Here is a 51522-nt window from a genome sequence, read left to right on the forward strand (position 1 = left end):
CGGAAGCTGGTCACATCATCACTTTGAGTGGTGTAAGTAATAGTTTGAGTTGAGCTAACCGCGCTACCGCTTGGTGCAGAGCCATCACTCAGATTGGTTTCCGACAAATTCACAGTTGGCACATTATCAATGGTCGGAATATCACCATCGGTAATGGTCAGCGTGACGGTTGAGGTAAGCACATCGTTATCGGAGTCACTAGATGTCACCACGATTGATTTCACAATGTCTTCGTTCAGCGTGTGGTCGAGATTGCGGTTGGGATCAAAGCGCACTTCGCCTTGAAGCGTGATAAATAGTTCGCCTTCAGTAAAACTGAATTGCTGTTCACCATTGTCATTCTGATCAAGGGTTCGTAGTTGACCGTCATAAGTAAACTGAGTGATCGTCGCGCCATCAGCACTCTGATTTGGCATCACATCAATGGTGTTAGTTGTTACCGTACCATCTGCAAGATTGGGCTCGACGATATCTAACGCACTATCTTGCATGATTTGAACATCATCACCGATAGTGACATTTAACGGAGACATCAGTGAATCATCGCCGTCACTGTCTACCGCATAAACAGGCAGATCAAAGCTGAGCTCGTTGTTACCACGGGCATCTTGATGGTCCAACGCTTCAATGAGTGTGAACGTGTATTCACCTAATGTGGTGCTAGAAAAACTCAGCGTGAATACCGTGGTTTCGACATTCGTCGCACTAGTAGTAAAACCAATGTAGTCACCCGACCCTGTCGGCTCTTCACGTAACTCAACGGCTAAACCGTTCGATTTAAGATCATCGTTAGTATTGAATTCCGTTGGTTCAATTCGGAAACGAACCACATCATCACTTTGGTTGGTATATGTGATGGTTTGAGTGGAGCTCACCGCGCTGCCACTAGGAGCGGAGCCATCAGTCAGATTTGTTTCAGAAAGGGTTACGCTTGGAATAACGTCAATCGTAGGGTTACCACCATCAGTAATCGTCAGCGTTACGGTAGAAGTCAGAGAATCGTTATCGAAGTCACTTGAAGTCACCACAATCGACTTCACGATGTCTTCGCTCGTTGTGTGGTCTAAATTACGATTTGGCTCAAAGCGTACTTCTCCTCCAAGAGTGATATATAGCTCGCCTTCCGTGAAGCTAAATTGCTGTTCGCCTGAAATGCTTTGATCCAGTGTGTTTACGACACCGTCATAAGTAAACTGAGTGATTGTCGCGCCGTCAGCACTTTGCGTTGGCATCACATCGATCATATTGGTCGTTACAATACCACCAGCCAAATCAGCAACATTCGGTTCAACGATATCTAATGTGCCGTCTTGCATGATTTGAACATCATCACCGATGGTCACATTCAGTTGCGAAACCAATGAATCATCGCCGTCTGTGTCAACCGCATAAACAGGTAGATCGAAGCTCAGATCGTTATTATCTAAACCATCCGCATGGTCTAACGCTTCAAGCAAAGTAAAGGTATATTCGCCCAAAGCACTTGTAGAGAAAGCAATCGTGAATACAGGAACTTCAGCGTTCAAGCCATCAGTAATAAAGCCTATGTAAGTACCTGGATTAGCCGAATCTTCTTTAATCTCTACCGTAAACCCATTGGACGTCAGAGCACCACCGACATTGAACTCGGCTGGTTCAATACGGAAACTCGCCACATCATCACTGCCTGCAGTAAAGGTAACCGTCTCGGTAGCGCTGACCGCACTTCCGCTTGGAGAAGATCCATCAGCAAGGTTGGTTTCTGAGAGAGTAACAGGCGGGATCAAATCAATGATTGGATCTTGGCCATCAGTGATACTTAGCTCAAGCGATGAAGTGTCAGTGTCTCCATCACCATCTTCAGCTAAAAACGAGAACTGTTTGACGAGAGTTTCACTGCTTGAGTGGTCGATATCACGAGCGACTTCAAAACTAAAATCGCCATTTAGTGAGATGGTTACAACACCTTCAGTAAAACTGAATGTTTGAACAGCATCTGGCAGCAAGCTCTGATCTAGTGAGTAATCAACACCATCATAGTTAAAAGATTGAATTGTCGAGCCATCAGCACCTTCGAAGTTGAATAGGTTATACGAAACAACGGTATCGCCGGCTAAAGTTGGTTCCGTGACTGACTCAACTTTATCAACTAGCTCAACAACATCATCTGTGACATTAACGAGAATCTCTGCGGCTTCTGGTGTACTCGAACCGCCAGATAGTGCAGAACGGTCGCCATCTGCATCAACAGCATAAATTGGCAATGCAAAAGTTAGCAGCGCATCTTCAGCGCCTTGATGAGAAAGTTCTTCATAAAGATTAAACTCATAGTTGCCCAATGAAGGGCTATCAATTTTAACATCAAAGACCGTAATTCGAGAACCATTGACTTCAACATAGCCTTCGTACGTTCGCACACCATTGGTTTCATCAACCAGCTCGAGTAACACAACCTCACCGTTAGATATCAGTGTGCCAGCGGTATTAAACTCTGCAGGTTCAAGTTCATGATGATCGATAATGTCACTATCAAAAATTTCTGAGGTGACACTGCCACTTCCTGATACGGTTGCCGTCCCCTCTTGAGAACCGCCAACAATGCCAGCTTCATCAACATCAATACTGTCGACATTGGTAATGACTGGTTTATCACCATCAGAAATAGCGAGGTTGATGGTATTGGTTACGACATCTTGGTCAAAATCGGTAACCGTGATTGGCAAAGAGAAAGAAAGCGAATCAGTGCCGACTTGCTCTATTGGTCTCAACTGCTCAAATCGATAGGTACCGTCAGTATCTAAGCTAACGGTTAAAATAACGTCGCCGCTACCTTGGATTGACAGTGTGATGGTACTTCCATCGGCAGACAAAGATGCAACGGTCGCCTGATTATCGCTGAGCACGCCATCAAATTGAGCAAGTGCGCTTGAGTCAAAAACAGCTGACTGTAGATTATCACTACCAATATTTGAAAACGTGCCTTCAATTGCAGCACTGCTTGTTTCAACGTTAGAGATACTCACACTTTCAGCAGACGGATCGACCCCATCAACCACGGCAACTTGCGCATTAATTGGTGTTGCTAATGGGTTTCCGGCGGTGTCTTCACCTTGAATATCAAAAGTGATGTTAATTTGATCGCCTGTATAGGAAACCTGGCCACCACCAACAGATGTTACGTGATCAATTGGTTGAGAAATCGTTGTGATCAGTGAAAGCTCAGCGTTGTTTCCAACACTAACAACATCGATGTCGATGCGTAATACTTCATCGGTGCCTTGAACACCAATGATAGAGTTCGTCGCCGCATCATAAGTAAACGTAACGGGCTGACCACTTGAGGTAATATCACTGTTTAGATCTGTGAGTAGCGAAGCGAGGGACAGTGCATCTGGAGCGAAAGAATCAGGGGAGAGCGCTAAACTACCAGCAATAATCGTTTCAGTAGTTGTAATAGATTGGGGGTAGGTATTATCAGAAATGGAGCCTTCAGTGAGCACTTCACTGATTGATTGACCGCCCAATGAACGAGTTATTGTTCTAAATTGTTCTCTATCTTCATCAACCGATTGATCTGCTAAACCTGCGGTTTCAAAGAATGTCGATGGCTGAGTCTGTGTGTAGTTGTAATCAATAGTGACAAAGCCGGAGTTTGCAGAACCTTGTCCAGCACCAGCGGCCGTTGCCTCTAGGATTTGAGTCGGATCGGCACCACCTAAAATGGCTTCTTGAATTGCAGCAAGGTCGTCTTCGGTGAAGGTTTCTGCGTCCGCTTGCTGTAAGTCAAAATTAACCTCACCGGCTATTGGGGCGTCTACCCATGCTGCATTTTCATCAATACAACCGACACAATTCTCTGCAACTGGAATTGAATCATTCTGCACACCTAATACAAGTTCTGACTTGTTGGCCGTAATCACGATCTCATTTTCACGGATGATATCGCCAATTGAAATTTTTCTTGCGCTGCCGTCTGGCTTAACGACCACAACATGTCCACTAACTGCCTCAACTACAGCAACCTGGCGTGAAACTTCGATATCCATATATCCCCCGTAGTCACAAAACACTGCTCTCGAGCGCTGTGAAAATTATTGGTAATAACAATTTCAGGTTTCACTTGAATACATACTTAGCTCTCATCAATGACAATCCATTGTTACGCCTAACTGGCCTGAAATGAGAAAGTATTTCACCTGTTTTTTTATAGTTTACTTACTCTTAAGACTAGTCTTCCCCATAAAAAATGCCATGTCTGTGCTAAGAGGCGCCTTTTCACAAACCGAGGGATTCTTGTTGGAGTTTGAATAACTTAGTTAAAAGTTAGTATGGTATTGATTTATATGCAAATAAATTCACAATGTAATTACACCTCATTATTTATAATATATACAGCAATAAAGTTGATAAATCATTAGCAAACATGGGGTATTGATTGAGGCTTTCTATACGTCCACAGTAAAGCAGAAGTAATTCCCATTTGTGAGACAATAACCAGAGGATAGGTGGTGGAGTTTGTATCAAAAACAATAAAACAAGTTGCATAAAATGTATATATCGGAATTTTAACCAACTGATAAACAACAGCTCCCCTCTTCAATTTGGTCACAGGTTGTTTTCTGGAAGTGACAAAAAAAGCCCACTAAGTTAAACCTTAGTGGGCTTTAAAATCAGTATATAGCGTTACGCTGTTAACAATGACACACTATTATTTAGCAAGGCGATTTGCAGTCCAAACGTAAAGCAGCTCGAGAGCAATCGTCGCACCAGCTAATGCTGTAATCTCGCTTTGGTCATACGCTGGAGAAACTTCTACAACGTCCATACCAACCATATTGATGCCTTGCAGGCCTCGGATGATTTTCAAAACTTTATCTGAATTCAAACCGCCGCATACCGGAGTACCTGTACCTGGGGCAAAAGCAGGATCCAGACAATCGATATCAAACGTTAGGTAAACTGGCTTATCACCGACAATGCCTTTCACTTGAGCAATGATCTCGTCCACGCTCATGTCGTTCGCTTGCATCGCGTTAATAACGTTAAAGCCGTGGCCTTCCTGCTTGTACTCTGTACGAATACCAATTTGCACTGAATGTTCAGGCGAAATTAAACCTTCATTTGGCGCATGGTAGAACATAGTGCCGTGATCGTAACGACTGCCCTGACTGTAAGTGTCAGTGTGCGCGTCGAAGTGAATCAAAGCCATCTCACCGTACTTCTTGCCGTATGCTCTAAGTAAAGGTAGTGTAATGAAGTGATCGCCACCTAAACCTAACAGAGTTTTACCACTGTTTAGAGTCGCATCAGCCGCCGCTTCCAAACGTTGAGTTAGGTCTTCTGCATCACCACAATCAAACACAAGGTCGCCAGCATCAATCACTGAAGTATGTTCAAATACATTGAAGTCCCAAGGGAATTTTTTGCCTTCCCACGCCAAGTTCACCGACGCACGACGAATCGCATCAGGCCCCATACGAGCCCCCGGTCGACCCGACGTAGCCATATCTAACGGCGCGCCCAGCACAACCACATCAGCATCATTGTCGATTGGATTTTGCACCAATGGACGACGCATAAACGTCATTGCATTGGAGTACAGCGAGTAATCTGGTTTAGTAAATAGATCGTTCATTAAAAATCCTCAAGATAGGTATAACCCATCAAGCCTTGCTCTAACTCTTCAAGTACGCTTTGTTGCTCTTGATCTGGTACTTTCGCCGTGACCAAATCTTTGTAGTTCTGACGAATCAGATCCGTATCGATGTGAACATAACGCATCATGTCTTCAACCGTGTCGCCTTCGTTGATGTAGTCAATGTTCGCTTCTCCGCTCTCATCAACGTTCACCACCACACTGTGCGTATCACCAAATAGGTTATGCATATCACCCAAGATCTCTTGGTATGCGCCTACTAAGAAGAAGCCCATCAGGTAAGGTTCGTCTGGATTCCATGCTGGAACTGGCAACGTTGTTTCAATGCCCTGGCCGTCAACATACTGATCGATCGTACCGTCAGAGTCACAGGTGATATCCAATACAACAGCGCGTCGCTCGTCCGCATTATCCAAACCACTTAGAGGCAACACAGGGAATACCTGATCGATACCCCAAGCATCTGGCAACGATTGGAACAACGAGAAGTTAACAAAGAACTTGTCGGCTAAACGCTCGCTCAGCTCATCCAAAATAGGACGGTGGTAACGGTTCTTAGTGCTCATGCGAGTGCTAAGCTCGTAGTTAATACGCAAAGACATTTGCTCTGCCCAAGCACGATGCTGAAGATTCAGCATACCGGTCGCAAATTGGTTGTGCGCTTCTGCAATATCGCTCTGAGTGTCGTTATAGATCTCAATCAACGCACGGTCATCATTACCAGCATCGAGCTCTAAGAAGTTCTTCCACATGTTGTTTAGCAACATTGGAGCGTCAGCTTCAGGCGCAGCCATGTCTTCCGGAGAATAGCTTTCAGTACCAATCACGTTGGTGATCAACACAGCATGGTGCGCTGTCAGTGAGCGACCAGATTCTGAAATGATCACAGGTTGTGGCTGATTGTAGAGCTTACAAATGTCCCCTACTGTCATCACGATGTTACGAGCGTACTCAAGCAAGCCGTAGTTCATTGAGTTTGAAGATTGACTGCGTGTGCCGTCGTAATCGACCGCCAAACCGCCACCAACATCCAAGAACTTCAGTTGAGCTCCAATATCACGCAGTTCACAGTAGAAACGAGCCGCTTCACTCACACCATTTCGCACATCACGAATGTTCGCCATTTGCGAACCTAGGTGGAAGTGCACGAGTTCAAGTACATCCAGCTGGTCTTCGGCTTTCAAGCGTTCGATAACAGTAAGCACTTGTGATGCAGACAAACCGAATTTCGACTTCTCACCACCACTTGCTTGCCATTTACCTGCACCTTGAGAAGCAAGACGAATACGTAAACCCAAACGAGGTTTTACGCCAAGTGCTTTCGCTTCAGAAAGAACAAGATCAAGCTCAGACAACTTCTCTAGAACGATAAAGACTTTGTGGCCTAGCTTTTCGCCAATCAGCGCAAGACGGATGTATTCTCTGTCTTTGTAACCGTTACACACGATCACAGAGCTCGCTTTTTGAGCCAGCGCCAATACCGCTAATAGTTCAGGTTTGCTGCCCGCCTCTAGTCCTAGCTGCTTTTGCTCTAATTGAGCTTGGCTCGCTAAGATCTCATCAACCACTTCTTTTTGTTGGTTAACTTTAATCGGATAAACAAGTAGGTAACGATTGTCGTACTGATATTCGTCGATCGCTTGGTTAAATGCGTTACAGATATTGTGCACACGTTGATGCACTATTTGAGGAAAACGCACAAGAGCAGGTAAACCAATATTTCTTTGCTCTAACTGTTTTACGATCTTACTTAGTGGGACTTGATGATCCGTCTCGCTCGGTGAAAGATACACCTCACCGTTATCATCAATTCCATAAAAACCTTGGCTCCAGTGCTTTACATTATACTCAGCACGGATGCGTTCCAAATTAACCGAATTTTCCAATTCTAGAGACCTCACACTATAGGGCCATCGACAGAAGATACCTCTTTGGAATAGCGAGGTATAACCCAACAAAAAGCGTTCAAAAACGATTTGTTGGCTGCATTAACCGATATTATTAAGAGCGAGTCCAACCATTGATATTTGTGGTGACGATTACGTTCTTTTATCGACAGATCGACTTAAAATGACAGGTAAGGAATTACAAGGTTTTAGGGTAAAAAACAGGCTGAAGCGCATTAAATATAAAGCAATTTCTCACATTAAATTAGGGAGAAAAAATGTGCAGAAACCAAAAGATTTTTAGTAAATTGAGTGAGGTTAAGTCAGAGTTGTGACAAATATAAGCACTTCACAATCTGAACTCTCGCTATCACCAACACAGCTTGTGTCCCGCGATTCGATGCCGATAAACACTTCATTCTTCCTACTAGAACTCGCTCACTTCAATGTTGTAACCGCTCAATTTTTGAACTTTTCTCGCGCATATCTTGTATTCGGTTCAATCTTCTTGTAATTTTAACTGACCAACCAATCGGTCAGCCTTCGAATTTAGGGGATACTATGAGCCATAATCTAGACCTTGAACCAAACACGTCGAGCACCAACGACATGGATCAAATGTTCAACCGACAAAAAGATCACTACCGCAATAACGTTAATCCTACGCTTGAGCAGAGAAGAGAAAACCTCTCAGTATTAAAAGCGTTGTTAATGCGCTATCAAGAGCAATTGATTGAGGCAGTATCTGAAGATTATGGCCATCGAGCAAAGCACGACAGCTTGATTGCTGATATCACCCCTTCTCTTCACCAAATTAATTACAGTGATAAGAACCTTAAGAAATGGTTGAAGCCATCTCGTAGAAAAGCAGGCTTGATGCTAACACCAGCGAAGATCACTGTTCACTATCAACCGGTAGGCGTTGTAGGCATTATCGTTCCTTGGAACTTTCCTATAATGCTCTCTTTAGGTCCTCTCATCACTGCGTTAGCGGCGGGCAACACTGCAATGCTCAAGATGTCCGAGTTTACTCCTGCGACCAACCGAGTTTTGAAAACCATGCTGGCCGAAGGCTTTAGTGAAGATCAAGTCGCGATTATCGAAGGCGAAGCGGATGTTTCCGCTAAATTTAGCCAACTGCCGTTTGACCATATCCTTTTCACAGGCTCGACCTCTGTGGGTAAGCACGTCATGAGAGCAGCAGCCGACAACTTAACGCCAGTAACTTTGGAGTTAGGCGGCAAGTCTCCAACGATTATTGCTCCCGACTTTGATGTGGCTGACGCCGTTGAACGCATCCTGTTTGCAAAAAGCTTAAACGCTGGCCAGATTTGTGTGGCGCCCGATTACATCTTATTGCCGCGAGAAAAATCAGACGAGTTCATCACAGCCTATAAGCGTTATTTCAAGAAGCTTTATAAAGCCGGTATTGAGAGCAAAGACTTAACCTCAGTGATCAACATGCGCCAATACAATCGCTTGAAAGGTGTCATTGAAGACGCACAAGCCAAAGGCGCGGTTATTCACACGGTAACCGAACAAGCACAAGACGATGTAAACCACAGAATGACGCCGCACCTTCTCACCGAAGTGAACGATGAGATGCTCGCGATGCAAGAAGAGCTGTTTGGTCCTGTTTTGCCTATCGTGCCTTATGATTCCATCGAAGAAGCAATCAATTACATCACAGAGAGAGAACGCCCACTGGCTCTGTACCTAATGAGCCATAATAAAGAAACCCAAGACAAGCTTTTATCAGACACGCACTCTGGCGGCGTGTGTATTAATGATTCTTTGGTGCATGTGGTTGCAGAAGACGCACCATTCGGTGGCATCGGCCCTTCAGGCATGGGACACTATCACGGCATTGAGGGCTTCAAGACCCTTAGCCATGCCAAAACCGTTCTAAGTAGAGGAAAAATCAACTTCACCAAGTTAATGCATCCTCCTTACAACAACCCAATCAAGAAACTGATGTTCAAAGTACTCAATAGATGATCACCAAAAGACAAAAAATCCTAGATGCTGCACTCCTGCTCTTCTCTCAACAAGGGCTAGAGGGCACATCTACCGGACAAATAGCGAAAACAGCCGGCGTGGCAAAAGCGACGTTGTTCCACCACTTCGAGAATAAATCTCTATTGATTGATGAACTGTTTCGCGAGCTGAAGCTAGAGCTATTCTCGACCCTTCAACCGCACACTGATGTGGCTGTAGAAGATCGCTACCAAACCTTTAAGTTCATGTGGATCACAGGAATTGAGTGGGCATTAGAGAATCCGGTTGCGATGAAGTTCTTCACCAATGTTCATTTCGACCCAACGACTCAAACTCGAGAAGTGATTGTTTCACAGATGTTCGCATCGCTAGACGAGATCATTTTGAAAGGGCAACAAGATGGTGAATTGATGGTGTTGGACATTAACCTTGTTAGACACTTCATTCATAGCCACTTTCTGATTTGTGCAAACTGGCTGATTGAACAAAGCGAGTCTCCACCAGAGCAAACATCGAAGTACATCAACGATAGCTTTGATATGTGTTGGCGCGCCGTTGGTGGGCAAACCAAGTAGCTTTAAGCCCAAGGCTCTAAGCTCTAAGCTCTAAGCTCTAAGCTCTAAACCCAAAGATATAAGTTCTAGACTCAACTGATTTCCAATAATGATCACTAAAGCGCCACAAAGGCGCTTTAATTATTTGAACACAATTTAATCACCTCAACATATTGACTCAGAGTACGTTCTTTCAGTACCATCCCACCATCATTTCAAAAGAGAATAACGCCATAATGAAGTACTAACATCCTGACATCCGATTTATTTTTATAAAAATCATTTGGACACTCGGGGTTAGTGGGCGTTACTTCATCATCTATTTTGACGACAAATCAAGCTCTTAAAGATCCGTTTTTTGACAAACAAACATCTTTAAGATCAGTACCTCAAAGACAGGAACCATCTCAATACCGCTTTCTCTCTTTCATTGGTCATCTATCTAAGTAACGCCTTTGGCGATCTGTTGTTAGCATCCAGCAGGAGCTTGCACAGAAAAGCGCCTCACCCCTTTTACTCGTTTACACGTAAAGGGAGGTATTTCTATGCCGACTATATTAGCCAATAATCTCTCATTCCAACTCGATACTGGTGAGTGGTTATTCAAAAACATCACCTTTAATTTGAGCACTCGCCTCACAGGCCTAGTCGGAAGAAATGGGGCTGGAAAGTCATTGTTACTTTCGTTGCTCGTTGGACAAAAACAGCCCACAACGGGCAGTGTTTCGCGCCAAGGTTCAATCGGCTTTTACTCTCAGTTACCATCAACGCTACTGGATACCAACATCACCATCGCTGACTTCTTAGGACTCACCGAAAAGTTAGAAGCGTTAAGCGCCATAGAACAAGGTAGCTGTGAACTGCAGCACTTCAATATCGTTGGCGATGATTGGGATTTAGAGGCGCGTACCCAGCAGTTGCTAGGTACATTAAAGATCACTCGTGATTTGAACACACTTTGTTGCTCTTTGAGTGGTGGGCAACTCGCCCTGTTACAGCTTCATCAGCTATTCGTATCAAATAACGACATACTGATCCTCGACGAGCCTTCGAACCATTTGGATAACGACGGACGCAATTGGCTACTAGAACAATGCCAGTTGTTTGAAGGTAAGGTACTTGTCGTCAGCCATGATCGAAGCTTATTGAGACAAATGGAAGGTATCTACCATCTCAACAGTTTGGGGTTACGTTTCTATAAAGGAAACTACGATGACTACTTCAAACAAATGTCGAATCAGGCCGATGCACTAGATAAACAGATTGCACATCACCAATCCGAAAAGAAACGACTGGAGCGCCAAGCTCAAGCTAATAAGGAAAAAGCACAGCAACGTGAGTCTCAAGGTAATCGACTCAGAAAGTCCGGTAGCCAACCCAAGATATTATTGGATGCGATGAAAGATAAAGCAGGACGAACGCAAGGAGCATCAGCCACTAGTCAAAAGAACTTAAAGGACCAAAACCAACATAAGCTTCAATCTTTTAAAGAACAAAAGGAACAACTAAAACCACAGGCCTTGTATCTACAACAGAGTAATAACAGTAAAAAGAACTCGCTATTAACCGTTGAAGATTGCCATCTGAGTTTTGGTTCTGACGCTCGTATCAACTTTTCTATGTCGCAAGGTGAACGGTGTTATCTCACTGGTGCAAACAGCTGCGGAAAGTCGACGCTGTTAAAGGCCATTCATGGGCAACACTCGAACTATACAGGTTCCATTAAACGCTTAGGGTCCACAGTATACTTGGATCAACACTTTGGACTATTAGACACCAACGACACAATGTTCGATAGCCTGGTGACACATAGCGGCAGCATGACAGAAAGTGACGCACGAACCTTGTTAGCTGGTATTGGATTCAGACGAGACTCCGTCTACCGCAAAATAGCTCACCTAAGCGGTGGAGAGAAAATGAAACTGGCGATGTTGATCGTCAGCCATAAACAGGATTCGCCATTACTGCTGCTAGATGAACCAGACAATCACCTAGACATCGACTCGAAGCAAATATTGGCTTCGGCTCTGCGTGAATACCAAGGCGCATTCATCTTGGTCAGTCATGATAGCGATTTTGTTGAGGAGGTCGGCGTTAGCCAAAACCATATCCAGCTTTAACCTTCGTAAATTCGTTCACTTAGTTTAGTTAAGCGAGTATTCTTCCGGATACTCGCCTTTCTTGATTGAGACAAGTAAACTACGCGCCTCGAACATCTATTCATAAGGCTAAGGTTTGCATACTCTAGAACAATTAAAATCAGGGCAACTTAAAGGTATTAAGCGCTTAAAACTGTCGGAAAGTCTCACCGAGTTTCCTCTAGAAATCATAGAGCTTGCAGATTCTCTTGAGATCCTAGACCTTTCAGGTAATCAGCTGTCAGACCTACCAGCCGAGTTATCAAAGCTAACTAACCTGCGTATTATCTTCGCGTCGAATAACCTATTTACGCACCTGCCTGATGTTCTTGGGTCACTTTCTAAGCTTGAAATGATCGGTTTCAAGACCAACCAAATCAAAACCGTAAGTGAAGTATCTCTACCACCTCAATTACGCTGGTTGATCCTGACCGACAATAAGATTGAGGCCCTGCCTAGCTCACTAGGTGAAAGACCGCGACTACAGAAACTGGCATTGGCGGGTAACAAGATTCGCGTGTTACCAGAAAGCATGGAAAACCTATCCAACCTTGAGCTAGTTCGCCTGTCTGCAAACCAGTTGACTGAATTCCCAGAGTTCCTTATCAAGCTACCAAAACTGGCTTGGTTAGCGTTTGCGGGTAACCCGTTTTGCAAACACCCTAGCAGCTTAGATAGCGTGCCTGCGGTTAGCTCTCAAAGCTATTCACTGAATCAAGTACTTGGCCAAGGCGCATCTGGCGTGATCTCGCATGCAAGCTGGCTAAACAGCGACTTCGATTTTCCACAGGAAGTGGCGGTTAAAGTGTTTAAAGGCGAAGTCACCAGTGACGGCTACCCACATGATGAACTGGAAGCGTGCTTGCAGGCTGGACACCATAACAACTTGGTAAAATCTATCGCCCAAGTAGAGGAACAAGATTACCTAGCTTTGGTGATGGAACTCATTCCAAACAGCTACTACAACCTAGGGCTACCACCAACACTCGAGACTTGCACGCGTGATACTTTCCCAGAAGGTTTCGAACTTTCAATTGCTCAAATCAATAGCATTACAGAGCAGATGATTGATGTGTTTGAACACCTTCATGCCAATAAAGTCTCTCATGGTGATCTATACGCTCACAACACTTTAGTGAACGAACAAGGTCAGATGATCTTTGGTGACTTTGGCGCTGCGACTATCTACGGCTACCTAACTGAAGAACAGCAACAAGGTATTCGCCGAATTGAAGCACGTGCATTGAAGTACTTTATTGAAGACCTACTGACGATTTGTGCAAAGCAAGATCAAGACAGCGAGCTTTATACTCGATTGGCGAACTTCGAAGCTTAATAGAAGTATTCAGTCAGATTGAAGACAACAAAGCCAACATCACTGTTGGCTTTTTTATATGCTAATTAAACGAACCAGCGTTTAGCTTTCAACTTGAACAAGCTTCAAGTACGAATGCAGCTCTCCGCTCTTATACTCAACCGCAGAGTGAATATTAAGGTCAGCACGAGCCACAACAGCAAACTGGTAGCAGTTCTCACCCTTCAGAATCTCGACGTGTAACAAACCGTCTTTTAGTTGCCACTGCCCTGTTGTTTCAAATCGGTCGAACAAACGATATTCAATCAAAGAACCGTCAGCATTGAAGTGCACTTCAGTGATGTAACCGCCGGGGCAGCTCTTCACCCAAACTCGATTCTCGATATCACTGACCGTAAAGTTACGCCTTGTGTCACGCCACGCTAGAAAGCCTTCGCTATCATAAAGAGCAATGTCGAGATCAGTTCTAGAGATTAACGGCTGCTCATTTTGCTCACGACAATAAAGTTGAAGCAAAATTTGCTGAACTGTTTCGCTCTGTAATTCACTCATTGTGGCTTCCCTTTATCATTGCTCTGCGCTAGACGCAGTATTGATCAACAAATTCTATTTAAAGCGGGCTACACAAGCTCGTAAGAAACCACATACAGTTGAGAGATACCCGGGTAGATATCTTGAATCACGTCTTTCAGTACTTGCAGCGTCATGTTCTCTTGCTGAGCATGGAACTCACCTAAGTCATCAAACAAAATTGGCTCAACGCTGATGATCTTAAGATTACAGAACACACGGTCTTGCTCTAGCGTCGATACTTCCACAACACTGCCTGGCTGGTAGTCTCGCTCAGATTCATCACGAATAGTAATCGTCTTCTTGCCAGATAGGATGTCAGTTTCAAAACGTTCGAAGAACGTCATAGTGGTCGGTGCGGTCATTTATTTCGGTCGCTTTACATTTAAAGGTTAGGTAAATGTTTATATACCAGAATGCGTGTTCAAGCGAATAAAAATTAGGTGCGAGATGCGAGATGCGAGATGCGAGATGCGAGATGCGAGATGCGAGAGAGTATGGCAAAGCCAAATTACAGGCAATAAAAAAGGAGAACCGAAGTTCTCCTTTTCTTAAACCTTTAAGCTAACTCTAAATTATAGAGATGCTTTCGCTTTTTCAACTAGAACAGCAAATGCTGCTTTGTCGAATACTGCGATGTCAGCAAGAATCTTACGGTCGATCTCGATAGATGCTTTCTTTAGGCCATTGATGAAACGGCTGTAAGATAGACCATTTTGACGAGATGCCGCGTTGATACGTGCAATCCAAAGTTGACGGAATTGACGTTTCTTGTTGCGACGGTCACGGTAAGCGTATTGACCAGCTTTGGTAACTGCTTGGAAAGCTACGCGGTAAACACGTGAACGTGCTCCGTAGTAACCTTTAGCTTGTTTTAGAACTTTCTTATGACGTGCACGAGCTTGTACACCACGTTTTACGCGAGGCATTATGCTTCTCCTAAACTAAACGAATTTATAAACTAAAAAGAATTAAGCGTATGGCATCATACGTAGAACTTGAGCAACTTCACATTTAGGAAGGATCGAGTTCGGACGTAGCTGACGCTTGTTCTTAGTAGTACGCTTAGTCAGGATGTGACGTTTACCAGCGTGCTTAAACTTAATACCACCAGCAGTTTTCTGGAAACGCTTAGCAGCACCTTTGTTGGTTTTCATCTTAGGCATGATGAATAACTCCGCATTGTTGAGTTGTTAATAACATAGTAATTAGGGCGAATAAAACCCCGCAACCTGAGGCTGCAGGGTTCAATTACTTGCAAAGCCGTTAATTACTTCTTTTTAGGGGCCAACACCATGATCATCTGGCGACCTTCAATTCTCGTTGGGAAAGATTCGACTACTGCAAATTCTTCAGTATCCGCTTTCAAACGATTAAGAACGTCAACACCGATTTCTTGGTGAGCCATTTCGCGGCCACGGAAGCGAATTGTTACCTTCACTTTGTTGCCGTCTTCTAGGAAACCAGTCAGGTTGCGTAGTTTTACCTGATAGTCTCCAATATCAGTTCCAGGTCGGAATTTAATTTCCTTGATCTGAACCTGCTTTTGCTTCTTCTTCTGCTCTTTCGCAGCTTTGCTCTTCTCGAAGAGGAACTTACCGTAGTCCATCACACGACAAACTGGCGGCTCGGCGTTAGGGCTGATCTCTACAAGATCCATACCAGCTTCATTTGCAGCTTCCATCGCTTCAGCGATTGATACTACACCAACAGCTTCGCCGTCTGCGCCAGTTAGACGCACTTCACGAACGCCACGAATGTCACCGTTTAAACGGTGCTGGTTTTGTTTGGCCGGTTGTTGGCCACGTCTTCCGCCTTTAATAGCTATTCCTCCAGATTGAGCTTACGGCTTGAAACCTCGGCTTGGATGTATGAAATAAAGTCATCCACTTTAAATTTGCCAAGGTCCTTACCTTTACGTGTACGTACTGCAATTTCGCCGGCTTCCATTTCTTGGTCACCACACACAAGCATGAACGGTACACGTTTCAAAGTATGTTCGCGGATTTTAAAGCCAATCTTCTCATTTCTCAAGTCTGCTTTGACTCTAAATCCACTTTTTTGCAGTTTTTTCGTAATTTCTTGTACATATTCAGACTGTTTGTCTGTAATGCCCATTACAACTGCTTGTTCTGGCGCCAACCACGTTGGGAAGAAGCCAGCGTATTCTTCAATAAGAATACCAATGAAGCGTTCTAGTGAACCTAAAATCGCGCGGTGGATCATAACTGGCGTGTGACGCTCGTTATCTTCACCTACGTAAGTAGCACCTAAACGTTCTGGTAATGCAAAATCGAGCTGCACTGTACCACATTGCCAAGCGCGGTCCAAACAATCATGCAAAGTAAATTCAATCTTAGGTCCGTAGAACGCACCCTCGCCTTCTTGAATCTCGTATGCAATGTCCATTGCCTCTAGCGCTTGCTTAAGGTCAGCCTCTGCACGGTCCCACATTTCGTCTGAACCTACACGCTGTTCTGGACGAGTAGATAGCTTAACAACGATGCTTTCGAAGCCGAAAGTTGTGTAAGTATCGTAAACCATTTCAATACAAGCTTTAACTTCTTGTTGAACTTGGTCTTCAGTACAGAATACGTGAGCATCATCTTGAGTGAAGCCACGAACACGCATAATGCCGTGAAGTGCGCCAGACGGCTCGTTACGGTGACATGAGCCGAACTCAGCCATACGTAGCGGTAGATCACGGTAAGATTTCAAACCTTGGTTGAAGATTTGAACGTGACCAGGACAGTTCATTGGCTTGATAGCGTATTCACGGTTCTCTGAAGAAGTAGTGAACATCGCTTCAGCGTACTTATCCCAGTGACCAGAGCGTTCCCAAAGAACACGGTCCATCATTAATGGGCCTTTAACTTCTTGGTAATCGTACTCAGTCAGTTTTTGACGAATAAATACTTCTAGCTCACGGAAGATAGTCCAACCGTTGTGGTGCCAGAACACCATGCCTGGTGCTTCTTGCTGCATGTGGAATAGGTCAAGCGCTTTACCGATTTTACGGTGGTCACGTTTAGCCGCTTCTTCTAGGCGCACAAGGTGAGCTTTAAGTGCCTTCTTGTCGTGGAATGCAGTGCCGTAGATACGTTGAAGCATCTTGTTGTCACTGTTACCACGCCAGTATGCACCCGCTACGTTAAGTAGAGTGAAGTGCTGGCAGAAGCTCATGTTAGGCACGTGTGGACCACGACACATATCGATGTATTCTTCGTGATGGTACAGGCCTGGACGATCGTCTTTAGAAACGTTCTCGTCCAAGATTTCAATCTTGTAAGTCTCGCCGCGAGCTTCGAATGCGTCGCGCGCTTCCTGCCAGCTAACTTTCTTCTTAACAACCTGGTATTTGGTCTTCGCTAGCTCTTTCATGCGCTTTTCGATCTTTTCTAGATCGTCTTGCGTTAGAGAGTGCTCAAGATCGATATCGTAGTAGAAACCGTTATCGATAGTAGGACCGATCGCCATTTTCGCTTCTGGAAAAAGCTGCTTAACCGCGTGGCCTAAAAGGTGAGCACAAGAGTGACGAACGATTTCAAGGCCATCAACTTCATCTTTAGCTGTGATGATTTCTAGGCTTGCATCGTTTTCGATAAGATCACAAGCATCAACACGCTCGCCGTCTACACGACCAGCAATGGTAGCTTTCGCAAGACCAGGACCGATTGATAGGGCAACATCTAGAGTTGATACAGGGTTGTCAAATTGACGCTGACTACCGTCAGGAAGAGTAATAATTGGCATTATTTGTCCTTTACAGTGGTGTTGCACACCAAGCAACACATGAAAATGTTTAATATATGTCTTTCAATCAACGAGTACGCTGATTGGGGATATATGCATAATAAATATACCCACATAGAAGCAAATACAGATGCCACATCTGTGAGTAGCCGAACATTGTAACGAAATTATATGAAATGACAATGACAGAGCGGATTTGCAAGCTATCCAACGGCTTCGTTTGGTAAGGTAAACCATACTTGTGATGATTTACCTGCTCTTCTAATCCTCTTAATTACCCAGCTGTATCAACTTAACAACTGCACCCTACCTGTTCCGAGTTCGCTCATTCAACTTATCTCTTACAAACTAGTTATTTAGAACTAAGCTATATAGAAGCAACGGAATGCAGATGAGGTACATATGGAGAAACGGGCTACTTGTATATCGCTCATACGACCTTTACCGCTAGTAATAGCCGCCATGTTTTCTGCGCCAAACGCATGGGCCAACAAAGATTACGGCCCCTTAATCAGTTATACCCAAGCACCACTGCAGTCGGTTCGCCTCACCCCGTCGCTCCGTTCAGGCTTCCCTCTTGAAGAGAATAAGGTTGAAGTATTTACAGCCTTAACTGCTGCGAGTATCTGGGCTAACTCCCACGACTATCACTTAGACTATTATCAAAACCAACTTCAAACAGGCCTGCGATGGCAATTGACTACAGCGTGGCAAGTAGAGCTCAATTACCGCTGGTTATACGCCGCCAATAATCATCTCGACAAAATCACCATTAACTTTCACGACCTATTTAGCATCGACCAAGCAGGTCGAGATCAGAAAGAGAGACACCAATTCGACATCTATGCACCAGACCATGGCGTCAATAATCGAGACTTCTCCGGCGACACATTGACTAGCGCTTTCACGCTCTACACCCAATATCAGATCATACATATAGAAAACCATGGCTTATCTTTTGGCGTCTCCCTTTATCATAACAAAGTCAGCCACGGTGCATTTAAGGGAAACAGCACCGAACAAAGCGCTCAACTCAATTATGCATACCAACTCGACATCAATACCTTCTATACAAGCTTAGGATTAGCGAATCAGTCCAGTAGAGAAGTGGAGAATAGCTTTTCACATAAAAAAACGACATGGTCATGGATGGGAGGATATCAACTCACGCTATTTGAAAATCATGAGTTACACCTAGAGTATCGTTGGTATGAAGGCGCAGAAGACGGTGAAACTGAGTTTTCAGAAGCCGCGAATGAAATGATGTTTGGCTATCGCTATCTCATGCAACGCTCGGCAATTGAGATATCCATAATCGAGAACATTTTCAATATGGACAACTCCACCGATGTTGCTTTTCAATTGGCCTATCGGCACCAGTGGTAAACCCATTTCAGGACGGGGCAGATAGTAGAATCAAAAAAGCCGAATGGTTAAGTTCGGCTTGAAAAGTTGTATTGTCTCTATTAATTAATAGACAGAGCGACTGCTAACAGAGAGGGAACTACGCACTCATGATTCTTGATACAGCGTTGCGAATGTCTGAGTCGGCCGCATTAGCAGGTAAGCTGAATGAGATGTATTGGTCGCCGCGGAAGCTCATTGAGCGGTCGATTTCTGCTAGGCAGTGAACCATTGAACCTTCAACGATGAATGACAGCTCGATCTCTTTATTATTCATGAAGCCGCCGCTGCGAAACTCAATCTCTTGGTAACAGCCCGAACGAGAAGCAAAGCTGTTGCCTTTTAAGAAGCCCTTCTCTACGTCTGCTTTCACCATTGCCATACCTGATGCTTCCACGCCTCGGATGATTTTAGCCACTGTTGGCAATGGGTGTACGGAGATAAAGTCACGGTCTTTAGGGTCAATCGCGAAGCCAATATCTAGGTTGGTTTCTACCCACACATGGCATTGGTTCATTTGTGCGTTCAACGCGGTGACTGGCGTTTCGTCATTTAACTTAAGACGGAATGGAACCAGTTTGGTTTCGTCCGGTTGGATAACGAAAGGCTCTACGGCTTGAATACGACCCAGTGAAAAGGTTTCGTAGCTGGTACTGTCTTCCGTTTCTACTTTTACTTCTGTGTTGAGAACCAAGTTAATCAAGTCGATTTGTTGCTCAACGTCGCCACCAACAATGTGAACATTGCCAGACAACTCTCCACCTTGGAAAACTTCAATATTATCTAAGACAGTATCAACCTTTGCTGCACCGATGCCCAACGAGGCCTTTAATTTCTTAAACATATTATTTCCCTTTCTAATCATCTGATTTACGAATAGTTATTACGTGACAATTTGCGACACTTGCCTCACAGAATCAAGCAATTTGCCCCATCTATGTTGAATAAGGTCACATTGCCCGAGGAAATGTTGAAATCGTGAAAAATTCCGTTACTCTATTTGTATAGTCAAATAAGGTTTCATTATGTCGAAAGCGCCGCTCTACCTTCAGATAAAACAGTTCATAGACGATAATATCAACAGTGGTCACTGGCCAGTGGGTTACCAGATAACCACAGAACTCGAACTCACAGAGCAGTTCAATGTGAGTCGAATGACGGTCAATAAAGCCATTCGAGATCTTGTGTCTGAAGGCAAACTCATCAGGAAGCCAAGGCTAGGTACTTTTGTTTGTGAACCAGACGAAAAAGCGCAATCTCCGCTGCTTGATATCAACAACATCGCACAAGAGATCAAAGACCGAGGTCAAACGTATGCTAGCCAGGTTATCAAGCACAAGAGCATCAAGGCAGATGAAAGCACCGCGACACGGTTAGGTGTGATGATCAATGCCGAAGTATTCTATAGTGAAATCATCCACTTTGCTGACAACACACCGATTCAATTGGAAGCGCGCTGGGTGAACTCGCAAGCCGCACCAAAATACCTAGAGCAAGACTTTTCAACCTCTACACCCAATGAATACCTTTCAAAAAGCTGCCCGTTGAGTGCAATCGAGCACACGGTTGAAGCCATTATTCCTGACTCTCAAATCAGAACGTCACTAAAGCTATCTGAATCAGAACCTTGCCTACTTTTGAATAGAAGAACATGGAGTAAAGAGCGCCTCATCAGCTTTGCATTGCTCTACCATCCTGGTTCTAAGTACAAATTAAGCTCCAAGATACTTCTAAATTAAAGAACATCATCCTGATCGCCGATCACATTTTTGCAACATCGACTTGATTCGGGTCAGCGTTTAGCCTATTTATTTGTATATACATTTAATGTTTAGCAAAGATCTAGGTGATTATGAATTTGATCCTCAAAAATGCACGAGTGGTCTCCATGAGCTCGGGAGTCGACGGTTATCAGCCCTCTTCCCCTCAAGATATCGTTATCGAAAGCGGTAAAATCGTGTCCATCTCTTGTTCAAACCAAGGCGCACTTGCTTCTGAGTTAGAACAAGTACGTGTTGATGGTTCTTTGGATTACGTCACCTATGACTGCAAGAACAAGCTAGTGACACCCGGATTAATTGATTGCCACACTCACCTCGTATTTGCGGGTAATCGTGCCAATGAATTTGAGCAGCGTTTGAATGGTGTGTCTTACACCGACATCGCCAAGCAAGGCGGCGGCATTCTAGCGACAGTCACTGCAACACGCGCAGCGCAAGAGTCTGAGCTGGTTGAAATGGCATTACCGAGACTTGATGGCCTACTAAGAAGTGGCGTAACCAGCATCGAAGTAAAATCTGGCTATGGTTTAACACTTGATGATGAACTCAAAATGTTACGCGCAGCCAAAGCTTTAGAGAATCATCGCCGAATTAAGATCACCACTACTCTCCTTGCAGCGCATGCTGTGCCACCCGAATACAAAGAGCAACCGGACAGCTATATCGATCTGGTTTGCCAAGAGATCATTCCTAAAGCTGCAGAGCAAGGGCTCGCCGATGCAGTTGACGTGTTTTGCGAATCTATCGGCTTCAACCTAGAACAAACCGAACGTGTATTTGCAGCAGCCAAAGCACATGGCCTCGCGATTAAAGGCCACACTGAACAACTTTCGAATATGGGTGGCAGCGCGCTTGCAGCTAAATACGGCGCACTCTCTGTTGACCATGTTGAATACCTTGATGAAACCGGAGTAAAAGCACTGGCAGAATCAGGCACAGTTGCCACCTTGCTACCCGGTGCTTTCTACTTCCTGAAAGAGACTCAACAGCCACCTATTGCTTTACTTCGTGAACACAAAATCCCAATGGCGATCGCGACCGACCTAAACCCCGGCACATCTCCCTTTGCAGACTTAACGCTGATGATGAACATGAGCTGCACCCTGTTTGGTACGACGCCTGAAGAAGCGCTACGCGGTGTAACTTGTAACGCTGCCGCTGCCATTGGTGAGTCACAAACCAAAGGCAAAGTCGAAATCGGTTATGCCGCAGATTTGGCTATCTGGAACATCGACCACCCTGCCGATCTAAGCTATCAAGTCGGTGTTCCTCATCTGCATAAACGCATTGTTAATGGCGAGGTGTGTCATGACTCAATCTAAATCCAACGGTATCCAAGAGAACGCAACAACCATGCATAACTTTGTGTGGACAGGGCGTAATGATCTTGAAAATGGCGCACTCGGTACTCGCGTTCATCACATTACCAAGCAAGTACAAAGTAGTGGCTTAAGTGACGAGCTGACTGACAGCGCTATCGCCTTGGTTGGCTTTGCCAGCGATGCCGGTGTTGCAAGAAATAAAGGACGCGTAGGCGCGAAACAAGCACCTAACTTGATACGCCAAGCTCTGGCGAATATGGCTTGGCATAGTGACGCACGCATCGCCGATCTCGGTGATATCGAATGCAATGACGATCAATTAGAAGTAAGCCAAAAACAGTGTGCATCTGTGATTGCCAATGCTCTATCAACTAACAAAGTGATTACCCTTGGCGGTGGTCACGAAGTGGCTTGGGCATCTTTTCAAGGTCTCGCAGAGCACCTAAATAACATTCAATCAGAACACAATCCTAAGATCGGCATCGTTAACTTTGATGCTCACTTTGATCTTCGTGAATTTGAAAGCGACATCGCCGATGTTAAACCGAGCTCAGGCACGCCTTTTAACCAGATAAGTGATTACTGCCACATACATCAATGGCCATTTCATTACGCTTGTCTTGGCGTTAGCGCGGCTAGTAATACCAAAGCGCTGTTTAACAAAGCTGACCAACTGGGCGTGTGGTATGAACACGACCGCAACATGACTCAAGTAAACCAAGTCGCTCAATTGGTTAAGTTACAAAAATTCATCGCTGAGTGTGATTACCTCTATCTCACTATCGACCTTGATGTTTTCCCCGCAGCTACTGCGCCGGGAGTAAGTGCACCAGCGGCAAGAGGCGTGTGCTATGAAGCACTCGCTCCTTTTCTAGAACAGATTTTCCAACACAGTGAAAAACTCATTATCGCGGACATAGCGGAATACAACCCAGACTACGACGTCGATGGCCAAACGGCTCGATTAGCGGCTCGTTTATGTTGGGATATTGCCAGTGCAATGGCCAGTGAATAAGCCAGCTATATAGATAAATAAAACTACAACGATATAACGTGAAACAGAAGGAATTTCAAAATGACGGAACACCACAACAGTGACCCTCGTCTCGACACGACTCGCGAAATTCGCGCACCTCATGGCACCACTTTGCGCGCAAAATCTTGGTTAACAGAAGCACCCCTTCGTATGCTAATGAACAACCTAGATCCTGATGTGGCAGAACACCCACATGCACTGGTTGTGTATGGCGGTATTGGTCGTGCAGCACGTGATTGGAAATGTTACGACAAGATTGTTGAAGTATTAGAGCGTTTAGAGGACGACCAAACGTTACTTGTTCAATCCGGTAAACCTGTGGGCGTGTTCCCGACTCATAAAAACGCACCTCGCGTACTGATCGCTAACTCGAACCTTGTTCCACACTGGGCGAACTGGGAACACTTCAACGAGCTCGATAAAGAAGGCTTGATGATGTACGGCCAAATGACCGCGGGCAGCTGGATCTACATTGGTTCACAAGGCATCGTTCAAGGTACTTACGAAACCTTTGTCGCTATCGCGAAGAAGCACTTCCAAGGTGAAGCAAACGGCAAGTGGGTTCTAACGGGCGGTCTTGGTGGAATGGGCGGCGCTCAACCTCTTGCTGCAACGATGGCTGGCTTCTCAATGATCGCAGTGGAGTGTGATGAATCACGAATCGACTACCGCTTGCGTACTGGCTATGTAGACAAAAAAGCCACCAGCTTAGATGAAGCGATGGCAATGATTAAAGAGTCAGACACGCCAATCTCTGTTGGCTTATTAGGTAACGCCGCAGACGTCTTCCCAGAGTTAGTTGAACGCAATATCACACCTGATGTGGTGACTGACCAAACCTCTGCCCACGATCCTCTTAACGGCTACTTGCCGCAAGGTTGGACGATGGAGAAAGCCGCACAAGAGCGCTCCATTGATGAAGCAAAAGTGGTGAAAGCCGCTAAGCAATCTATGGCGATTCAAGTACAAGCGATGTTAGACCTGCAATACCGCGGCGCAGCGACCGTGGATTACGGTAATAACATTCGCCAAATGGCACTGGAAGAAGGCGTAGAAAACGCGTTTGATTTCCCAGGTTTCGTTCCGGCTTATATTCGACCTTTATTCTGCGAAGGTATTGGTCCTTTCCGTTGGGCGGCACTATCTGGTGACCCAGAAGACATCTACAAAACAGACCAAAAAGTAAAAGAACTGATTCCAGACAACCCACATCTACATAACTGGCTAGATATGGCGCGTGAACGCATTCAGTTCCAAGGCCTGCCAGCGCGTATTTGTTGGGTTGGCTTGAAAGATCGTGAACGCTTAGGCCAAGCATTCAATGAAATGGTGAAAAATGGCGAACTGAAAGCACCAGTTGTTATCGGTCGTGACCACCTAGATTCAGGTTCAGTAGCAAGCCCGAACCGCGAAACAGAAGGCATGATGGATGGATCAGATGCCGTATCAGATTGGCCTCTATTGAATGCCCTTCTGAACACAGCGGGCGGCGCAACTTGGGTTTCTTTGCACCACGGTGGTGGCGTTGGTATGGGCTTCTCGCAACACTCAGGCATGGTGATTTGTTGTGACGGCAGTGAAGATGCATCACAGAGTATTGCTCGCGTACTTCACAATGACCCAGCAACCGGCGTTATGCGTCATGCTGATGCAGGTTACGATATTGCCAAGCAATGTGCCAAAGAGCAGAAGCTTGATTTACCTATGCTAAACGAAGAACTTCGTCGCCTTTAATGTCTGGAGAGAACATGTTGAACTTATTACTTAAGCCAGGACTTCTTGGCCTATCTGAACTTCGAAAAATCAGCCGTAGCCCTGTGAACTTATCACTCGATCCTGCAGCAATCCCGGATATCGAAGCGAGCATGCAAGTTGTCGAACAAGTGATTGCTGAAGACCGCACTGTGTATGGCATCAACACGGGTTTTGGCTTATTAGCAAACACCAAGATTGCGCCTGAAGATCTCGAAGTTCTACAGAAAAGTATCGTACTTTCTCACGCTGCGGGCATTGGCAAGTTCATGTCTGATGAAACCGTACGCTTGATGATGGTATTGAAGATTAACAGCTTGTCTCGCGGTTACTCTGGTATCCGCCTCAAAGTGATTAACGCTCTTATCGATCTTGTGAACGCGCAGGTTTACCCGTGTGTTCCACAAAAAGGATCAGTAGGCGCATCTGGAGATCTTGCTCCCCTCGCCCACATGAGTACGGTACTTCTAGGTGAAGGCCAAGCGCGCCACAACGGCAAAATCATCACTGGCTTAGAAGCAATGCAGATCGCTGGCTTGGAGCCAATCACACTTGCTCCGAAAGAAGGCTTAGCTCTGTTAAACGGTACTCAGGCATCAACTGCCTTTGCATTAGAAGGTCTATTCGCAGCTGAAGACTTATTCGCGTCTGCAACCGTGTGTGGTGCGATGTCTGTAGAAGCGGCACTAGGTAGCCGTCGTCCGTTTGATCCGCGTATTCATCGCGTTCGTGGTCATCGTGGTCAAATGGATGCAGCACTTGCTTACCGCCATATGCTTGATCAAAAGAGTGAGATAGGTGAATCACACACTTGTTGTGAAAAGGTTCAAGACCCTTACTCGCTGCGTTGCCAACCTCAAGTGATGGGTGCTTGTTTGCAGCAGATTCGTAACTCAGCAGAGACCTTAACGATTGAAGCAAATGCCGTATCCGACAACCCGCTTGTTTTCGCTGACGATGGCGACATCATTTCAGGCGGTAACTTCCATGCAGAACCCGTCGCAATGGCAGCCGATAACCTTGCCTTGGCCATTGCCGAGATCGGTAGTTTGTCAGAACGTAGAATGGCGCTGCTAATTGATAGCGCGCTAAGCAAACTACCGCCTTTCTTAGTCGATAACGGCGGCGTGAACTCAGGCTTTATGATTGCTCAAGTAACGTCTGCAGCACTCGCTAGTGAGAACAAAACATTGGCTCATCCTGCGTCAATAGACAGCCTACCTACTTCTGCAAACCAAGAAGATCACGTATCAATGGCCACCTTTGCCGCTCGTAGGCTTAGATACATGGCTGAAAACACCCGTGGGATATTGGCAGTAGAATATTTAGCAGCAGCACAAGGGCTAGACTTCCGCGCTCCGAATCTATCTTCTCCTCGTGTGGAAGAAGCGAAACAGATTCTGCGTGAAAAAGTCAGCTTTTACGACAAAGACAGATATTTTGCTCCGAATATTGAACAAGCGAACTTATTGCTCAAATTATCCGTTCATAATCACCTAATGCCAGAAGGCACTTTGTGTAGCTTTTAAAGCAAAAACATTCTGAACAACACCCATTAGAGTGTCATATAAACAAGGGCTATTAATTAGCCCTTGTTGCATTGAGCCAAAGGCCATATCTCCCTTCAAATCGTCACATACCATCCAACGTATTTATCTAATTGACTGATATATAAGCAAAGTTAACTGGATAGACCATTAGAACGAAGTTAGTTAGCTATAATCCACCCCAGATTTGATGACTAATAGCGATACTATGTTTCTGACACCTTACTTTTCTACTGAAGACAATCAATTTCAATTCACTCGTGAACAGGCTAGCCACTTTGCTAAAAAAGTAGCCGCTGACTTCAACCCAATTCACGATGAAGACAACAAGCGCTTCTGCGTGCCTGGCGATCTTTTGTTTGCAGTTCTTCTGCAGAAAGAAGGCATCAGCCAAAAAATGCGTTTTGATTTTTCAGGTATGGTTGGTAACGGTATTGCGCTTAGCGTTGACAACAAGTGTGAAAAAGAAAGCTCACTGGTTGACGAGAAAGGCAAAGAGTACCTACACATGTCTTGTGAAGGTGAGAAAAGCCACGATCAAGCATTCATCGAACACGTAGTAACAAACTACGTTAAGTTCTCTGGTATGAACTTCCCACACATCATGGTTCCTCTTATGGAAGAGCAACAGATGATGATCAACTGCCAACGCCCTCTTGTTATTTACGAGAGCATGGAAGTTGAATTTACTCGCCTATACCTATCTCACCCAGAAGTTGAATTCTCTGGTGCGACTTTTGATGTTGAAGGCAAGCGTGGCATCGTGACACTGAACTTCGATTTCAAAGAGGACGGCGAAGTGGTAGGTAAAGGCGTGAAACGCATGGTAGCAAGTGGCCTTAAGCCATACGACCAAGCTTCTGTAGACGACCTAGTAAACCGCTTCAACGAACGCAAAGAGATGTTTCTAGCTCAGTTCACAGCCGCTGCTTAATCAGCTCTAGAACAAGATCAATAAAGCCCAGCTTGATAATCTCAAGCTGGGCTTTTTTATTTCGATTACTAAGCCAGCACTCAAATCATCACTAAATCCAGCGTCTAACCTTTTGTTTGTAATCAACATATTCTGCGCCGAATAATTGTTCTAGTGCTCGCTCTTCGGGTTTGATTTGGAAGTAATTCATGTAGATTACGAAACCAAAGCTAAGTAGTACACTGAAGATATTCTGGAAGAAGTAGCCAAAGCAAAATAGCAGGATGAACAACCCTAAGTACATTGGGTTTCGCGTGTAGCCAAAAATTCCACTGTCCACGACGGCTGAAGCGGTTTCGACTTTGATCGGGTTAACGGTGGTTTTCTGTTTTCGAAATTCCAATATGCCGGATATTCCGATCACACCACTCAATGTGACTCCGATTCCTAACACAATCATTCCATGAGGCAATGCCAGTGTCCCTTGGCTCAACTGTTGAGCGCAGAAGTATGATGCTACGAATACAATAATGAACAGTGCAACTGGTGGTACTTTTAATTCTAGAAATTTCATACTTTTCCTTATTAACATTCCTTTGTTAGTTTAGAAAAAAGCCCAGCAATTGCTGGGCTAAATGTATTAGAGAATTTTTGCTAGCGCCTGTAATGGGTGAGCAAGCTTCTCACCTTCAAAACGCTTCACTTGGCTGCGGCAAGAATAGCCCGTCACCAAGCAACGATCTTTTGGTAAGTCCTGCATTTGAGGCTTCCAGCTTAAACCATATATGTCTTTCGACATTTGTAGCTTATCGACTTCGTGGCCGAAAGTTCCCGCCATACCACAACAGCCGACAGGAACGCTGGTTAACGCCGCCCCAAAGTGTTTGAAGATAGTACCCCACTCTTTTTCAGCGTTCGGCATTTTGGTTTTCTCAGTACAGTGAGCAAACAAGTACCACATATCTTCACTTGCTGAGCGTGCTTCGAACTCACCTAGCGATGGCATTAACCATTCATGCACAGTAAGTACATCAAAGTCGCCGCGCTTGTCACCTAAGATCTCGACGTATTCATCGCGGTAACAAAGCACAAGAGCAGGATCAACACCGACCAAAGGAATTCCGATATCCGCCACCATCGACAAGAAATCCGAAGTCGATTTCGCCTCACGTGCAAAACGATTTAAGAAGCCCTTGATGTGCAACGCTTTACCATTCGGTTTGAACGGCAGCAGTACCGGAGTTTTGCCAAGTTTTTGAGCCAGAGTGACGAAGTCTTCAATCACCTCGGCATCATAGAAGCTGGTAAACGGGTCTTGAACGATCAGCACATGCTGTTTCTTCTGTTCAGAAGACAAGCCTTCTAAATACTGTAAATCGAAGAGTTGCAGCTCTTTACTCGCTAGACGATTTTTGAGCGTAGGCACCGACATCAATGGTGCATCAACATAACCGACCGTTTTAGCTGTTGCCGTTTGGATCCACTTTTGACCCAATGCAGCGTTGACTACTTTTGGCACTTTCGCCATCAGCGGCAGCATGGTTTCAATGTTGGCAACTAGATAATCTTTTGCAGGGCGCTGGTAACGCGAGTAGTAGATGTTCAAGAATCGAGAACGGAAACTTGGTACATCGACTTTGATCGGACATTGACTCGCACACGCTTTACACGCCAAACAACCGTTCATCGCCTCATGAACTTCATGCGAGAAATCGTACTCATGGCGTTTGTTCATCGTATTGCGAACACGCTCAATCATAGTCTTAACGGGTGTGTTGTCTTTCAACGCTTCTTGCTCAAGGTCGAGAATATCAACGCCTTGTTCAGTCAGTTGACGCAACCACTCTCTTACCAAGCCTGCGCGGCCTTTGGGTGAGTGACGTCGGTCAGCCGTAACTTTCATTGAAGGACACATTGGCGAGCTAGTATCGTAGTTGAAACACAAGCCGTTACCGTTACATTCCATTGCTTGCTTGAAGCTGTCACGAACTTGTACGTCGATCTGACGGTCGTAGAAACCACGCTTGGTATCGGTGACTTTCACCAATTCAGCGTCACTTTCTAAAGGCGTACAGATCTTGCCTGGGTTCATCTTGTTGTGCGGGTCGAATGCTGCTTTAATACGTCTTAATTCGGTAAACAGCTCTTCACCAAAGAAGTCTGGGCCATACTCAGAACGGAAACCTTTACCGTGCTCGCCCCACATTAAACCGCCGTATTTCGCCACCAGCTTAACCACTTCATCAGAGACTTCATGCATCAATGCTTCTTGCATCGGGTCACACAGATCCAATGCTGGACGAACGTGTAATACGCCCGCGTCAACGTGACCAAACATGCCGTAATTCAACTCTTTTGAATCGAGTAACACTCTAAATTCAGAGATGAAATCCGCGAGGTTTTCTGGTGGTACACAAGTATCTTCAGCAAAAGCGACTGGCTTAGCTCGGCCTTTCGCCGCACCTAACAGACCCACTGCTTTCTTACGCATGTTGTAGATTCGGCCAATGCTCGCCAAATCGCTACAAACTTGAAAACCAATCACGCCGGCTTCTTCGCTTTCAACCATGGTTTCAAGGCGTGCAGTCAGCGCTTGAACTTGCTGTTCAACTTCCGCTTCATCTTGGCCTGCAAACTCAACCATGTTGATGCCAAGCATCTCTTTGTTCGGAACATCAGTCAGCAAATCGCTCACGGTGTGCCAAACGATGTCTTGCTTCGCTAGGTTCAATACTCTTGAATCTACCGTTTCAACAGACAGTGCTTTCGCTTCCACCATGAACGGCGCATTACGCAGCGCAGAATCAAACGTGTTGTATTTCACGTTAACCAGTGTGCGCGCTTTTGGAATCTTGGTTAGGTTTAACTTTGCTTCCGTGATGAATGCTAAAGAACCTTCAGCGCCACATAGAACGCGAGTTAGGTCAAAGCTGTCATCTTGTTCGTTGATTGCATTCTTTAGGTCATAGCCTGTTAAGAAGCGATTCAGCGGAGGGAATTTATCTAAGATTTGAGCGCGTTTGTCTCGACAAACCGCCTCTGTCACCGCAAGTGCATGGTGAGCGAATTCACCCTCTACAGGTAAGCCGTGTGATAAATCAGATTCTAGACATGAACCATCTGCGAACACCGCTTGCAGCGACAATACATGGTCCGACGTTTTGCCGTACTTCAATGACCCTTGGCCCGAAGCATCGGTATTGATCATGCCACCCAAGGTTGCTCGGTTACTGGTAGAAAGGTCTGGAGAGAAAAAGTAACCATAAGGGCGAACAGCGTCGTTCAATTGATCTTTAACGACACCAGACTGAACTCTTACCCAGCCCTCTTTCTCGTTAATCTCAAGAACCTTATTCATGTATCGCGACAGGTCAACCACGACACCTTTTGTTAAAGATTGTCCGTTGGTTCCGGTACCGCCGCCACGAGGGGAAAAAGTCACGCGTTCGTAAGCGGATTTAGAAACCACTTTACCGATAAGCACAACGTCTTGCGTTGTTTTAGGAAGGATGACCGCCTGCGGCAATTGCTGATAGACACTATTATCAGTCGCCACAGCCAAACGGCTAGAATATTGAGATTCAATGTCGCCAGTAAAGCCCGCTGTTTTTAGTTCATCTAAAAAGCGTACGACAACTGGATCGACATCAGCATTGAGTTGAAGTCTTGGTAACATTTGCTTCCTGCCCCTACTTCGCTGATCCTATCAGCATTGGGTTATCTGAGATTTTTAATAATTTTCTTTGAATTTCGTCACTTTACTACTATTAAGATCATATAAAAAGGTGATCAAATCAGAATCTCAGTGCAAGAATGGAGAAATAGTCACTTTCGTCTTAATTCAGTAACAATATACTGAATAACATTTTGTTTAAGACATCTCCACGAGCACATCACAATGAAAAAAAACAAAACAGTCACAACTGAAGATATCCTTCTTAAACTATGCCAATCAGTCTCAAGCGTACTGACTTCAGCGACGGCTTCTCAGGTGTCCTATTCAGCCATGGTTCAAAAGATCAACAAGACAAGCCTAAAGCCAGATTTTGGTTGCTTCGTTCTGTTTGACGGCGGCTTTTCTGGTCTTGTTGTAATCAATTTTACGTCAAAAGCAGCGCTAGAGATCTACACCAATTACATGCGTAATATGGGCATGCCTGAAAACGAGCTTGCTGTGCTTCATACTTCAGACGAAGTGGGCGATGTATTAGGTGAGTTGATGAACCAATTGGTTGGCGATTTCACCAATAAAATCCGCAAAGAGCTGCAAACCAACATCACGCAAAACCAACCGAAAATGCTGGCTCTGAATAAGCAAGTAAACCTTTCTGTTGATACCAACCTCGATCGTCCACAAGCTCGTCGTGTTACCTTCTCTACCGCTAATAACAACATTTTCTACCTTGAGCTTGCGATGGATAAGACCGAATTCATTCAATTGGAAGAATTTGAAATCGCAGAAGACGAATGTCCAGATAGCATTCTTGAGGCGACTCAGAAAAAAATGCAAGAAGCGAACAAGCCAGCTCAAAGCTCTGGCAATGATTCTGCAGCAGACCTACTCGATGAACTGGGTATCTAGTTTGCAAATGCTCTAGACATATTGAAAAAACGTGTCACTAACGCCATCAATACGCTTGATGGCGTTTTTGTTTTTACCGCCAAGTCGGCTCATGCAGTTCAATGTTCACCGCCTCACTTGTTCATCAAACCAGTTTTGCCTTTCTGTTACCCGCGAAAACATGTAAAATGTTGGACTTTTAAAAATTTGCGGTACTGATTAAATTGTCGATGGATAAGAAAAAAGCCCTAAAAAAAATTGCCAAGTGTCTTGAGCTTGGAAATTCTGCGAACGTCAATGAAGCTGCCAATGCGATAAAAATGGCGCATAACTTGATGCTGAAATATGGTCTCGAAAAAGACGATATTGAATTTATCAAGATGGGGAAAACTCAGTCCAGTCACCTGTTACCTGCAAATATCAGTTCTACACTGCTGCGTGTTATTCGCGGTATCAACACCAAATTTGGCGTAGAAGCCGTATTGCTGAATCATAAAGGCCTCAAGCGTGTTGAGTTCATTGGTGAAGCCGACCGCGCGATCTTCGCAGCGTTCGCTTTCGATATCATTTATCGTGAACTGAATGAACACACCGGCCAATTCAGAAATAGCTTTGCTGGCTCTGGCACAGGGTCCTTAGAAGTGACACGCCGCGTGAACTCGTTTGTTTCAGGCTGGGTTGAAGGTGCGCTTGAAAAGCTACCAACCATTACTCCCGACGACGAATCAAACAACAAGATCAATAACTACATTGATAAAGAATTCAAAAATATCGACCGTGAAACGTTCAAGCAGCAACTGAGAGAAGCGATGAAAAACCTCACCGCCGATTATGAAGTTGGTTTGAAGAAAGGTCGTAAATTGTCTGTTAATCGACCAGTTGGCGGTACCCAGGCAGCTAAAAAGATAACTAAATCATAGAGCCACTTTACATTGCTTCGACGTATTGATAAAAACCATCAATAAGATTTACAGGACTATGTTTGTCACTCGGATTCATTCGTTTGACAGAAGTACATGATGGAGAAATACGTTAAAAAAATCACACTAGCCCTAGCGCTTACTATCGCTTTAACGGGTTGTCAGGCAACTCAACGCCAAAACGCGACAACTGGCGAATCTGAGGCTAACTCTGCAACTCAAGGCGCTCTAATTGGTGCACTCGCTGGTGCCGTTGCTGGTGCTGCAACTGGTGACTCTAAAGACCGTGGTAAACGTGCACTTATTGGTGCTGCCGGTGGCGCCGCTGTTGGTGGTATTGGTTACTACTTTGACCGACAAGAAGCTGCCCTTCGTGAAGAGCTAATGAATTCAGGCGTTCAAGTTGAACGTGTCGGTGAGAACCAACTTCTACTTCGCCTAGAAAACGGCATCGGTTTTGATTCTGGCTCTTACGCTTTGGAATCAAGCATTCACAATACCCTTCGCGGCGTTGCTCGCATCCTAGTTGAATACCCAGACACTAGCCTAGTGATTGAAGGTCACACTGACAGCGAATCGACGAACCAAATCCTTTCTGAGCGTCGAGCTGAATCTGTTCGTGCATTCTTGATCTCTCAAGACGTTGCTGCAGGTCGTGCTATTGCTCGTGGTAACGGTGAGCGCTACCCTCTATGTGACAATAACACCTCTCAAGGTCGTGCTTGTAACCGTCGCGTAGAAATTCAAATCTTGCCGCTTAAGTAGCACGATTAAAGCCCAGTCCATCTTTATCTATTGAATTAACCTCTATATAGTTGTTTATCAGTTATGTTACTCATTTAACGTGATAATAATAATCAACGACCATAAAGCGTATTCATACTGACATATCGATTCTGGGCTTTTTTACGAGACTTATCTTTTGCTGATCCTATCCAACATTCTGTCATCATCATTTCTTAGAACACTATTTCTAGCCCTCATCTTTTCCACGATTCAACTGTCCACCACACATTTCGTGCACGCAGCAAGCAGTGATGAATTTTCACTAGAATCACAACCTCAAGATCCAGTTTCTCAATACCAATTGGCGCAAGCGTATGAATTGGGAACGGATGTGCCTAAAAACATCGACGACGCATTCTATTGGTACTCGCAATCTGCAGACAATGGCAATGCAGATGCGCAATTTAAACTCGGCGAGTGGTACTTGGCAGGTACAGGTGTTGAACAAAGTAACAAGCTTGCTTTGGAATGGTTTATTAAAGCGGCGTTGCAAGGTAACCAGCGCGCACCTATCGAGGTAGCAAAACTCTACGAATCCTCGCTAGAACAAGACCTCCTTCAACCATTAGATAAAGCGCAGCTATGGTATGAAGCAGCCTTAAAAGATAATCCACAAGCAGAAGAGGGCTACAACCGCATTTTGGAAGCACAATTCAACCAGCAACGTGCAAAACAGATCTCTTCAATAGAACAGCTCGATGACAGCATCGACTCTGAAATAGACACCAGTCAGGGGGTATCTAAGCACGTTCAATCTAACCAAGCATCACGCTCTAACCTCTCCAGTTCTAACCTAACTAGCTCTGACTATATGATTGGTGCTGCGTTGGCCGTGTTGATTTCAATCATCAGCATTATTGCGACGCTCGTTATCTCAAGAAAAAGACAAGCTCTAAAGTCGGGTGATTCGCGACAGCAACAACAATCACTTGAAGCGCAGCTTAGCTCGAAGGACCTTACGATTAAGCAGCAAAAACGCCAGCTGAACACTATGTTCCACGAATTGAAGAAGCAGAAAAACAGCAAAGGTCTGAGTAATTTGCAGGTGGCCTGCGCGCTATTTGGCTACACACCTAGCTCAATCCCCGACCAGAAAAGCATCAAGATCCGATACAAACAGCTATCAAAGATCTACCATCCAGATGGTCACGGATGTGACGAAGAAATGAAACGTTTGAACAATGCGCTAAAAACCATTTTACAAAATGTTACAAAACCGTAAACAAACACACATCTTCATTTTCCTAGATCTCAAAGATATCGATTTTATTGGTGTTGCAATCGATCCCCCTCTCAAAAACGGGTAACAAACTATTAACTAATGGGTCTTACTTGTGTCATAATTTGCGCCGAAAATACACCTGACTTAAACAGGTGAGGAGAGAATATGTTCACAATAGAAGGCGTTTGTGATTGGTGCAAAAAGCCAAGCCTAGTTAAAAAGCACGACTACCTAGATGGTAAGTGTCATCATGCATGTAACGAGTGCAATGATATTGCAACCATTGATGTTCGCCAGTTCAATATTGGTGAAATTGAAATGAGAGCAAAACTCTCCCAAGCGACATTGAGATAAGCAACACCGTGAAATATAAGAAAGCGCCTAAGGCGCTTTTTTTGTGCCTGTGGTTTTAGATCTTCTTTCTTCTTTCTTCTTTCTTCTTTGTTCTCTCTTCTATACAGGTATATACAGTACTTTTCTGCAAAAACCAGTGTATACACCTGTATAAAGCTCACATTTATTCAACTTATGATACAAAACAGCAGATTCATTCAAATTTAATTTATCGAATATTTTCAATGATTTAATCATTTACCATCCATAACCTCAGACGAAATCGTCCAATAATCCCGCAAAAAACGCTTGATCTTATAAGTAACTAAAACTACTGTATACACATACAGCATGTATATAAGGACAGCAAAATGATTCAAGCACACGTTAAAGCACAACACTCTAGCCCGCTAGTTCACTGCGCATTTACATCAGTTTCTCGTAAAAGCAAAAATTCAAACGAGGAAGCGTTGTTTGCAAGAATGGCGTTGCTGTCCAATCAACATCAGTGGTTACTGTTTACGGCTCAAACACCAAGACCATCGGCTAAGCAGCTTAAGCAACATAATGTTTGCTGCGACCGCGTTATTCATATGAAAGCCTCTCATCAAATGACTGAGGTAGAGACTGTCGAGAAAGCAATCCGCTCTAAGAATGCGAGCGCGATTGTTGCAAGTGCATCGATTGATCAGTTCAGCCAACAGTACCTAAGAACATTAGGGTTACGCTTTCAATGTGAAGTCTTCTTTATGGATGCAAATTCAGAGCGTATTCACTAAGCCACCTTGCTTAATAACATGTTGGCTTAATAACATTTTGGCTCAAAAACATGGTCCACAAACATAGCTTAATCTTTTAGCTAACAAACTTAATTTAACTTAAGAAACAATTCGCCAAAACACAGTCCAAACATACTGCCTTCCCCTGCCCTACAATTCGCCCATTTTTTAGCGGATTGTTAGGCGGGGGTTTTTATTTAAACAACAGATTTAGCAATCGTTTGCTTTTTCTCTGGAAGCAAATAGTAGATTGGGTATAATGCCCGTCTAATCATGTGCACACCGCACTTCTCTGTATGACGTTTGATAAAAGATAGGAATGTCTAAATGAGCCTTGCTGATCAAGTTCTTGCCGTAAATGATGACCTACCAATCCGTACTGATAAACCTGTCCACAGTGGCAAGGTTCGTTCGGTCTACTGGTTAACTGAAGAAGATAGCCAACGACTAATTAAAGAGAAAGGCTACGATGTAGCACCAGATGCGCCTTTAGCAATCATGGTGATCAGTGACCGTATCTCTGCATTTGATTGTATCTGGCGTGGTGAAGGGAATCTTAAAGGTGTTCCAGGTAAGGGAGCGGCTCTGAATGCTATCTCTAACCACTGGTTCAAATTGTTTAAAGACAACGGACTTGCTGACAGTCATATTCTTGATATCCCTCACCCGTTCGTATGGATTGTACAAAAAGCTCGCCCAGTCATGATCGAAGCGATTTGTCGTCAATACATCACTGGTTCAATGTGGCGTGCATACGCAAACGGCGAACGTGAATTCTGTGGTATCGAGATGCCTGAAGGCCTTGAGAAAGACAAGAAGTTGCCTGAGCTACTGATCACGCCTTCAACAAAAGGGATTCTGAAAGGTATTCCTGGCGTTCCAGAAGCTGACGATGTGAACATCACACGCAACAACATCGAAGATAACTTCGCAGCATTCAACTTTACTCAAGCAAGCGACATCGCGCATTACGAAAAACTTCTTAAAGAAGGCTTCAACGTAATCAGCCAAGCGCTAGCAAAAGTAGACCAAACCTTTGTTGATACCAAATTTGAGTTTGGCTACGTCAACGATGCTCAAGGCAAAGAAAAGCTTATCTACATGGACGAAGTCGGTACTCCAGATTCATCTCGCATTTGGGACACTCAGGAATATAACAACGGCAACATCGTTGAGAATTCAAAAGAAGGCTTCCGTCAGTTCTTGCTTAACTACTTCCCTGATGCCGACATTCTTTTGAATAAAGAGCGTATGCCAGAACGTGAAGCATTGGCTCGTGACAATGAACTTCCACTGGATTCGCTAATGTCTCTGTCTCGCACTTACCTTGATATCGCAGCGAAAATCACAGGTGCGGAGATCGTACTGAGCGAAAATCCTAAGCAAGAGATCATCGATGTACTGCGCGCTGACTATGGTCTAATCGACTAGTCGCTTAATTGCTAATTGCTTAATCGCTTAATCTCAAAATAAAAAGCTCGAAAGCGAATAAGCTCGTAGACTCAAGTTTTAGATACTAAAAGGGCCTCAATATTTGAGGCCCTTTTTACGTGTACGTTTTTACTATTCCTCGAGAGAGATTATAGGCGAGCTGAAGTTACAGCTTAATCGTGAACTCTTCTCCAGAATTACCCGCAATCACTAAATGACTGCGCGATTCAATATACTCGATCTGCTCTTCTTCAAGTGAATATGGCATCACCACTTTGAGCTCATTGATCCCTTCCAGCTTAGCGAGCTTGAGTAAGGTAACAATGTTCGACTCATCACTTTTACGCGTCGACATTGATTTCAATGCCATCTGCCATAAACGATCCTCTGGGGTGCCCAGCTCTTTAATGCTATCTCGCCAGACGGTACTGAACACTGGCGCAATTGTGGTGAGTGCTTCCAGAAAAGTCCATTTTTTACTGCATGAGGCGCCAAGAAATGTTGTGTAATCGAACTCTACACGCGTCTCTTCCTGTTTATCCATGATGTCCCCCGACACTTTGGCAACACAATATACTCAATATCTATCAACTCTTTCTTTATAGCAATAGGATATAGAAGAATAGTCTTTTATGACCTTTTGATTGGTTAAAAAGGAATATAAAAATCAAACTTGTAACAAAATAAGCACTGAAAAATCATATATGCATCTATTTGATTAATATTTTAGAGATAAAACTTATCCATCTATTTGATATCAATTATTCGACTCGCTTTTTTGAACTGAATACGCCAACCAGACCATGTCGGTAGCTCCCAACGTTTTGGCGATAACTTTCGGCTACCCGACTGATAATGGACGTAAATCAGCTTTCTTGCGGGCAAGTATTCAACATCGAGTTGCAAGTCGGCAAGGCTCAATGCAAACGGGTATTTTTCCGAAAATTCTGAGTAGAGCCAAGTTGGAATGCCATCGAACGGTATGTCTGCATGATCGAACATTTCCAATTCGCTGACATCAGTAACACCTAGTACTTCAAGCTGCTCTATAAACCATAGCTCAAAGTTAATGTTCTCAATTTCTGGTGTGTATTTAGTTTGTTCATCGAGACCAAGTTTCACATACAACTGCCAGTGTTTGATTTCTTGAGTGCGAGCCTTTGCAAAACCGGGAAGCTGCTCTCCATTTAACACAAGGTCGACGATAGGTTTTAACGATAGTTGCCCTTCAGCGGCGACGAGTTTGGTTGTAATCGTGCGGCCTGCGTACACCAATGCCATCTCGGTAAAAACACCATCATCATTCACAACGGTTTCGCCTTGCTCCCACTCTCCTAGTTCAGCATCAATGAGAAGCTCAAGAGGAATGGGTGTCGTGACCGTCGCTAAGGTCAGTGTTTGCTTAACGCCTCTTCCCGGCAAGCTGTGAGTATCCAACACCAACATCGCTTGTGCATTATCAGGGAAACGGTTCTGACGACCGAGCACCACTTCTAAAACACCATTGGCAAAGGCTTCTTTCCTTTTCAGTCGGCGCACAAACACCAGTTCAGGATGCAGATTCACAATGGTCTTGAGCAATTCAATGCGTTGGAAACGTGACGCGACTTCTAGCTGAGGAAGTTCAAATACCTCCCGCATTTGCTTCGCCAATCCTTGAGCTTCATTCAGAGCCTGTTGGTCGATGTCTAAATGCGGATATTCTCGACCGCGCACAATCTGAATCAACAGGCTTAAATCACACCCTTCCTTCTCTTGTTGCGCGAGCGCTTCAAGATGTTCTGCATTGTTTGGTAACTGATACAAGCGAGCAGGAACGGACAGCGCCGCAGTGAGATCAACCATCGCCTCTTTTAATGCTTTGGTTTTGATTCGAGTAACGATATCGGCATACAAAGCATCAATCGGCAACGGATACAGCTTTTTACCATGCTCGGTAACTTGATGGTCGGCGTTAATCGCTTCCATCGTCAGCAAGGTTTGAGTTGCACTGTTGAGTGATTTCTCTGGAATAGGGTCAAGGAAGGACAAGCTCTCAAGCGGAGATCCACAACATGCTGCGGCCAACATAGGTTCGGTCAGCTCTTCACGCTGCAATTCAGGCGGTGTGACTAACTCTAACGCCGCATGCTCTCCATATAGACGCACACAAACGCCGTCCATTACCCTACCCGCGCGGCCAGCTCGTTGTTTGGCACTCGCTCGTGATATGGATTTAAGCATCAGTGTGGTTCTGCCATTACGCTGAACGGTGCGTCTCTCTAATCCTGAATCTATCACCACGCCAATGTCAGGAATGGTTAATGAGGTTTCTGCAACGTTGGTCGCAAGGATGACCTTTCTCAAACCATTACCTTCAGTATGGATATTCCGACCCGATAACGCTGAATCTCGCTCTTTATCACTAACCGACGCATGCAATTTAACAACTTGGATATCTGGATTTTTCGCTAAGGCTTGTTCGCATTGCACGATCTCTTTTTTACCCGGTAGAAAAACCAACATATCGCCAGAAGAAGCGATCAACTGATGATTAACTTCTTCCACGATGCGCTGCTCTAGATGTCGACTATCAGGCAGTGTTCTGGATTCATTCGCTCTGTGTTCAATCTCAACTAGATAAGTTCGCCCTTCACAGCTTATGCGATTCGCATCCAAATACTGAGCAAGGCGCTCACCCTCAATGGTTGCTGAAGTGATCACCAAACGATGACTCGCTTTTTGCTTCAGAATCGCCACCAGCAGATCAATGTCCCAGCGCCTCTCGTGAAACTCATCCACCACGATCACATCGAAACTAGCTAATCCATCTTCTGATAACCAACGCAGCGCGATACCGGGCGTCACAAAAACAACGTTAGTTTGCTCGTTGTATTCCGACTCAAGCTTAATCGCATAGCCCACTTTGCTACCCAACTTCTCGCTTGATCGCTGCGCGAGATATTTAGCCAGTGATGTACACGCGATGCGTCTTGGCTCCACCACTAACACTCGTCCATGTTGAGAGGCCCAAAGTGGCAGGCGCGTTGATTTACCTGATCCGGTTTCCGCCTCTACGACAAGGTGAGAATTAGCGATTTGTTCGTGGAATACGTTTTGATAAGCATCGATGGGAAGTAATGACATAAAATGGCGAGTAGCGAAAAAGTGTGAGCAAAGTATAACGAATTATCGTGTTGAAATTCGATAAGTGTGGGACAGAGGTAAGAATATCATTTTGTTTGCTCAGATCGCGGAGAAACTATTTACAATTGAATAACTAAACCGTTATCATTTTTTAGTTACCCTTTCTCCCATACTAGGCATCCAATGAACAACGATAAACGCCCTCTATATATCCCTTATGCTGGTCCTGCTCTACTAAGTACACCTCTTCTAAACAAAGGCAGCGCATTCTCTGCTGAAGAGCGCAGTTCTTTCAACCTTGAAGGTTTGTTACCGGAAACAACCGAAACAATCCAAGAGCAAGTAGGACGTGCATACAAACAATATTGTAACTTCGAAAGTGATATGGATAAGCATATCTACCTTCGTAACATCCAAGACACTAATGAAACGCTTTTTTATCGTTTAGTTCAAAACCACATCTCTGAAATGATGCCTATCATTTATACACCAACAGTTGGCGCAGCATGTGAGAACTTCTCAAATATTTACCGTCGTGGCCGTGGTCTGTTTATCTCATACCCGAACCGCGATCGTATCGATGACCTACTGAATAATGCGACAAACCACAACGTTAAAGTTATCGTGGTTACGGATGGTGAGCGTATTCTTGGTTTGGGAGACCAAGGCATCGGTGGTATGGGTATTCCAATTGGTAAGCTAGCACTTTATACAGCTTGTGGCGGTATCAGCCCAGCTTACATGCTACCAATCGTACTCGATGTGGGTACTAACAACCCTCAACGTCTTGCTGACCCAATGTACATGGGCTGGCGTCATCCTCGTATTACGGGTGCTGACTACGATGCATTCGTTGAAGAGTTCATCCAAGCGGTTCAACGCCGTTGGCCTGATGCATTAGTTCAGTTCGAAGATTTCGCACAAAAGAACGCAATGCCACTGCTTGAGCGCTACAAAGATCGCATCTGTTGTTTCAACGATGATATCCAAGGCACAGCAGCCGTAACGGTTGGTTCTCTACTTGCAGCATGTAAAGCAGCAAACAGCAAACTTTCAGATCAACGTATCACCTTCTTGGGTGCGGGTTCTGCGGGTTGTGGTATTGCTGAAGCTATCATTGCTCAAATGGTGTCTGAAGGTATCAGCGATGCACAGGCACGCTCTCAAGTTTACATGGTTGACCGTTGGGGTCTGCTACAGGAAGGCATGCAGAACTTGCTTGATTTCCAACAGCGCCTAGTTCAAACCAACGCAAATACTAAAGACTGGGAAAGCGATGGCACTGGCTTCTCACTACTAGACGTTGTTCGTCACGCTAAACCAACCGTATTGGTTGGGGTATCTGGGGCGCCGGGTCTATTCAGCAAAGAAGTCATCAAAGAGATGAACCTACACTGTGAACGCCCTATCGTGTTCCCACTGTCTAACCCAACAAGCCGTGTTGAAGCAACTCCAAACGACATTATTCGTTGGACTGATGGCCAAGCACTGGTTGCGACAGGTAGCCCATTTGAGCCAGTAACTCATAACGGCACCACTTACCCAATCGCTCAGTGTAACAACAGCTACATCTTCCCAGGCATTGGCCTTGGTGTATTGGCTGTGAATGCGTCACGTATCACTGATGAAATGTTGATGGAATCAAGCCGTGCGCTTGCTACGTGTTCTCCACTTGCTATCAATGGTTCAGGTGCGCTACTTCCACCATTAGAAGAGATTCACACCGTATCTAAGAAGATTGCTCTTGCCGTTGGTAAGAAAGCGATTGAGCAAGGTGTTGCACTAGAGATCACTGAAGAAGCTCTTCAACAAGCGATTGACCAACACTTCTGGCAGCCGGTTTACCGTCGCTACAAGCGTACTGCATTCTAATAAAGCGTGCTGCGCTCTGAATAAAAGCGTACTGCGCTTGGAATAAAGAGCGTTAACGACTCTTATATGAGCCTCTGCAATTGCAGGGGCTTTTTTCTTTAAACTGTCTTGTCTTTTTAACTGATTTTTCTCATTTTTATTTGGTATTATCGAGCACTCAAAAATTAATGCTCAGTGAAAGGACCATACCGAGAGTGAAATTTGATTCTCACATTATCCGTAGCTACATAAAAAAAGCTTACAAAAAACTGCAAGGTTTTCTGTTTGGCGCTTTCCTCGTGTTCTTAGTAGGCAGCGCTGCGGTTATTGCGATCGATTATTGGGTTTCATGGCAAGCGGAAGATCGCATCATCTACGATATAGATGAAGTGCCCGAGCTTGAGGTCGCCGTTGTGCTTGGCACGAGCAAATATTTGGGTCGAACACTCAACGACTATTATAAGCACCGAATCGAAGCCGCGATTGAGCTGTTCGATCGTGAAAAAGTGGACCAATTTCTACTGAGCGGCGATAACGCTCATCGCTCTTACAATGAGCCGTGGACGATGAAACGCGACTTGTTAAAAGCGGGCGTCCCCGAGGAACGCATCAATCTAGATTACGCGGGTTTCAGAACCTTAGACTCGATTGTTCGCGCCAAAAAGATATTCGATACCGATAACTTTCTGATCATCACTCAAAAATTCCACTGTGAAAGAGCGTTATTCATCGCCAACTCTTACGATATTCACGCGCAGTGTTTAGCCGTTTCAGGACCAACCCATCACTCGGGAAGCTCAATACGTTTACGTGAAGTGTTTGCGCGCACCAAAGCATTCCTTGATCTGTATATTATGGGGACAACGCCAAAGTTCCTTGGACCTAAAGAGCCCATTCAACCGAGTCCAAAACCGGAATCATTTCCGATCCCAAACCCTATCACCGACCCCACTGTAACCCCTGTTGTAGACCCTATAACAAGCCCGATTGCAGACCCAGCAGAGACAGATGTGTAGAAAACTACACATTTTGAATTTGTTGCCTCACACTTCCCCATTGTTAAGCAAAAACACACCAACACTCCTTTATTAACTTGAGTAACATTCTTCCAACAAAGTCTGACCCTACATCAAGCTATATACCTCGAAAATAATAAGCACAACTCAATGAAGTCGTGCACCAATACAACGAGGATAAACAAAAGGAGCGTCTTATGACGGCACTTGTTACTACACTGAAACACTGGTTGTTTACCCGCAACAGCATGATATTAATTGGTAATTTCACGCTATTTGCAGTTTTGCTCAATACCCTGCCATTCGAAGCGCAAGTGAATACAGGTTTAAGTATTCTCGTGTTCGTTGCCATTCTATGGTTAACAGAAGCTATCCACGTCAGCATCACCGCTCTGCTCGTTCCCCTATTGGCTGTCTTGTTTGGTGTATTCAACACGCCCGCAGCGCTGGCTAACTTTTCAAACCCGATCATCTTCTTATTCATGGGTGGCTTTGCGTTGGCAGCCGCACTGAACAAGCAAGAACTAGACAAAGCAATTGCTGACAAAGTACTGCTGATAGCAAAAGGCAGAATGTCGGTCGCTGTGTTCATGTTGTTCGGTGTGAGTGCGGGTCTATCTATGTGGATCTCAAACACAGCCACTACAGCAATGATGCTTCCTCTTGTTCTTGGCATCATGAACAAGGTTGACCAAAGTGAAGACCGCAACACCTACGTGTTCGTGCTACTGGGTATCGCTTACTGTGCTTCAATTGGTGGTATCGCAACCTTGGTTGGTAGCCCTCCAAACGCAATTGCGGCGGCAGAAGTTGGCTTGAGCTTCACAGAATGGATGGCACTTGGCCTACCTATCTCAATGATCTTACTGCCAATCGCGATGATCATTCTTTACGTGATGACAAAACCTAAGCTTGACCACAAATTCGAGCTAGACCATGCCCCAGTTGAGTGGACAAACAGCAAGAAAATCACACTGTCTATCTTCCTTCTAACCGTAACGCTTTGGATATTCGGTAAACCAATCAACGCAATGATTGGCGGATTCTCTAAATTTGATAGCTTAGTCGCGATTGGCGCAATTGTACTGCTTGGCGCTTCTAGAGCGGTGGAATGGAAAGATGTTGAGAAGACAACGGACTGGGGTGTGCTTATCCTGTTCGGCGGCGGTATCTGCTTAAGTAACATTCTAAAAGCGACAGGAACCAGCGTATTCTTAGCACACTCACTAAGCGGATTTTTAGAAACAGCTGGCGTACTGCTTACGATTCTAGCCGTGGTAGCATTCGTGGTATTCCTAACGGAATTTGCGAGTAACACAGCGAGTGCGGCATTGCTTGTCCCTGTATTCGCGACTATTGCTGAAGCGCTGGGTATGTCTCCGGTAATCTTGTCTGCACTGATTGCGGTTGCTGCATCTTGTGCTTTCATGCTTCCTGTTGCAACACCACCAAACGCAATCGTGTTTGGCTCGGGTCACATCAAGCAGAAAGAGATGATGCGAATCGGTATGGTGTTGAACCTAGTTTGTATCCTAGTTCTGACTCTGTTCGCTTGGATCTTCTGGTAAACACTAACGTTCTATAAGCGCATGCTTACAGGAATGCTCCCCTAAACTGGTTGAACTTCCCCCGGTTCAACCAAGACAAAAATGCCCGTTCAGCGTAAGCAAGCATTGAACGGGCATATAAAAACAAGAAACGCTTTCCCTTTTGGTGGCCCCGCGCCACCTTTTTTGTTTTGGCTTTTGGGAGAAGAACCATAAAAACGCCACACGTCACATATGCACGTGTGGCTTATAAACTCATCAAAACAATTTTCAGATTAGTGACTCAAGATCACCTGGTTTCGACCTGAATGCTTTGCTTGATATAAAGCTTCATCAGCGCGAGCAATGGTCTCTGTCACTCGCTCTTGCTTCATCTCGGCAACACCGATACTGCATGTCAGCGGATCGCCATGAACCCAAAGGTGCTGGCTAACCAATAATCGAATGCGTTCAGCTTTTATCTGCGCCTCTCCGGCTTCGGTCTCAGGGCAAAAAACAATGAACTCTTCACCACCCCATCTCACCAACTTGTCGGTAGCGCTGATCGAACTGCCCACCACCATGCTGAACTCGCGTAAAATATGGTCACCCATTTGATGTCCGTACTTGTCATTTACACTCTTGAAGTAGTCGATATCGAGATACAACATACCCAGCTTGCCATGTCCTTGCTTCACATGTTGTGACTGCATTTTCAACCAATCACGAATCGCGTGGCGGTTTAGTATTCCGGTTAACTCATCACGATGGGCCATCTCTGAAAATTCAAAATTCTGTTCTCTCAGTGCGCGATTGACGTTCTTTAAGTGGTGATGTCTTTTCTCTGCGATCACCATGCGTTTTCTTGAACGATGCAATTCTGAAAGTAAGAACACAGTACCTGTTCCGACCCAGATAAACAGCAAGATCAAGAACAAGCTTTCTGCGGTGATATACGAGCCTTCAAACTCGATGCTGCGAATAACAATTCGATGATGGCCTAGCTTCGCACCCGATGCGGTAGCAAACTCGACCATATTCACATTCGAATATTCAGGTGCAGAGTACTCTAATGCCACATCATTGTCGGCTAACCACCATGTCATCACCTGTAGATTGGCGATTGGGATTTCAATCACACCGCCATCGATTCCTGGAGAAAACTCCATGCCGTTGTACTTGTGTGTGTACTCGTCATCAGGAACAGAATAAGCAGGATTGTAGTTGCGTAGGTAAGTTCTCAAACGGCCACTAGAATCCGCTTCCGCATGGTAATCAATATTCACTCTAAAGGTGTGATACTGAGAGAGATCAAGACCTTCGGTAATATCTGGGTTGATACGAATCGATAGGCCGCAATAAGGCCAAGGGTATTCCGACTCTTTAAGTTCACAGTCGAGAATATATTGCCCATTTTCGTAGGATAATTGGGATGTACTGACGCCCCTATCAACTCGATCGCTGGTCGCGATAAATTCATATTTATCAGGGGTTATTGCTGTTATCACACGATTTCCGCTCACACGGTAATACTGCACAATGGCAAGCGTTGCGATAACGAGAAAGATAACAATCTTATGGATCCACTTCACGTCTAAGCTTCCGGCTTAAGATCCCTATAGTTGGGATTTCACGATAAAAAACAAATCAGGTAAATTAGTGATCTTAATACCAATAAATCACTAAAAAACGTTATATCACGCCCGAACAAAATGTCATACTATATTTTTATGCATGTATTTGCCGTTAATTATTCACGGCGAGAATCAAGTAATATTGCGTATAAAAGCAGACTCTATTTGTTATACTCATCGCAAATCATCGTTGACCGTATCGCCTGTTCACAAGGCGAGCGAGTGGACGAAATAATAATCAAAATACAACGAGTAATGTCATGTCTTTATTAGCAAAAGGAACACTCAAGAAGATGAGTGCTTCCCTTGATGGCGCGGTTACCTACCGTTTGCCTGTAGGCGAAGAGTTTGTAGAGCTAAACCCTCTGATTGGTAAAACCATCAACCTCACTCACACCGGCAATATTTTTTGCTGCTCATGTGGTAAGAAAACTAAGAAGAGCTACTCTCAAGGCCACTGTTTTGTGTGCATGAAAAAGCTAGCAAGCTGCGACATGTGCATCATGAAGCCAGAGACTTGTCACTACGATGAAGGCACGTGTCGCGAGCCTCAATGGGGTGAAGAGAACTGCATGGTTGATCACTTCGTTTACCTATCGAACACATCAAGCCTAAAAGTAGGTATCACTCGTCACACTCAAATCCCTACCCGTTGGATTGACCAAGGCGCGACTCAAGGTTTGCCTATCTTGAAGGTAAAAACACGTCAGATTTCTGGCCTGATCGAAGTTGAGTTAGCAAAGCACATTGCTGACAAAACCAACTGGCGCACGCTGCTTAAAGGCGACGGCGACGATATGGAATTGGTAGAAAAAGCCAAAGAACTGTTGCCGTTGGTTGAGGATAAAATCCAAGAGATCAGAGCGAAGTTTGGTGATGATGCTATCGAGATTCTGAGCGAAAACATCACTTCATTGAGCTACCCAGTTGAACAGCACCCAGTGAAGATTGTGTCGCACAACTTTGACAAGAACCCTGAAGTATCTGGTGTGCTGCAAGGTATTAAAGGCCAATACCTAATCTTAGATACGGGCGTGATTAACATCCGTAAATTTGGCTCTTACGAAGTGGAAGTGTCTGCATAACTTGTAGAACTTAAACGTTTCTTATAGTTAGAAGCGCTTAGTGAATAGCCAAAAAATAAAATGCCCTCAAGTGATGACTTGAGGGCATTTTTCGTTGTCGATCCTATTCGCTTTCGATGACGATTTTAGGCGTTAGAGCGCAACCACATCTCCGTCTACACAATTCTTGCCGTTGGCTTTCGCGCGATAGAGAGATTGATCGGTTAAATTCACGAGTGCATCAATCGTGACACCGTCTTCACAGGCTTGGCTATCACTGATTCCGATACTGACACTCGAATTAAATCGTAACTGTTCATCGATTCTGAATTCAACTTGATTAAACTGCTCTCGGATCTGATCAGACACTTGACGCGAAATCTGAGGCGACGCATTAGGGATAAATACAATGAACTCTTCACCGCCCCATCGACCTGCGACACCGCCCACAGCCTCAACATTACGCTTAGTAATATCAGCCAATGCGCAAATTACCTCGTCACCCACCATGTGCCCGTAGGTATCATTGATCGATTTGAAGTCATCGATATCAAGCAGCATACACACTAAGTGAGTCTCAGAGACAAGGTGCTCTCTCAGCCACTCATAAATCGCCCTACGGTTAAGCAAATCCGTCATTTCATCGTAATTCGCTTGGTGTACCAACTGCTTTTCCAGCATCACCTTTTGAGTCACATCTTCGAGCACAACCTGAACCGCTGGCTGACCTTTCCAAGTAATCGCATTGTCGTAAATATTGAAGAACCGATGAACGCCGTCAAAGCCAATGTTTTCAACCACGGTACTAGTACCTGACAACTCCCCTGATACGATCGCGTGATAGTGCTTGCTGATGCCATCGGCATTCTGTTTTGGTACCAGTTCAAGGATAGAGTCCAGCTCTAATACTTGCTCGATGGAAGCCGCGCCTTGCATGTTGACCCAAGATTGATTAACCATCAGCGGCTTGAAATCTCGGTGAACCAAGATGCCCTGCCCAGATTGCATGATCATGTCGTGATACATCTTATCTTGCTCACGCACCGCATTTTGCAGCTGAATCGCAGGGGAAAGATCGATCACTGTGACTTGCAGTGCAGGTCTTCCCTGCCACTCCGTCACATGGTCGATAGAAAACACGGTGAACTCTCTGCCATTACGATCAATATTGGTATAGGTGTGAACCTGAGGGTCGCGTTGACCACTGACCGTTTCAAGGTAATTTTGATAAGCTAAAACATGGTAATCTTCTGAGATTAGATCTAGAAAGCTATCGATATTAGAAAGTAGTTCTTCGGGCGATTGGTATCCATAGATGCGAGCATAGTTAGCGTCAACACTCACTACATTCATATCTTGAATAGTTATTACACCGTACGTGGATTCGAAATTTATTGAAGACATTGCCAACTCCGCACTCTAGCTACACTTCACAAACTGGAGCATAACAACACATCCTGCCAACGCTTCCACACAATCTATCACGCGCTAGGGACATTAATATGCCATCTAGTATATCGTACTGTTGCGGCCTTCTCTACAACTCAATTGCTAACACGAGTTAGTAAAAGTAGACAAGCATCTCAATCCCATTATTCGCGTCAAAAAACAGAAATAGATAACCTATACCAATGTAACCATTATCTTTTTCTACTTTTGGCCTTGAACTGATGAAAGAATCCGCTCCCAACCACTTCAAATCCTGTTCGCTATTCTTTTAAACCTGCGCACTATTCTTTAAACCTACGAACTATTCATTCCAATCAGAGAAATATGAGACTAAGAAGTCGATAGCTAACCGTGCTCTCTGTGGAAGAAAACGACGGTTCTGATAAACAATCCAACTGCTTGTGCCCGCTCCCCAATACTCTTCTAACACAGGGACGAGTTTTCCATTGCTAAGACTGCCATTGAAACTGCTTTTAGGAAGATAAACGATGCCAAGCCCCTCTTCGCAAGCTTTCAGTACAGCGCTTGAATTGTTGCTTTTCCAACGGCCATGAACTCTGACTGCGGTTAGCGGATTTCCATCGTTCTCGAACAACCACTGGTCACTGTTGGCGATAATACAGCTGTGCAGCTTGAGTTGTTCTGGATTCGCTGGAGCACCAAACTCAGCAATGTAATCTTTGCTTGCTGCCGCTGCCATCGGGCGATCAACCAGCTTTCTTGCCACCAATCCTGAATCGTCCAATCGACCATAACGAATCGCGAAATCGATGCCATCTTCGATGAAGTTAACCATCTTGGTATTGAAATTCATTTCTATGGTGAGCTCAGGATGCTCTTTAGCAAACTCCATCAGCGCCGCCGCGACATGATTTTCTGCAAACGCGCCTGCCGCACTCACACGCAGAGTACCGCTAAGCTGAGTTTGTTGAGACGTGACTTGTTCATTGGCCTGTTGTAGCCCAATCACCAAGTCTTTGCACTGTTGGTAATAAGTGTGGCCCGATTCAGTCAGGCTCACCATCCGTGTTGAACGCGCAAGCAGGGCCACTCCCACTCTCTCTTCCAACCTTGAAACCTGCCGACTCACATGGCTGGTACTGCAACCTAGCTGTTTAGCGGCTGCTGAAAAGCCGTGACATTCGGCTACCGCAACAAACTCATTAATACCTTCAAAGCTATCCATACTTCACCTGTTAACGTCTAACGAATTCACATCTGACTATTGCTATATAGCAATAATGTTTTGCCTATTCGGCATATTATCACCTAATCAGTTTGGAACTAGTATTAGATACAACAAGGCGGCGATAGCTAAGTAACAACGCGATACCTAGCGCCTAACGAAAAGCTTCAGTGCTTAACGAAAAGCGTCAGCACCTAAATAAAAAAAACAGCAGCTCAAAGGGACGAATCATGAAAAAAATACTAATACCTGTAACTAACCACGCAACACTAGGCGATACAGATCAAGCGAATGGTACTTATGCGCCTGAACTGACTCATGCTCTCAAAGAGATCATTGCTGCGGGTTTTGAGTACGACATCGCTTCTATCAAGGGTGGTAAAGGCCCATTGTACGGAACCGATATTGAAGGGGATTCAGTAAACGCTGAGATCTTGGCTGATGATGACTTCCAAAACCGCATCAACAATACGATTCCTGTAAACCAAATTAATGCAGAAAGCTACGATGCTATCTTCTACCCAGGTGGATTCGGTTTGCTTTCAGATTTAGCAACCAATGAACAGTTCGCTAGCATCGCAGCAAAGCATTATGAAGATGGTGGTATTGTCGCGGCAGTATGTCACGGCCCTGCGGCGCTGCTTCCGATTGTTCTGAGCAACGGCGAGAAGCTACTAAGCTCTAAATCGGTGACTGGCTTTACACGTGAAGAAGAGATCGACTTTGGTACGATCAACGACATTCCATTCCTACTGGAAGAGTCGCTTGCTCGTAGCGCAGCACGTTTCAACAAGGTTCAACCTTGGCAAGAGCTTGTGATTGTTGATGAGCGAGTCATTACAGGTCAGAACCCAACCAGCGCACACGCAGTGGGTGTAGCTATTGTTGAGCAGCTGTCTTGATTAAAAGCGGTCTTAATCGAATCACTGGCGTTACGTAAATAAGTAACAAGCGCTGTGAAACGAAAAAGAGCATACTCCCTACTCAATGTTCATGAGAGAAGTATGCTCTTTTCTAGGGCGTGTTGATCTTTC

At 44.8% G+C, this 51522-nt stretch carries 39 protein-coding genes and 2 pseudogenes; 24 read left to right on the forward strand and 17 right to left on the reverse strand.

All coding sequences use genetic code 11. The features are described from left to right. The 3 genes from AB4209_RS19460 to speA form a co-directional block, all read right to left on the reverse strand. On the reverse strand, positions 1–4025 hold a 4025-nt coding region (locus AB4209_RS19460), incomplete at its 3' end, for a retention module-containing protein (protein WP_372056971.1). A 662-nt stretch (positions 4026–4687) separates the two neighbouring features. Next, complete coding sequence (speB, locus tag AB4209_RS19465; RefSeq protein WP_372056973.1) at positions 4688–5614, reverse strand: agmatinase; 927 nt, start codon at positions 5612–5614, stop codon at positions 4688–4690. Continuing rightward, a complete protein-coding gene (gene speA / locus AB4209_RS19470) occupies positions 5614–7521 on the reverse strand; it encodes an arginine decarboxylase (protein WP_372056975.1) in 1908 nt (635 codons plus the stop codon). The genes speB and speA overlap by 1 nt, the downstream gene beginning before the upstream one ends. A gap of 561 nt (positions 7522–8082) precedes the next feature. On the opposite strand from speA, the gene AB4209_RS19475 reads away from it, so the two are divergent. The 4 genes from AB4209_RS19475 (at position 8083) to AB4209_RS19490 (ending at position 13547) form a co-directional block, all read left to right on the forward strand. Then, positions 8083–9519 carry a coniferyl aldehyde dehydrogenase gene (locus AB4209_RS19475; RefSeq protein ID WP_372056977.1) on the forward strand — a complete coding sequence of 479 codons (1437 nt, stop codon included), beginning with the start codon at positions 8083–8085 and terminating at the stop codon, positions 9517–9519. After that, positions 9516–10094 (forward strand): TetR/AcrR family transcriptional regulator, encoded by a 579-nt coding sequence (locus AB4209_RS19480; RefSeq protein ID WP_017066051.1) that lies wholly within the window; start codon positions 9516–9518, stop codon positions 10092–10094. Before AB4209_RS19475 ends, AB4209_RS19480 begins: the two co-directional genes overlap by 4 nt. A 524-nt stretch (positions 10095–10618) precedes the next feature. Continuing rightward, positions 10619–12193, forward strand: a complete 1575-nt coding sequence (locus tag AB4209_RS19485) for an ABC-F family ATP-binding cassette domain-containing protein (protein ID WP_372056979.1) — start codon at positions 10619–10621, stop codon at positions 12191–12193. Between the two features lie 115 nt (positions 12194–12308). Next, positions 12309–13547: a leucine-rich repeat-containing protein kinase family protein gene (locus AB4209_RS19490; RefSeq protein WP_372056981.1), complete on the forward strand. Its 1239-nt coding sequence runs from the start codon at positions 12309–12311 to the stop codon at positions 13545–13547. Positions 13548–13628: 81 nt separating this feature from the next. Here the strand turns inward: AB4209_RS19490 and AB4209_RS19495 are convergent, their stop codons facing one another. From AB4209_RS19495 to thrS, 6 genes are all read right to left on the reverse strand, one after another. After that, a complete protein-coding gene (locus tag AB4209_RS19495) occupies positions 13629–14078 on the reverse strand; it encodes a hypothetical protein (protein WP_017063604.1) in 450 nt (149 codons plus the stop codon). A gap of 68 nt (positions 14079–14146) precedes the next feature. Continuing rightward, positions 14147–14461 (reverse strand): N(4)-acetylcytidine aminohydrolase, encoded by a 315-nt coding sequence (yqfB, locus tag AB4209_RS19500; protein WP_017063603.1) that lies wholly within the window; start codon positions 14459–14461, stop codon positions 14147–14149. A gap of 210 nt (positions 14462–14671) precedes the next feature. Then, on the reverse strand, positions 14672–15025 hold the full coding sequence (rplT, locus tag AB4209_RS19505; protein WP_004733517.1) for a 50S ribosomal protein L20: 354 nt from the start codon (positions 15023–15025) through the stop codon (positions 14672–14674). Between the two features lie 42 nt (positions 15026–15067). Then, positions 15068–15262 (reverse strand): 50S ribosomal protein L35, encoded by a 195-nt coding sequence (gene rpmI / locus AB4209_RS19510; protein WP_004738430.1) that lies wholly within the window; start codon positions 15260–15262, stop codon positions 15068–15070. Between the two features lie 104 nt (positions 15263–15366). Continuing rightward, positions 15367–15918: a translation initiation factor IF-3 gene (gene infC / locus AB4209_RS19515; RefSeq protein ID WP_076654893.1), complete on the reverse strand. Its 552-nt coding sequence runs from the start codon at positions 15916–15918 to the stop codon at positions 15367–15369. A gap of 2 nt (positions 15919–15920) precedes the next feature. Further along, positions 15921–17849, reverse strand: coding sequence for a threonine--tRNA ligase (gene thrS, locus AB4209_RS19520; protein WP_017059786.1), 1929 nt, complete (start codon positions 17847–17849; stop codon positions 15921–15923). A 462-nt stretch (positions 17850–18311) separates the two neighbouring features. Between thrS and AB4209_RS19525 the strand changes: the two genes are divergently transcribed. Then, positions 18312–19235, forward strand: coding sequence for a DUF3187 family protein (locus AB4209_RS19525; RefSeq protein WP_372056983.1), 924 nt, complete (start codon positions 18312–18314; stop codon positions 19233–19235). Positions 19236–19353: 118 nt separating this feature from the next. Here the strand turns inward: AB4209_RS19525 and AB4209_RS19530 are convergent, their stop codons facing one another. Then, positions 19354–20097: a sporulation protein gene (locus tag AB4209_RS19530; protein ID WP_017059779.1), complete on the reverse strand. Its 744-nt coding sequence runs from the start codon at positions 20095–20097 to the stop codon at positions 19354–19356. Between the two features lie 181 nt (positions 20098–20278). Here AB4209_RS19530 and hutC point away from each other — a divergent pair, with 181 nt between their 5' ends. The 6 genes from hutC to AB4209_RS19560 all read left to right on the forward strand — a co-directional run bounded on the left by hutC (position 20279) and on the right by AB4209_RS19560 (position 27625). Continuing rightward, positions 20279–20992: a histidine utilization repressor gene (gene hutC / locus AB4209_RS19535; RefSeq protein ID WP_017072048.1), complete on the forward strand. Its 714-nt coding sequence runs from the start codon at positions 20279–20281 to the stop codon at positions 20990–20992. A gap of 113 nt (positions 20993–21105) precedes the next feature. Further along, positions 21106–22356 carry an imidazolonepropionase gene (gene hutI / locus AB4209_RS19540; protein ID WP_372056985.1) on the forward strand — a complete coding sequence of 417 codons (1251 nt, stop codon included), beginning with the start codon at positions 21106–21108 and terminating at the stop codon, positions 22354–22356. Beyond that, positions 22343–23371: a formimidoylglutamase gene (gene hutG, locus AB4209_RS19545; RefSeq protein ID WP_372056987.1), complete on the forward strand. Its 1029-nt coding sequence runs from the start codon at positions 22343–22345 to the stop codon at positions 23369–23371. The genes hutI and hutG overlap by 14 nt, the downstream gene beginning before the upstream one ends. Before the next feature lie 60 nt (positions 23372–23431). After that, positions 23432–25126: a urocanate hydratase gene (gene hutU, locus AB4209_RS19550; RefSeq protein ID WP_372056989.1), complete on the forward strand. Its 1695-nt coding sequence runs from the start codon at positions 23432–23434 to the stop codon at positions 25124–25126. 14 nt (positions 25127–25140) lie between these two features. Then, positions 25141–26673, forward strand: a complete 1533-nt coding sequence (gene hutH / locus AB4209_RS19555; protein WP_372056991.1) for a histidine ammonia-lyase — start codon at positions 25141–25143, stop codon at positions 26671–26673. Positions 26674–26899: 226 nt separating this feature from the next. Further along, a complete protein-coding gene (locus AB4209_RS19560) occupies positions 26900–27625 on the forward strand; it encodes a DUF3581 domain-containing protein (RefSeq protein WP_372056993.1) in 726 nt (241 codons plus the stop codon). 91 nt (positions 27626–27716) lie between these two features. On the opposite strand, the gene AB4209_RS19565 is transcribed toward AB4209_RS19560, so the two are convergent. Beyond that, on the reverse strand, positions 27717–28178 hold the full coding sequence (locus tag AB4209_RS19565; RefSeq protein WP_017059772.1) for an isoprenylcysteine carboxylmethyltransferase family protein: 462 nt from the start codon (positions 28176–28178) through the stop codon (positions 27717–27719). 66 nt (positions 28179–28244) lie between these two features. Beyond that, a complete protein-coding gene (locus AB4209_RS19570; protein ID WP_372056995.1) occupies positions 28245–31280 on the reverse strand; it encodes an FAD-binding and (Fe-S)-binding domain-containing protein in 3036 nt (1011 codons plus the stop codon). Positions 31281–31502: 222 nt separating this feature from the next. On the opposite strand from AB4209_RS19570, the gene AB4209_RS19575 reads away from it, so the two are divergent. The 8 genes and pseudogenes from AB4209_RS19575 to AB4209_RS19610 all read left to right on the forward strand — a co-directional run bounded on the left by AB4209_RS19575 (position 31503) and on the right by AB4209_RS19610 (position 37636). After that, positions 31503–32186, forward strand: a complete 684-nt coding sequence (locus tag AB4209_RS19575) for a DUF3334 family protein (protein WP_017059770.1) — start codon at positions 31503–31505, stop codon at positions 32184–32186. A gap of 209 nt (positions 32187–32395) precedes the next feature. Then, positions 32396–33085, forward strand: coding sequence for a DUF2786 domain-containing protein (locus AB4209_RS19580; RefSeq protein WP_017059769.1), 690 nt, complete (start codon positions 32396–32398; stop codon positions 33083–33085). A gap of 99 nt (positions 33086–33184) precedes the next feature. Continuing rightward, the gene (locus AB4209_RS19585) at positions 33185–33850 is read left to right on the forward strand and encodes an OmpA family protein (protein ID WP_372057009.1); all 666 of its coding nucleotides are present in this window, start codon (positions 33185–33187) and stop codon (positions 33848–33850) included. Positions 33851–34007: 157 nt separating this feature from the next. Further along, positions 34008–34575, forward strand: a pseudogene (locus tag AB4209_RS19590) (tetratricopeptide repeat protein); the annotation flags it as partial. Between the two features lie 80 nt (positions 34576–34655). Then, positions 34656–35093, forward strand: a pseudogene (locus tag AB4209_RS19595) (hypothetical protein); the annotation flags it as partial. Positions 35094–35258: 165 nt separating this feature from the next. After that, complete coding sequence (locus AB4209_RS19600; protein ID WP_017070242.1) at positions 35259–35447, forward strand: hypothetical protein; 189 nt, start codon at positions 35259–35261, stop codon at positions 35445–35447. Between the two features lie 350 nt (positions 35448–35797). Next, positions 35798–36205, forward strand: coding sequence for a SulA-like leucine-rich domain-containing protein (locus AB4209_RS19605; RefSeq protein ID WP_017055178.1), 408 nt, complete (start codon positions 35798–35800; stop codon positions 36203–36205). Between the two features lie 327 nt (positions 36206–36532). Beyond that, on the forward strand, positions 36533–37636 hold the full coding sequence (locus AB4209_RS19610) for a phosphoribosylaminoimidazolesuccinocarboxamide synthase (protein WP_017055177.1): 1104 nt from the start codon (positions 36533–36535) through the stop codon (positions 37634–37636). Between the two features lie 166 nt (positions 37637–37802). Here the strand turns inward: AB4209_RS19610 and AB4209_RS19615 are convergent, their stop codons facing one another. Together AB4209_RS19615 and AB4209_RS19620 are read right to left on the reverse strand one after the other, a co-directional pair. Beyond that, on the reverse strand, positions 37803–38180 hold the full coding sequence (locus AB4209_RS19615) for a hypothetical protein (RefSeq protein ID WP_017059766.1): 378 nt from the start codon (positions 38178–38180) through the stop codon (positions 37803–37805). Between the two features lie 203 nt (positions 38181–38383). Beyond that, a complete protein-coding gene (locus AB4209_RS19620; RefSeq protein ID WP_372056997.1) occupies positions 38384–40762 on the reverse strand; it encodes a helicase-related protein in 2379 nt (792 codons plus the stop codon). Positions 40763–40945: 183 nt separating this feature from the next. Between AB4209_RS19620 and AB4209_RS19625 the strand changes: the two genes are divergently transcribed. From AB4209_RS19625 to AB4209_RS19635, 3 genes are all read left to right on the forward strand, one after another. Beyond that, positions 40946–42634, forward strand: a complete 1689-nt coding sequence (locus AB4209_RS19625; RefSeq protein WP_048659542.1) for an NAD-dependent malic enzyme — start codon at positions 40946–40948, stop codon at positions 42632–42634. Between the two features lie 194 nt (positions 42635–42828). Continuing rightward, complete coding sequence (locus AB4209_RS19630; RefSeq protein ID WP_372056999.1) at positions 42829–43629, forward strand: vancomycin high temperature exclusion protein; 801 nt, start codon at positions 42829–42831, stop codon at positions 43627–43629. A 197-nt stretch (positions 43630–43826) separates the two neighbouring features. Beyond that, positions 43827–45197, forward strand: coding sequence for a DASS family sodium-coupled anion symporter (locus AB4209_RS19635; protein WP_048607137.1), 1371 nt, complete (start codon positions 43827–43829; stop codon positions 45195–45197). 254 nt (positions 45198–45451) lie between these two features. Here the strand turns inward: AB4209_RS19635 and AB4209_RS19640 are convergent, their stop codons facing one another. Further along, positions 45452–46747, reverse strand: a complete 1296-nt coding sequence (locus AB4209_RS19640) for a GGDEF domain-containing protein (RefSeq protein ID WP_372057001.1) — start codon at positions 46745–46747, stop codon at positions 45452–45454. A gap of 302 nt (positions 46748–47049) precedes the next feature. Between AB4209_RS19640 and AB4209_RS19645 the strand changes: the two genes are divergently transcribed. Next, on the forward strand, positions 47050–47874 hold the full coding sequence (locus AB4209_RS19645) for a DUF2797 domain-containing protein (protein ID WP_029235797.1): 825 nt from the start codon (positions 47050–47052) through the stop codon (positions 47872–47874). Positions 47875–48006: 132 nt separating this feature from the next. Here AB4209_RS19645 and AB4209_RS19650 read toward each other — a convergent pair whose 3' ends face one another. Together AB4209_RS19650 and AB4209_RS19655 are read right to left on the reverse strand one after the other, a co-directional pair. Continuing rightward, the gene (locus tag AB4209_RS19650; protein WP_372057003.1) at positions 48007–49257 is read right to left on the reverse strand and encodes a diguanylate cyclase; all 1251 of its coding nucleotides are present in this window, start codon (positions 49255–49257) and stop codon (positions 48007–48009) included. Positions 49258–49603: 346 nt separating this feature from the next. Further along, complete coding sequence (locus AB4209_RS19655; protein ID WP_372057005.1) at positions 49604–50488, reverse strand: LysR family transcriptional regulator; 885 nt, start codon at positions 50486–50488, stop codon at positions 49604–49606. Positions 50489–50718: 230 nt separating this feature from the next. Between AB4209_RS19655 and AB4209_RS19660 the strand changes: the two genes are divergently transcribed. Further along, positions 50719–51390, forward strand: a complete 672-nt coding sequence (locus AB4209_RS19660; protein ID WP_372057007.1) for a type 1 glutamine amidotransferase domain-containing protein — start codon at positions 50719–50721, stop codon at positions 51388–51390. The last annotated feature ends 132 nt before the right edge of the window (positions 51391–51522 follow it).

The organism is Vibrio sp. 10N.286.48.C11 (assembly GCF_041469805.1).
In the GTDB taxonomy this organism is placed as follows: Bacteria; Pseudomonadota; Gammaproteobacteria; order Enterobacterales; family Vibrionaceae; genus Vibrio; species Vibrio crassostreae_C.

Coding starts and splice junctions, on each gene's coding strand:
- hutH (WP_372056991.1), top strand. CDS start 25,141: ATGTTGAACTTATTACTTAAGCCAGGACTTCTTGGCCTATCTGAACTT.
- AB4209_RS19480 (WP_017066051.1), top strand. CDS start 9,516: ATGATCACCAAAAGACAAAAAATCCTAGATGCTGCACTCCTGCTCTTC.
- rpmI (WP_004738430.1), bottom strand. CDS start 15,262: ATGCCTAAGATGAAAACCAACAAAGGTGCTGCTAAGCGTTTCCAGAAA.
- AB4209_RS19610 (WP_017055177.1), top strand. CDS start 36,533: ATGAGCCTTGCTGATCAAGTTCTTGCCGTAAATGATGACCTACCAATC.
- speB (WP_372056973.1), bottom strand. CDS start 5,614: ATGAACGATCTATTTACTAAACCAGATTACTCGCTGTACTCCAATGCA.
- AB4209_RS19530 (WP_017059779.1), bottom strand. CDS start 20,097: ATGTTTAAGAAATTAAAGGCCTCGTTGGGCATCGGTGCAGCAAAGGTT.
- AB4209_RS19525 (WP_372056983.1), top strand. CDS start 18,312: ATGTTTTCTGCGCCAAACGCATGGGCCAACAAAGATTACGGCCCCTTA.
- AB4209_RS19575 (WP_017059770.1), top strand. CDS start 31,503: ATGAAAAAAAACAAAACAGTCACAACTGAAGATATCCTTCTTAAACTA.
- AB4209_RS19485 (WP_372056979.1), top strand. CDS start 10,619: ATGCCGACTATATTAGCCAATAATCTCTCATTCCAACTCGATACTGGT.
- AB4209_RS19600 (WP_017070242.1), top strand. CDS start 35,259: ATGTTCACAATAGAAGGCGTTTGTGATTGGTGCAAAAAGCCAAGCCTA.
- rplT (WP_004733517.1), bottom strand. CDS start 15,025: ATGCCTCGCGTAAAACGTGGTGTACAAGCTCGTGCACGTCATAAGAAA.
- hutI (WP_372056985.1), top strand. CDS start 21,106: ATGAATTTGATCCTCAAAAATGCACGAGTGGTCTCCATGAGCTCGGGA.
- AB4209_RS19605 (WP_017055178.1), top strand. CDS start 35,798: ATGATTCAAGCACACGTTAAAGCACAACACTCTAGCCCGCTAGTTCAC.
- AB4209_RS19565 (WP_017059772.1), bottom strand. CDS start 28,178: ATGAAATTTCTAGAATTAAAAGTACCACCAGTTGCACTGTTCATTATT.
- AB4209_RS19660 (WP_372057007.1), top strand. CDS start 50,719: ATGAAAAAAATACTAATACCTGTAACTAACCACGCAACACTAGGCGAT.
- AB4209_RS19585 (WP_372057009.1), top strand. CDS start 33,185: ATGGAGAAATACGTTAAAAAAATCACACTAGCCCTAGCGCTTACTATC.
- AB4209_RS19655 (WP_372057005.1), bottom strand. CDS start 50,488: ATGGATAGCTTTGAAGGTATTAATGAGTTTGTTGCGGTAGCCGAATGT.
- AB4209_RS19560 (WP_372056993.1), top strand. CDS start 26,900: ATGTTTCTGACACCTTACTTTTCTACTGAAGACAATCAATTTCAATTC.
- AB4209_RS19645 (WP_029235797.1), top strand. CDS start 47,050: ATGTCTTTATTAGCAAAAGGAACACTCAAGAAGATGAGTGCTTCCCTT.
- yqfB (WP_017063603.1), bottom strand. CDS start 14,461: ATGACCGCACCGACCACTATGACGTTCTTCGAACGTTTTGAAACTGAC.
- hutG (WP_372056987.1), top strand. CDS start 22,343: ATGACTCAATCTAAATCCAACGGTATCCAAGAGAACGCAACAACCATG.
- AB4209_RS19475 (WP_372056977.1), top strand. CDS start 8,083: ATGAGCCATAATCTAGACCTTGAACCAAACACGTCGAGCACCAACGAC.
- AB4209_RS19495 (WP_017063604.1), bottom strand. CDS start 14,078: ATGAGTGAATTACAGAGCGAAACAGTTCAGCAAATTTTGCTTCAACTT.
- hutC (WP_017072048.1), top strand. CDS start 20,279: ATGTCGAAAGCGCCGCTCTACCTTCAGATAAAACAGTTCATAGACGAT.
- AB4209_RS19625 (WP_048659542.1), top strand. CDS start 40,946: ATGAACAACGATAAACGCCCTCTATATATCCCTTATGCTGGTCCTGCT.
- AB4209_RS19650 (WP_372057003.1), bottom strand. CDS start 49,257: ATGTCTTCAATAAATTTCGAATCCACGTACGGTGTAATAACTATTCAA.
- AB4209_RS19615 (WP_017059766.1), bottom strand. CDS start 38,180: ATGGATAAACAGGAAGAGACGCGTGTAGAGTTCGATTACACAACATTT.
- AB4209_RS19635 (WP_048607137.1), top strand. CDS start 43,827: ATGACGGCACTTGTTACTACACTGAAACACTGGTTGTTTACCCGCAAC.
- thrS (WP_017059786.1), bottom strand. CDS start 17,849: ATGCCAATTATTACTCTTCCTGACGGTAGTCAGCGTCAATTTGACAAC.
- AB4209_RS19580 (WP_017059769.1), top strand. CDS start 32,396: ATGGATAAGAAAAAAGCCCTAAAAAAAATTGCCAAGTGTCTTGAGCTT.
- hutU (WP_372056989.1), top strand. CDS start 23,432: ATGACGGAACACCACAACAGTGACCCTCGTCTCGACACGACTCGCGAA.
- AB4209_RS19620 (WP_372056997.1), bottom strand. CDS start 40,762: ATGTCATTACTTCCCATCGATGCTTATCAAAACGTATTCCACGAACAA.
- AB4209_RS19570 (WP_372056995.1), bottom strand. CDS start 31,280: ATGTTACCAAGACTTCAACTCAATGCTGATGTCGATCCAGTTGTCGTA.